The organism is Amycolatopsis sp. NPDC114478 (assembly GCF_055633805.1).
On sequence record NZ_JBVKDO010000002.1, the window covers coordinates 784,718 to 841,660 of the forward strand.

50 protein-coding genes (2 of these 50 only partly in view) are annotated in these 56,943 nt (G+C 72.0%); 30 read left to right on the forward strand and 20 right to left on the reverse strand.

The genetic code is table 11. The features are described from left to right. Nucleotides 1-484, forward strand: partial view of a glycosyltransferase family 2 protein gene (locus tag ACZ7OH_RS08275; protein ID WP_470280218.1) — the 3' portion only. The gene continues 236 nt to the left of window position 1, outside the view; 484 of the gene's 720 nt are visible here — the last part of the coding sequence; the start codon falls outside the window, past its left edge; it ends in the stop codon at nt 482-484. A gap of 313 nt (nt 485-797) precedes the next feature. Here ACZ7OH_RS08275 and ACZ7OH_RS08280 read toward each other — a convergent pair whose 3' ends face one another. Beyond that, a complete protein-coding gene (locus ACZ7OH_RS08280; RefSeq protein WP_470280219.1) occupies nt 798-2,999 on the reverse strand; it encodes a tetratricopeptide repeat protein in 2,202 nt (733 codons plus the stop codon). A gap of 131 nt (nt 3,000-3,130) precedes the next feature. Between ACZ7OH_RS08280 and ACZ7OH_RS08285 the strand changes: the two genes are divergently transcribed. From ACZ7OH_RS08285 to ACZ7OH_RS08315, 7 genes are read left to right on the forward strand one after another with little or no spacing between them, the layout of a single operon-like run. Beyond that, nucleotides 3,131-4,069: an AraC-like ligand-binding domain-containing protein gene (locus ACZ7OH_RS08285; RefSeq protein ID WP_470280220.1), complete on the forward strand. Its 939-nt coding sequence runs from the start codon at nt 3,131-3,133 to the stop codon at nt 4,067-4,069. Nucleotides 4,070-4,126: 57 nt separating this feature from the next. Further along, nucleotides 4,127-4,888, forward strand: coding sequence for a MoaF C-terminal domain-containing protein (locus tag ACZ7OH_RS08290; protein WP_470280221.1), 762 nt, complete (start codon nt 4,127-4,129; stop codon nt 4,886-4,888). 11 nt (nt 4,889-4,899) lie between these two features. Then, entirely contained in the window at nt 4,900-5,295 is a 396-nt protein-coding gene (locus ACZ7OH_RS08295) for a nuclear transport factor 2 family protein (RefSeq protein WP_470280222.1), read from the forward strand. Next, nucleotides 5,292-6,461 carry an ABC transporter substrate-binding protein gene (locus tag ACZ7OH_RS08300; protein ID WP_470280223.1) on the forward strand — a complete coding sequence of 390 codons (1,170 nt, stop codon included), beginning with the start codon at nt 5,292-5,294 and terminating at the stop codon, nt 6,459-6,461. The genes ACZ7OH_RS08295 and ACZ7OH_RS08300 overlap by 4 nt, the downstream gene beginning before the upstream one ends. 10 nt (nt 6,462-6,471) lie before the next feature. Beyond that, nucleotides 6,472-7,332: a branched-chain amino acid ABC transporter permease gene (locus tag ACZ7OH_RS08305; RefSeq protein ID WP_470280224.1), complete on the forward strand. Its 861-nt coding sequence runs from the start codon at nt 6,472-6,474 to the stop codon at nt 7,330-7,332. 50 nt (nt 7,333-7,382) lie between these two features. Then, complete coding sequence (locus ACZ7OH_RS08310; RefSeq protein WP_470280225.1) at nt 7,383-9,092, forward strand: branched-chain amino acid ABC transporter ATP-binding protein/permease; 1,710 nt, start codon at nt 7,383-7,385, stop codon at nt 9,090-9,092. After that, nucleotides 9,089-9,781, forward strand: a complete 693-nt coding sequence (locus ACZ7OH_RS08315) for an ABC transporter ATP-binding protein (RefSeq protein ID WP_470280226.1) — start codon at nt 9,089-9,091, stop codon at nt 9,779-9,781. Before ACZ7OH_RS08310 ends, ACZ7OH_RS08315 begins: the two co-directional genes overlap by 4 nt. 1 nt (nt 9,782) lies before the next feature. Here ACZ7OH_RS08315 and ACZ7OH_RS08320 read toward each other — a convergent pair whose 3' ends face one another. Continuing rightward, a complete protein-coding gene (locus tag ACZ7OH_RS08320) occupies nt 9,783-10,583 on the reverse strand; it encodes an SDR family NAD(P)-dependent oxidoreductase (protein ID WP_470280227.1) in 801 nt (266 codons plus the stop codon). A gap of 13 nt (nt 10,584-10,596) precedes the next feature. Continuing rightward, the gene (locus ACZ7OH_RS08325; RefSeq protein WP_470280228.1) at nt 10,597-11,511 is read right to left on the reverse strand and encodes an SDR family NAD(P)-dependent oxidoreductase; all 915 of its coding nucleotides are present in this window, start codon (nt 11,509-11,511) and stop codon (nt 10,597-10,599) included. Nucleotides 11,512-11,624: 113 nt separating this feature from the next. Between ACZ7OH_RS08325 and ACZ7OH_RS08330 the strand changes: the two genes are divergently transcribed. The 3 genes from ACZ7OH_RS08330 to ACZ7OH_RS08340 are packed head-to-tail and all read left to right on the forward strand — an operon-like array spanning nt 11,625 to nt 15,839. Continuing rightward, nucleotides 11,625-13,484 carry a primary-amine oxidase gene (locus ACZ7OH_RS08330; protein ID WP_470280229.1) on the forward strand — a complete coding sequence of 620 codons (1,860 nt, stop codon included), beginning with the start codon at nt 11,625-11,627 and terminating at the stop codon, nt 13,482-13,484. A gap of 6 nt (nt 13,485-13,490) precedes the next feature. Next, nucleotides 13,491-14,231, forward strand: coding sequence for a MoaF C-terminal domain-containing protein (locus ACZ7OH_RS08335; RefSeq protein WP_470280230.1), 741 nt, complete (start codon nt 13,491-13,493; stop codon nt 14,229-14,231). A 3-nt stretch (nt 14,232-14,234) separates the two neighbouring features. After that, nucleotides 14,235-15,839: an amidohydrolase gene (locus ACZ7OH_RS08340; RefSeq protein WP_470280231.1), complete on the forward strand. Its 1,605-nt coding sequence runs from the start codon at nt 14,235-14,237 to the stop codon at nt 15,837-15,839. A gap of 5 nt (nt 15,840-15,844) precedes the next feature. Here ACZ7OH_RS08340 and ACZ7OH_RS08345 read toward each other — a convergent pair whose 3' ends face one another. After that, nucleotides 15,845-17,278 (reverse strand): GMC family oxidoreductase, encoded by a 1,434-nt coding sequence (locus ACZ7OH_RS08345; RefSeq protein WP_470280232.1) that lies wholly within the window; start codon nt 17,276-17,278, stop codon nt 15,845-15,847. A 138-nt stretch (nt 17,279-17,416) separates the two neighbouring features. On the opposite strand from ACZ7OH_RS08345, the gene ACZ7OH_RS08350 reads away from it, so the two are divergent. The 6 genes from ACZ7OH_RS08350 (at nt 17,417) to hpaD (ending at nt 24,507) form a co-directional block, all read left to right on the forward strand. After that, nucleotides 17,417-18,853, forward strand: coding sequence for an aldehyde dehydrogenase family protein (locus tag ACZ7OH_RS08350; RefSeq protein ID WP_470280233.1), 1,437 nt, complete (start codon nt 17,417-17,419; stop codon nt 18,851-18,853). Nucleotides 18,854-18,926: 73 nt separating this feature from the next. Next, complete coding sequence (locus ACZ7OH_RS08355; protein ID WP_470280234.1) at nt 18,927-20,348, forward strand: fumarylacetoacetate hydrolase family protein; 1,422 nt, start codon at nt 18,927-18,929, stop codon at nt 20,346-20,348. Beyond that, nucleotides 20,330-20,998: a GntR family transcriptional regulator gene (locus tag ACZ7OH_RS08360; protein ID WP_470280235.1), complete on the forward strand. Its 669-nt coding sequence runs from the start codon at nt 20,330-20,332 to the stop codon at nt 20,996-20,998. Before ACZ7OH_RS08355 ends, ACZ7OH_RS08360 begins: the two co-directional genes overlap by 19 nt. A 16-nt stretch (nt 20,999-21,014) precedes the next feature. Then, entirely contained in the window at nt 21,015-21,962 is a 948-nt protein-coding gene (dapA, locus tag ACZ7OH_RS08365) for a 4-hydroxy-tetrahydrodipicolinate synthase (protein WP_470280236.1), read from the forward strand. Further along, nucleotides 21,959-23,467, forward strand: a complete 1,509-nt coding sequence (gene hpaE, locus ACZ7OH_RS08370; protein WP_470280237.1) for a 5-carboxymethyl-2-hydroxymuconate semialdehyde dehydrogenase — start codon at nt 21,959-21,961, stop codon at nt 23,465-23,467. The genes dapA and hpaE overlap by 4 nt, the downstream gene beginning before the upstream one ends. Then, nucleotides 23,464-24,507, forward strand: a complete 1,044-nt coding sequence (gene hpaD / locus ACZ7OH_RS08375) for a 3,4-dihydroxyphenylacetate 2,3-dioxygenase (protein ID WP_470280238.1) — start codon at nt 23,464-23,466, stop codon at nt 24,505-24,507. The genes hpaE and hpaD overlap by 4 nt, the downstream gene beginning before the upstream one ends. On the opposite strand, the gene ACZ7OH_RS08380 is transcribed toward hpaD, so the two are convergent. Both ACZ7OH_RS08380 and ACZ7OH_RS08385 read right to left on the reverse strand, forming a co-directional pair. Then, complete coding sequence (locus ACZ7OH_RS08380) at nt 24,490-26,364, reverse strand: S9 family peptidase (protein ID WP_470280239.1); 1,875 nt, start codon at nt 26,362-26,364, stop codon at nt 24,490-24,492. The two genes, hpaD and ACZ7OH_RS08380, sit on opposite strands and share 18 nt — an antisense overlap. Before the next feature lie 26 nt (nt 26,365-26,390). After that, entirely contained in the window at nt 26,391-26,807 is a 417-nt protein-coding gene (locus tag ACZ7OH_RS08385) for a DUF6292 family protein (RefSeq protein WP_470280240.1), read from the reverse strand. A gap of 185 nt (nt 26,808-26,992) precedes the next feature. On the opposite strand from ACZ7OH_RS08385, the gene ACZ7OH_RS08390 reads away from it, so the two are divergent. The 7 genes from ACZ7OH_RS08390 to ACZ7OH_RS08420 all read left to right on the forward strand — a co-directional run bounded on the left by ACZ7OH_RS08390 (nt 26,993) and on the right by ACZ7OH_RS08420 (nt 32,803). Continuing rightward, on the forward strand, nt 26,993-27,415 hold the full coding sequence (locus tag ACZ7OH_RS08390; protein WP_470280241.1) for a DUF6292 family protein: 423 nt from the start codon (nt 26,993-26,995) through the stop codon (nt 27,413-27,415). Beyond that, nucleotides 27,412-27,945 (forward strand): hypothetical protein, encoded by a 534-nt coding sequence (locus tag ACZ7OH_RS08395; protein WP_470280242.1) that lies wholly within the window; start codon nt 27,412-27,414, stop codon nt 27,943-27,945. Before ACZ7OH_RS08390 ends, ACZ7OH_RS08395 begins: the two co-directional genes overlap by 4 nt. 85 nt (nt 27,946-28,030) lie before the next feature. Further along, a complete protein-coding gene (locus ACZ7OH_RS08400; protein ID WP_400906528.1) occupies nt 28,031-29,413 on the forward strand; it encodes an FAD-binding oxidoreductase in 1,383 nt (460 codons plus the stop codon). Then, nucleotides 29,395-30,690 carry a class I SAM-dependent methyltransferase gene (locus tag ACZ7OH_RS08405; RefSeq protein ID WP_470280243.1) on the forward strand — a complete coding sequence of 432 codons (1,296 nt, stop codon included), beginning with the start codon at nt 29,395-29,397 and terminating at the stop codon, nt 30,688-30,690. Before ACZ7OH_RS08400 ends, ACZ7OH_RS08405 begins: the two co-directional genes overlap by 19 nt. A 101-nt stretch (nt 30,691-30,791) precedes the next feature. Further along, nucleotides 30,792-30,995: a cold-shock protein gene (locus ACZ7OH_RS08410; RefSeq protein WP_086680104.1), complete on the forward strand. Its 204-nt coding sequence runs from the start codon at nt 30,792-30,794 to the stop codon at nt 30,993-30,995. Between the two features lie 270 nt (nt 30,996-31,265). Further along, nucleotides 31,266-32,204, forward strand: coding sequence for an acyl-CoA desaturase (locus ACZ7OH_RS08415; protein WP_470280244.1), 939 nt, complete (start codon nt 31,266-31,268; stop codon nt 32,202-32,204). A 56-nt stretch (nt 32,205-32,260) separates the two neighbouring features. After that, nucleotides 32,261-32,803 (forward strand): polysaccharide deacetylase family protein, encoded by a 543-nt coding sequence (locus ACZ7OH_RS08420; RefSeq protein ID WP_470280245.1) that lies wholly within the window; start codon nt 32,261-32,263, stop codon nt 32,801-32,803. Here ACZ7OH_RS08420 and ACZ7OH_RS08425 read toward each other — a convergent pair. Then, a complete protein-coding gene (locus ACZ7OH_RS08425) occupies nt 32,790-33,809 on the reverse strand; it encodes an endo-1,4-beta-xylanase (protein ID WP_470280246.1) in 1,020 nt (339 codons plus the stop codon). The two genes, ACZ7OH_RS08420 and ACZ7OH_RS08425, sit on opposite strands and share 14 nt — an antisense overlap. 70 nt (nt 33,810-33,879) lie before the next feature. Between ACZ7OH_RS08425 and ACZ7OH_RS08430 the strand changes: the two genes are divergently transcribed. Further along, nucleotides 33,880-34,941, forward strand: a complete 1,062-nt coding sequence (locus ACZ7OH_RS08430) for a LacI family DNA-binding transcriptional regulator (RefSeq protein WP_470280247.1) — start codon at nt 33,880-33,882, stop codon at nt 34,939-34,941. A gap of 299 nt (nt 34,942-35,240) precedes the next feature. Here ACZ7OH_RS08430 and ACZ7OH_RS08435 read toward each other — a convergent pair whose 3' ends face one another. From ACZ7OH_RS08435 to ACZ7OH_RS08450, 4 genes are read right to left on the reverse strand one after another with little or no spacing between them, the layout of a single operon-like run. Then, complete coding sequence (locus ACZ7OH_RS08435; protein WP_470280248.1) at nt 35,241-38,261, reverse strand: glycosyl hydrolase 115 family protein; 3,021 nt, start codon at nt 38,259-38,261, stop codon at nt 35,241-35,243. 15 nt (nt 38,262-38,276) lie between these two features. After that, on the reverse strand, nt 38,277-39,101 hold the full coding sequence (locus tag ACZ7OH_RS08440) for a carbohydrate ABC transporter permease (protein WP_470280249.1): 825 nt from the start codon (nt 39,099-39,101) through the stop codon (nt 38,277-38,279). After that, nucleotides 39,101-40,072 carry a carbohydrate ABC transporter permease gene (locus ACZ7OH_RS08445; RefSeq protein ID WP_470280250.1) on the reverse strand — a complete coding sequence of 324 codons (972 nt, stop codon included), beginning with the start codon at nt 40,070-40,072 and terminating at the stop codon, nt 39,101-39,103. The genes ACZ7OH_RS08440 and ACZ7OH_RS08445 overlap by 1 nt, the downstream gene beginning before the upstream one ends. Beyond that, a complete protein-coding gene (locus tag ACZ7OH_RS08450; protein WP_470280251.1) occupies nt 40,069-41,364 on the reverse strand; it encodes an extracellular solute-binding protein in 1,296 nt (431 codons plus the stop codon). Before ACZ7OH_RS08450 ends, ACZ7OH_RS08445 begins: the two co-directional genes overlap by 4 nt. Before the next feature lie 151 nt (nt 41,365-41,515). Here ACZ7OH_RS08450 and ACZ7OH_RS08455 point away from each other — a divergent pair, with 151 nt between their 5' ends. From ACZ7OH_RS08455 to ACZ7OH_RS08470, 4 genes are all read left to right on the forward strand, one after another. After that, nucleotides 41,516-42,508 carry a LacI family DNA-binding transcriptional regulator gene (locus ACZ7OH_RS08455; RefSeq protein WP_470280252.1) on the forward strand — a complete coding sequence of 331 codons (993 nt, stop codon included), beginning with the start codon at nt 41,516-41,518 and terminating at the stop codon, nt 42,506-42,508. Nucleotides 42,509-42,542: 34 nt separating this feature from the next. Beyond that, nucleotides 42,543-44,840, forward strand: coding sequence for a beta-xylosidase/alpha-l-arabinosidase (locus ACZ7OH_RS08460; protein WP_470280253.1), 2,298 nt, complete (start codon nt 42,543-42,545; stop codon nt 44,838-44,840). Between the two features lie 100 nt (nt 44,841-44,940). After that, entirely contained in the window at nt 44,941-46,053 is a 1,113-nt protein-coding gene (locus ACZ7OH_RS08465; protein ID WP_470280254.1) for an SGNH/GDSL hydrolase family protein, read from the forward strand. Between the two features lie 240 nt (nt 46,054-46,293). Continuing rightward, the gene (locus ACZ7OH_RS08470; RefSeq protein ID WP_470280255.1) at nt 46,294-46,971 is read left to right on the forward strand and encodes an Asp23/Gls24 family envelope stress response protein; all 678 of its coding nucleotides are present in this window, start codon (nt 46,294-46,296) and stop codon (nt 46,969-46,971) included. Nucleotides 46,972-47,010: 39 nt separating this feature from the next. Here the strand turns inward: ACZ7OH_RS08470 and ACZ7OH_RS08475 are convergent, their stop codons facing one another. From ACZ7OH_RS08475 to ACZ7OH_RS08500, 6 genes are all read right to left on the reverse strand, one after another. Beyond that, nucleotides 47,011-47,574, reverse strand: coding sequence for a dihydrofolate reductase family protein (locus ACZ7OH_RS08475; protein ID WP_470280256.1), 564 nt, complete (start codon nt 47,572-47,574; stop codon nt 47,011-47,013). Nucleotides 47,575-47,660: 86 nt separating this feature from the next. Further along, nucleotides 47,661-49,637 carry an ATP-binding protein gene (locus ACZ7OH_RS08480; protein WP_470280257.1) on the reverse strand — a complete coding sequence of 659 codons (1,977 nt, stop codon included), beginning with the start codon at nt 49,635-49,637 and terminating at the stop codon, nt 47,661-47,663. Next, nucleotides 49,634-50,734: a hypothetical protein gene (locus ACZ7OH_RS08485; protein WP_470280258.1), complete on the reverse strand. Its 1,101-nt coding sequence runs from the start codon at nt 50,732-50,734 to the stop codon at nt 49,634-49,636. Before ACZ7OH_RS08485 ends, ACZ7OH_RS08480 begins: the two co-directional genes overlap by 4 nt. Further along, a complete protein-coding gene (locus tag ACZ7OH_RS08490) occupies nt 50,734-51,396 on the reverse strand; it encodes a hypothetical protein (protein ID WP_470280259.1) in 663 nt (220 codons plus the stop codon). Before ACZ7OH_RS08490 ends, ACZ7OH_RS08485 begins: the two co-directional genes overlap by 1 nt. Beyond that, nucleotides 51,393-53,027: a CATRA system-associated protein gene (locus ACZ7OH_RS08495; RefSeq protein ID WP_470280260.1), complete on the reverse strand. Its 1,635-nt coding sequence runs from the start codon at nt 53,025-53,027 to the stop codon at nt 51,393-51,395. Before ACZ7OH_RS08495 ends, ACZ7OH_RS08490 begins: the two co-directional genes overlap by 4 nt. 3 nt (nt 53,028-53,030) lie before the next feature. Continuing rightward, entirely contained in the window at nt 53,031-53,597 is a 567-nt protein-coding gene (locus ACZ7OH_RS08500; protein WP_470280261.1) for a TIR domain-containing protein, read from the reverse strand. 259 nt (nt 53,598-53,856) lie between these two features. Between ACZ7OH_RS08500 and ACZ7OH_RS08505 the strand changes: the two genes are divergently transcribed. Next, entirely contained in the window at nt 53,857-54,828 is a 972-nt protein-coding gene (locus ACZ7OH_RS08505; protein ID WP_470280262.1) for an SEFIR domain-containing protein, read from the forward strand. Here the strand turns inward: ACZ7OH_RS08505 and ACZ7OH_RS08510 are convergent. The 3 genes from ACZ7OH_RS08510 to ACZ7OH_RS08520 form a co-directional block, all read right to left on the reverse strand. Next, entirely contained in the window at nt 54,825-55,868 is a 1,044-nt protein-coding gene (locus tag ACZ7OH_RS08510; RefSeq protein ID WP_470280263.1) for a zinc-binding dehydrogenase, read from the reverse strand. The genes ACZ7OH_RS08505 and ACZ7OH_RS08510 overlap by 4 nt on opposite strands. A 94-nt stretch (nt 55,869-55,962) precedes the next feature. Continuing rightward, nucleotides 55,963-56,373 carry a cupin domain-containing protein gene (locus ACZ7OH_RS08515; RefSeq protein WP_470280264.1) on the reverse strand — a complete coding sequence of 137 codons (411 nt, stop codon included), beginning with the start codon at nt 56,371-56,373 and terminating at the stop codon, nt 55,963-55,965. Nucleotides 56,374-56,377: 4 nt separating this feature from the next. Then, a protein-coding gene (locus ACZ7OH_RS08520) for a putative PEP-binding protein (RefSeq protein ID WP_470280265.1) crosses the window boundary here: on the reverse strand, nt 56,378-56,943 show its 3' portion. The gene runs 97 nt beyond the window's last position; 566 of the gene's 663 nt are visible here — the last part of the coding sequence; the start codon falls outside the window, past its right edge — the gene reads right to left on this strand; it ends in the stop codon at nt 56,378-56,380.

Sequence of the window (56,943 nt, forward strand, 5' to 3'; positions counted from 1 at the left end):
CGACCTGGGGGTGGCCCGGGTGCGGGCGGCGCTCGGCTCGTCGGCGCCGTCTCGGACCCTGCTGCTGAGCACGGACGCCGACACGCGTGTGACGCCCGGCTGGGCGCGGGCGCACCTGGCCCGGGCGCGCCAGGGCTACCACGCCGTCGCGGGGACGGCGGAGCTGGCGGAGCCGTTCAGTGCGTCGGCCCACGCGCTGGCGCGTTACGACCACGTCCTCGACCGCGCGCGGACCGAGGAGGGGCACGGGTCGGTGTACGGGGCGAACCTGGGGGTACGAGCGGACGCGTTCGACGTGGTGGGCGGCTTCGGGCCGCGCGCGACGGGCGAGGACCACGACCTGTGGCGCCGGCTCGGGCAGGCGGGGTTCCGGCGGTGCTACGAGTCGGGGGCGCCGGTGGTGACGAGCGCGCGGCTGGTCGGCCGGGCCCCGGACGGGTTGGCGGCGCTGTTGCGCGGGCTGGCGGAGGACACGGTCGCCTGACGCGGTCTCGGCTCGCGTTTGTGGAGGTCGTTCGTAAAGGTTGTCGCTGTCGCACGCCGTCGCGCGCCGCGAAGATGGGTCTCGCCGCCATTCCCGACGTGAAGGGCACCGGTGAGAGTCGCCTTCAGAACGCTTCTCGCCGCGCTCGTCGCCGCGGCCCTGCTCACCGGGGTGCCCGCCGCCGCGGAAACCCGGGCACGGCTGCTCCTCATCGAGCGGGTCCGCGACACCGTCACCATCGTCTGCGCGAACCACGGCGGCACGGTCGCCTGCCAGCCGGTGCACCGGCCGAGGCCCTACCTCGTCGTCGCCTTCACAACCGCTCCAGCTCCGCTCGGACCACGGCCGCGCGCTCCGCACCGCCGTACTCCCCCAGCAGTTCCAGGGCTTCCGTGAGCACTTCCCGCGCCCGGTCGCGCTCCTCCCCGCCCAGGTACGCGCGACCCAGCTCGGCCAGCGTCATCGCCTCGTACAGCCGCACGCCGGCCTCGCGCCACAGGTCCACGCTGCGGCTCAGCTCGTCGACCGCGGCGGCGAACCGGCCCAGGTCGCGGTGCACGATCCCGATCCGCATCCGGCCGTACGCCGTGCCGCGCACGTCTCCGATGTCTTCGCCGACCGCCACCGCCTCGGTGGCGTACTTCAGCTCCCGCTCGCGGTCGCCCTGGCGGCCGTACAGCACCGCCAGGTTGACCAGGTTGAGCGTCTCGACGTGCCGCAGCCCGAGCGTCCGGTTGAGCGCCAGGCTCCGCTCGCCGAAGCCGATGGCCGCCTCGACGTCGTCGCCGAGGCCGTAGACGAAGCAGAGGTTGTTGAGGATGGCCGCCAGCTGGCGCTCGTCGCCGATCGCCTCCCAGTCAGCGAGGCTCCGGCGGAGCAGCTCGTGCGAGCGCCGGAAACCGGCGGCTTCGCCACCGCTCGCCAGTTCCGCTTCGGCGACGCCGAGGTCGTTGCGCAGCGTCGCGGCCGCGACCGGGTCGACGCCGTCGACCAGGCTCAGCGCGACCTCGTCGACCTGGATGGCGTCCCGCCAGCGGGCGCGGGCGCGGTGGTATTCGTAGAGGCCGAGCCCGACGGCGGCGATCGCTTCGGGCGGCACGCCCGGCGTCGCCGCGGCCTGGCGCACGACCGTCACCAGGTGCGCCTGGTGCCGGTCGAGCCAGGCGAACACCTCGTCCGCCGACGCGGGTCCGGGCGCGGCCCACCGCCCGGCCGCCCAGTCGTGGCGGTGCGAGGCCGCCGACACGAGCGCCATGCTCCGCCAGGCCATCGCCGCGCACAGCTCGACGACGCGGGTGATCGCCGCGGCTCCCGCGTCCGGGGGCGCCTGCTCCCGGGCGTAGAGCCGCAGCAGGTCGTGCAGCCGGTACCACCCCGGCGCGGGCGTGGTCAGCAGGTGCTCGTCGGTGAGCCGTTCGAGCAGTGCCTCGGTCTCGTGTTCGGGCGCGTCGAGCAGCTGGCTCGCGACGGGCACGGACAGCTCCGGGACGTCGAGCAGCGACAGCAGCGGGTACGCGCGGGCGGCTCTGTCGTCCAGCGCGTCGACGGCCACGGCGAAGCTGGCGCGGACGCCGGTTTCGTCGAGCCGGCGGCGTTCGTCGTCGAGCCGGTGCGCGAGGTGGGCGACGGGCCAGCGCGGCCGCGTCGCCAGCCGCGCGCCGACGAGGTGCAGCGCCAGCGGGAGGTAGCCGCACAGGCGCGCGACCCTTCGCGAAGCGGCCGGTTCGGCCGCGACGCGCTCGGCGCCGATCTCGGCCGCGAGCAGGCGGAGCGCGTCGGCCTCGGGCAGGACGTCCAGCAGCACCTGGTGCGCCTGCGGCAGGTCCGGCAGCGCGGCGCGGCTGGTGACGATCGCCCCGGAACCCCCGGCGCCGGGCAGCAGCGGGGCGACGTGCGCGGCGTCGCGGGCGTTGTCGAGCAGGAGCAGGACGCGCTTCGCCGCGAGCAGCGTCCGGAACCGGGCGGACGCGGACTCGAGCGAGAGCGGTTTCGGCGGCTCGTCGCCGAGTTCGCGGATGAGCCGGTCGAGCAGGTCCAGGGGGTCGGGCGGGTCGGCGGCGTGGCCGCGCAGGTCGAGGTGGAGCGAGCCGTCGGGGAAGCGGCGCGAGAGCCGGTGGCCGGCTTCGAGGGCGAGCGCGGTCTTGCCGACGCCCGCCATCCCGGCGATGGCGACGACGACGCTGTCCCGGGCCTCGAACAGCGCGAGGACGCGGCCGAGTTCGGCGTCCCGCCCGGTGAAGACGGCGAGCCCGCCGGGCAGCTCCCGGGGAACGACCTTGGCGGCCGCGGGTTTCGCCGGCCGGGCGGCCGCTCGGGCGAAGTCGTCGCGGTCGGTGCCGGTGAGGCCGAGGGCGTCGGCGAGCCGGTCGAGGGTGTCTCGGTGCGGGAAACGCCGGTCGCCGCGTTCGAGCGCGCCGACGGCCTGGCCGCTGAGCCCGGACTTCTCGGCGAGCGCCTCCTGGGTGAGCCCCGCGGCGCGCCGCAGCCGGCGCAACCGGGTGCCGAACGCGTTCATCCCCGCCCCTCCTCCCCGGAGGAGGATCACACGCGGCGGCCGGTGGGCGCCAGCGTCCGAGCATTGTCGGCGTAGATCGTATCGCTTATCGTATACGACACTGCTCCCCTCTCGACGCTGCGAGGTGCCCCGTGTCCGCCCCCACGACCCTCATCGCCCGCGACTTCACCGAGTTCCGCACCGCGGTTTCGCAGTCGTTCGTCCCCCTCCACGTCACCGCGGACGGGGACGGCTTCCGGGGGCGGATCCGCTCGTCCGGGGCCGACGAGGTGCAGGTTTCCGAGATCACCGCGTCCCCGCACGTCGTCGAACGCACCCCCGAGCTGATCGCCCGCGGCGACCGGCGGTACTACAAGCTCAGCCTGATCCTCGCCGGCACCCAGCTGCTCGTGCAGGACGGCCGCGAAGCCGTCCTGCATCCCGGCGACGTCGCCCTCTACGACACCCACCGGCCCTACTCGCTCGTCTTCGAAGAGGACGTCCGCACCCTCGTCGTGATGTTCCCGCAGCGGCTGATCGACCTGCCCGCCGAGCTCGTCGGCCGGCTCACCGCCGTGCGCATGTCCGGCAAGGAGGGCGTCGGCAACGTCGTCGTCCCCTTCCTCGCCCAGCTCGGCGGGAACCTCGAGCAGCTGGCCGGCCCGGCGGGCGCGCGGCTCGCGCACAGCGCCGTCGACCTCCTCTCCACCCTGGTCGCCACCGAACTGGACCTGGCCAACGCCGACCCGCACCACGAGCTCATGCGCCGGATCCGCGCGCACATCGACGCGAACCTGCCCTCGGCCGACCTCAGCCCGGCGCGGATCGCCGCCGAGCACTTCATCTCGACGCGGCACCTGCACGGCCTCTTCCAGGAGCAGGGCACCACCGTCGCCGGGTGGATCCGGACCCGGCGGCTCGAGCACTGCCGCCGCGACCTGCTCGACCCCGTGCACTCCGGCCGCCCGGTCGCGGCCATCGCCGCGCGCTGGGGGTTCGTCGACGCCGCCCACTTCAGCCGGGTGTTCAAGAGCGCGTTCGGCCGCGCGCCGAGCGAACTGCGCCGCGAATTGACCGTCAGCGACCGGTAGTTGCCCCGCAGCGCGTGACCGCTCGCCGGGCGGCCTGCCCCACCCGACGATGAGGCCATGCCCGAAGCCCCCACCGACGGCTGGCGCACCTACGACGAGTTCGCCGCCGGGATCGCCACCTACCGCCTGCCGAACGCCGACCTCTCCGGCCGCGACGTCACGATCACCCTCGACGACGGCGAAGTCCTCGCGCTGAGCTTCAAGGACGCCGACCGCGTCGCGTGCAACGGTGTCGAGGACCCGTACGACGCCGTCGCCGTGCGCGACGGCGTCCTCTTCGTGAACCTGCCGTTCACCAGCGTCGACGGCGAAGCGCTGACCGTCGTGTACTCGACGACGTCCCACCGCGCGCTCGCGGTCCGCTCGGTCATCGGCGCCGAAGATGTCGTTCCCCGCGTCTCGCAACGGTTCAGCGCCGGGGTCACCGACGGCGGCACGCCTTCCGGCGACGCACCCGGCCCGTCGCGGGACCTCATCGGCAAGCGCAACCTCTACCGCTACAGCCCGGACCACCTCTACGAGCACGTCTACGTCTCGTCGGAGCGCTACGCGTGGCAGTGCCTCGAAGGCGTCCAGCGCGGCCACGGCGACATGGACCTCTCGACGGTGTGGAAGTTCGCCGACGGCCTCTACCTGTTCTGCTTCCGCGAGTTCCGGATCGCCGTGGCGAGCGTGTGGCTGCACGACCTCGGCTACGCGCTGCGCACCACCGGCGTCTTCCTCGGCCTCACCGGCGACGGCCGGTCCGAGCACTCCCGCGCCGGTGGCCACGTCTACCCGCTGGGCTCGGTGGCCTACCCCGACGCCCAGCCCGTCTGAAGGAGACCACCGTGTCCACTGTGGACGTCATCCGCGCGCACTACGCCGCCAGCGACCGGGGCGACCTGCCCGGCATGCTCGCCCCGCTCGGCCCGAAGACCACCTGGACCGAGGCCGCGGGCTTCCCCTACGCCGGCACCTACACCGGTCCCGACGAAGTCCGCGAGCACGTCTTCGAAGCGATCGGCCGTGACTGGGACGGCTACACCTTCACCCTCGACAGCCTTCTCGACGCCGGCGACACCGTCGTCGGCGTCGGCACCTACACCGGCACGCACCGCCGGACCGGCCGGTCCTTCACCGCCCGCGTCGCGCACCTGTGGCGCTTCGACGGCGGCGACCTCACCTCGTTCGAGCAGATCGTCGACTCCGCGCCCGTCGTGGCCGCGGCCCGGGAGCAGTCATGAGAAAGATCCTTCCCGTCCTGGCGGCCGCCCTCCTCGTCACCGCCGGGTGCGCCGGTTCCGGAGCCGGCGGCGACGGCCCGATCGTCGTCGGCTCGGTCAACGCGCTGAGCGGCGCGGCGACGTTCCCCGAGGCCTCGCAGGCGGCCAAGGCCGTGTTCGACGCGGCCAACGCCGCGGGCGGGGTCAACGGCCGCAAGGTCGAGTACAAGGCGATCGACGACAAGGGCGACCCGGCGGCGGCCGCGGCGGCCGCCCGCGAGGTCGTCGGCGGCGACGACGCCGTCGCGCTCGTCGGGTCGTCGAGCCTCATCGAGTGCGAGATCAACGCGAAGTACTACGAGCAGCAGAAGATCCTGTCCGTGCAGGGCATCGGCGTCGACCCGGCGTGCTTCTCCAGCCCGAACATCGCGCCGGTCAACGTCGGCCCGTTCCACGACATGACGCTCACGCTGCTCTACGGCTCGGAAACCCTGAAGCTCGACGACATCTGCGCGTTGCTGGAGATCGCGGGCAACACGCTCCCGGCGTACCGGGCCGCGATCGACGAGTGGACGAAGATCACCGGCAAGAAGCTGAAGTACGTCGACGCGACCGTCCCCTATGGAGGGTCGGACTACACCTCCTACATCGTCAAGGCGCGAGCCGCCGGTTGTAAGGCGATCACCGTGAACCCGGTCGAGCCCGACTCGATCGGCCAGCTCAAGGCCGCGCAGGCGCAGGGCTGGAACGACGTCACCTGGCTGCTGCTGACCAGCGTCTACAGCGAGAACTACGCCAAGGCGATCACGAACGCCGGCGCCGGGGTGTACGTGCCGGCCGAGTTCTACCCGTTCACCGACGCCGGCAGCCCGCAGACCAAGGACTGGCGCGACCTGATGACGAAGAACAAGATCCCGCTGACGTCGTTCAGCCAGGGCGGCTACCTGGCGGCGAAGTACTTCCTCGACGTCGTGCGCGGGATCAAGGGGGACGTCACCCGGGAGTCCGTCACCAAGGCGCTGCGCGAGATGAAGCCGGTCACCGACCCGATGGTCGGCACGCCGTACGTGTTCGGCCCCGCGCCGACGCACCACGACAACACCGCCGGCTGGCCGATCAAGCTGGCCTCCGGCACGAACAAGTGGGAGCTGGCCGGGCCGGACTGGCTCCGGATCCCCCGGTCCTAGGAGGACGGTCATGCTGCAGGGCGCTCTCGCCGGTCTCGCCGCCGGCGGCCTGTACGCGGTGCTCGCGGTGTGCCTGACGCTGATGTCGCGCCTGGTGCGCGTGGTCAACTTCGCGCAGTCCGCCACCGGGATGTTCGGCTGTTACGTCGCGGTGTTCCTGGCGGTCCACTCGGGACTTCCGGAGTGGCTGGCCACGGTGGCGGGGATCGTGCTCGGCGGCGCGCTGAGCGCGGTCCTCGGCTGGATTGTCTCGACCTGGCTCGCCGAGGCCGACACCGGGACGCGCTCGGCGGTGACGGTCGCGGTGCTCCTGCTGCTGATTTCGCTGGCGTTCATCCTGTTCGGCAACAAGCCGCAGCCGTTCCACCCGCTGCTCGCCGGACCGGCGTTCACGGTCGGCGGGGTGGTGGTCAGCCAGGTGACCGTGGTGACGGTCGCGCTGGCCGTGCTGGTGGCGCTGGCCTGCCGGGTGGTGCTGGCCCGCACGACGCTCGGCGTCCGCCTGCGCGCGCTGTCGGAGCGGCCGACGACGGCGGAGCTGCTGGGCATCCCGGCCCGGCCGCTGTCGGTCGGCGTCTGGACGGCGACCGGCGTGATCGCGACGCTGGCTGTGTCGATCGTCGCGCCATCGCAGTCGAACGACCCGACATCACTGGCGATGCTCGTGGTCCCGGCGGCCGCGGCGGCCCTGCTCGGCGGCTTCCGGCGGCTCGACCTGGCCGTGGCCGGCGGGCTGGTCCTCGGCATGGCGCAGGGGGCGGTCGCCCAGTCGGACAGGCTGTCGGTGCTGCGGTACTTCCTCCCGTTCCTGGTCATCGTGGCGCTGCTGCTGTGGACGCAGCGCAAGGAGGTGTGGGATGCGGCTCGCTGAGCGGTTCCGGCAGGACGCCCAGGCCGCTGTCGTCGGAAAGGCGGTGCGCTGTGCGGCTCTCTGAACGCCCCCTCGTCCGGGCGGCCCTGCCGTTCGCCGTCGCGGCTGCCGCGGTCGGGGTCGGCTATGGGCTGAGCGTCGGGCTCGCCGGGTACTTCGTCTACCTCGGGGTCAGCGCCGTCGTCGCGGCGATCGCGCTGCTCGGGCTCGGCGTCGTCACCGGGACCGCCGGGATGATCTCCCTGTGCCAGCTGACCTTCGGTGCTGTCGGCGCGTTCGTCGTCTCGGCGTGCAACGTCGCCGGGGTGCCCGGTGGGTTCGTCGCGTGGCTGCTCCTCGGCGGGCTGGCCGCCGCGGCGGCCGGGGTGCTCGTCGGGCTGCCCGCGCTGCGGCTGCGCGGTATCACCCTCGCCGTGGTCACCCTCGGGCTGGCCGCGGCCGCGGACCTGACGCTGGTGCAGATCCAGTTCCCCGGCGCGACCGGCGGCGTCTCGGTCGAACGGCCGGAGCCGTTCTCCGACGACCGGTCGTACTTCCTGTTCGCGGTGCTCGTCCTGGTCGCCTGCGGGCTGCTCGTGCACTTCCTGCGCCGCGGCCGCTGGGGCAGCAGCTGGCACCTCGTCGCCTTCTCCGAGCGGGGCACCGCCGCGGTCGGCGCCGGCGTGCGGACGTCGAAGCTGACGGCGTTCGCCGTCAGCGCCGCGCTCGGCGGGATCAGCGGCGGCCTCCTCACCGGCCAGGTCGGGCTCGCCTTCCCGGCCAGCTTCACCGCGATCCAGTCCCTCGCGCTCTACGTGCTGGCGATCATGTCCGGCGCGCACCTGATCGACATGGCCGTGTTCGGCGCGCTGCTCTGGGTCGCCGTGCCGGAGCTGCTGAAGCGCTGGGGCGTGCCGCAGGACTGGGGGTTCGTGATCTTCGGCGTCCTCGGCATCCAGGCCCTCGCCGGGCGCGGCAACCTCGGCACGGCCGTCCGGAACCTCCGGTACCGGTCTCGCGTGCCCACCGGCCTCGGCCTCACGGACATCCCAGAGGCCGAGCCGGTACCGCCCGGTGATCCGGTGCTGGAGGTGCACGGGCTGACTGTCCACTTCGGTCACGTCCGTGCGTTGTCCGAAGTGGACATCTCGGTGCCGGAAAACGGCATCCTCGGGGTGATCGGGCCGAACGGCGCCGGGAAGTCCACTTTGGTCGACGTCGTCAGCGGCTTCCTGCCTCGCGCCACCGGAACCGTGACGCTGGACGGCCGTCCGCTGACCGGCTCCCCCGTCCGGCGGGCCCGGCGCGGGCTGCGGCGGACGTTCCAGCAGGACCGCGTCCCCCCGGGGCTGACGGTGGGCGCGTACGTCCGGTTCGTCGCCCGGCGCCGGGTCACCGGCCGCGAGGTAGCCGACGCGCTCGAGTTCTTCGGCTGCCCGCCGGCCCGGACCCCGCTGTCCCGGGTGGACGCGGGCGCGCGGCGGCTCGTCGAAGTCGTCGGGCACCTGCTGGCCCGGCCGCGGGTGCTGCTGCTCGACGAGCCGGCGGCCGGGCTGCCGCACGAGGAGCACGTGGCGTTCGGGCGGCGGCTGCGGCAGGTCCCGGCCCGGTTCGGCGTGTCGGTGCTGCTGATCGAGCACGACCTCGACCTCGTGCGGTCGGTGTGCGACCGGCTGACGGTGCTCGACTTCGGCGAGGTCCTGGCGAGCGGCCCGCAGGCGGACGTGCTCGCCGACCCGGCGGTCCTCAAGGCGTACATGGGCGAAACGGAGTTGCTGTGACGGCGTTGCGGGTCCACGGACTGACGGTGAAGCGCGGCGCCGGACCGGTCATCCGCGACGTCGGGTTCACCCTGGAGCCCGGCCGGATCACGGCGCTGGGCGGGCCCAACGGGGCCGGGAAGACGAGCCTCCTGGAAGCGGTGTCTGGGGTCGTGGCGCCATCGGCGGGCAGCGTCCACGTGGGCGGGGTGAACGTCACCCGGCATTCGCGGGTGGCGCGGGCGCGGCTCGGGCTGGCGCACATCGAGCAGGGCCGGGCCGTGTTCCCCGGGCTGACGGTGCTGGAGAACCTCCGCCTGACCGCGCGCACCCCGGACCGCCTCGACGCCGTGCTCGAGCTGTTTCCCGAGCTCGGCAAGCGGCGCGACTCCCCCGCGGCCCTGCTGTCGGGCGGCGAGCAGCAGATGGTGGTGCTGGCGCGGGCGTTCGCGGCACGCCCGGCGTTCCTGCTGATCGACGAGATGTCGCTCGGCCTGGCGCCGGTGGTGTTCACGCGGCTGCTGCCGGTCGTGACGCGGTTCGCCGCCGAGGGGGCGGCGATCCTGCTGGTGGAGCAGTTCACGCACCTGGCCCTCGGCGTCGCGCAGGAGGCGTTGGTGGTCTCGTCGGGCCGGGTGACGTACGCGGGGGACGCCCAGACGCTGCTGGACTCCCCCGCGACGTTGCACACCGCTTACCTGGGGTCCTGACTCACATGCCGGCGCGCTCGAAGGCCAGCGTCGGCAGGTCCACCGCGTGGGCGCCGCCGTCCGCGACGAGCACCGCGCCCGTGATGTACGACGACTCCGCCGAGCCCAGGAACCGGACGACCGCCGCGATCTCCTCGGGCTCGGCGGGGCGGCGCAGCGGGACCTCCGCCGTCACCCGGCGGTAGCCCTCGTCGTGGCCGCCGGTGAAGCCGGCCGCCGCGGCGAACTGGTCCATCTCGCCGTCGGCCATCGGCGTGCGGACCCAGCCCGGGCAGACCGCGTTCGCGCGCACGCCCTTCGGCCCGAAGTCGCGGGCGATCGAGCGGGTCAGGCCGATCAGCGCGTGCTTGGCGACGGTGTACCCGGCGACGTTCGGCCCGGCGAACAGCCCGGCCAGCGACGACACCACGACGACCTGCCCGCCGGTCTCGACCAGCGACGGCAGCGCGGCCCGGCAGAGCACGAACGCGCTGGAGAGGTTCGAGCGCAGGGCCAGCTCCCACTCGTCGTCGCCGGTGTCGACGACCGACGAGAGGCCGTGGCCGCCGGCGTTGGCGACCACGACGTCGAGCCGCCCGAACTTGCCGATGATCTCGGCGACCGCGGTTTCGGCGTCGTCGCGGACGCTCGCGTCGCAGATGATGACCTGCGCGCCGGTCTCCGCGGCGACCTTCTCGAGGGGTTCGCGACGCCGTCCCAGCACGACGACGTGCGCGCCCTCGCCCGAGTAGCGCCGCGCGACCGCCGCGCCGATGCCGGTGCCGCCGCCGGTGACGGCGACGACCCTGTTCGGTGTGTCCACTGTGGATCCTTTCCTAGGCGGGGAAGGCCGAGCGGGCCGACATCCCGAAGTCGGCCAGCAGGGCTTGGCCGTTGACCGGCCGGGACGCGGGGGACGCGAGGAAGAGCACCTGGCGGGCGACGTCCTCGGCGGCCTGGACGGGGAAGGCGGGGTCGTCGAGGAGGTCCCCGAGGTCGCCGCGCGCCATCGGGGTGTCGACGACCGACGGGCAGACGCAGTTGACGCGGATGCCGGGGACTTCGACGGAGAGGGCCCGGGTCAGGGCGACGACGGCGCCTTTGGAGGCGCAGTAGGGCACCATGCCGGGCGCGGCGGTGAAGGCGGAGTCGCTGCCGAGCAGGACGACCGAGCCGCCGTCGGCCAGGTGCGGAAGCGCGTGCTTGACCAGCAGGAACGGGCCGGTGACGTTGACGGCGAGGACGGCGGCGACGTCGCCGGCGGTGGTTTCGGCGAGGGGCTTGCCGACGGGCCCCGAGACCCCGGCACAGCCGACGACGACATCGAGCCCGCCGAGGTGCCGGGCGAGGGTTTCGACGGCGGCGGCGAAGGCGCGTTCATCGGTGACATCGGCGCGGGCGAACGCGAGGCCGGGTTCGGCGGGATCGCCCGCGACCTCCGCGCGGGCGAACTCGATCCCAGGCTCGGAGCCGGAGTCGGCCATCCCGGCCGAACCGGCGACCGAGCCCGAGGAGCGGCCGGCCGGTGCCGGCTCGGAACCGCGATCCGCCGCCCCGGCCACCAAGCCCGGTGAGCGGTCGCCGCGCGCCGGCTGCGAACCGCGGCCCGCCGCCCCGCCCCAGGGCCCCGCGGCCCGGTCGATCACCCCGACCCGCGCCCCTTCCGCCCGAAACGCCCGCACGCACGCCAGCCCGATGCCCGACGCCCCGCCGGTCACCAGGACCGCCTTGCCGGCCAGTTCCCATCCCATGCGCCCATCCTCACCGCCGGCGGCGCACCCGCGGTTGGCGTCGAGCGCAGCCTTGTTGTCCGCCGCCGCACGGGTGATTCCGCGCGACCGCGAAGCGCGCGAGACTGCCCAGGGTGAGCACGCCGCACCCCCTCGCCCCGCTGACCGCCGCAGAGCTGTCCGCCGGGCGCGCCCTCCTCGCCGACGCCGGGCTCGTCACCGACGCCGTCCGGTTCCCGCAGGTCGTGCCCCTCGAACCCGCCAAGGCCGACGTCCGCGCGGGCACCGGGACCCGGCGGATCCGCTACACCCTCCTCGACACCGCCACCGGCGAATCGGGCGAGGCCGTCGTCGACGTCACCAAGAGCGAGGTCGGCTGGGCCGGCTGGACCGACGAACCCGGCCAGCCGTCCTACCTCTTCGAAGAGTACGAACTCGCCGAGCAGCTGACGAAGGCGTCCGCGGGCTGGCAGGCCGCGATGGCCCGCCGCGGCCTCGGCGACCGGATCGACCACGCCTTCTGTGCGCCGCTGGCCCCCGGCCATTTCGGCCGCGAGGACGAGACCGGCCGCGTCATGCGCTCGCTGACCTTCCTGCGCGAGGACGAAGGCGACAGCCCCTGGGCCCACCCGGTCGAAGGCCTGATCGTGCACCTCGACCTGACCCGGCGGGAAGTCCTGCGCGTCGAGGACGAGGGCGACGTCCCGGTCCCGGCCGAGCACGGCCGCTACACCGGCGTCGCGGCCCGGACGACGCAGCGGCCGATCGAGATCACCCAGCCCGACGGCCCGAGCTTCGCCGTCGACGGCACCGAGGTGACCTGGGAGGGCTGGCGGCTGCGCGTCGGGTTCAACTCCCGCGAAGGCCTCACCCTGCACCAGGTGAGCTTCCAGGACCGGCCGGTCCTGTACCGGGCCTCCGTCCCGGAGATGGTGGTCCCGTACGGGGACGTCGCGCCCGGCCGGTTCTGGATCAGCTACTTCGACGCCGGTGAGTACCAGTTCGGCAAGAACGGCAACGACCTGCGTCTCGGCTGCGACTGCGTCGGCGAGATCCGCTACCTCCCGGCCTGGGTCGCCGACGACCACGGCGAACCCGTCGAAATCCCGCGCGCGGTCTGCCTGCACGAAGAGGACGACGGCATCCTCTGGAAGCACACCGACCTCGCCGGGACGCCGGAGGTGCGCCGCTCGCGCCGGCTGGTCGTCTCCTCGATCTCGACCATCGGCAACTACGACTACGGCCACTACTGGTACTTCCACCTCGACGGCTCGATCGAGTTCGAGGCGAAGGCCACCGGCATCGTCTTCTGCGGCGCCGGCATCCCCGGCCGGGAGCAGCCGCACGCCACCGAGCTCGCGCCCGGCCTGTTCGCGCCGGTGCACCAGCACCTCTTCTGCGCCCGGCTCGACGTCGGGGTCGACGGTGAGCGCACCAGCCTGCACGAGGTCGACGTCGTGGGGGTGCCGACCGGCCCCGACAACCCGTACGGCAACGCGTTTACCTGGCGGAGCACCCCGCTCCGGACCGAAAGCGAGGCTCAGCGGCACGCCGACCCGGCCCACGCCCGCGTCTGGGAAGTCCGCGGCGCGGAGCGGGTGAACCGGCTCGGCAAGCCGACCGCCTACCAGCTCGTCCCGCGTCCGTCGGCGACGCTGCTGGCCCAGCCCGAAGCGTCCGTGCACGCGCGAGCCACCTTCGCGACGCAGCACCTCTGGGCGACGCCGTACCGCGACGACGAGCGCTACCCGGCCGGCGAGCGGCCCAACGCCCACCCCGGCGGCGCGGGCCTGCCCGCGTGGACCGCCGCGGACCGCGACCTCGTCGACGCCGACCTCGTGCTCTGGCACGTCTTCGGGCCGACGCACGTCCCCCGGCCGGAGGACTGGCCGGTGATGCCCGTCGACAAGTCCGGCTTCCTGTTCCGGCCGGCCGGCTTCTGCGACCGCAACCCCGCGCTCGACCTGCCGTCGGGCGACCACTGCGACCACTGAGGAAAAATGACTCTCTCGGACACCTCCACCTGGCTCCCGCTCGACGGTCTCGCGCCCGGCTTCGACGCGAACAAGGCGCCGGCCGTCGACGACCTGCGGGGCCGCGAATTCGTCCTGCGCGACGACAACGGACCCCTTCACACCTGGACCGGAACGGACGCCGACGAAACGTTCCTCGTGGACGACGGCCTCTACTACGTCCAGGTCCGGCCCGCGGATCGCGAGGCGGTGTCGCTCTTCCTGGACCTGCGCGACGGCCGCGCGCTGGTCGTCACCACGACGATCGGCGACCACGGCACCCCGCGCGTCACCCAGGAGTTCCGGCCCGCGACCATCGACGGGTACGACGTCCGCGGCGAGGCGATGGCCCCGAGCACCGCGCTGATCGGCCGCCGCGTGCTGTGGGTGTACAGCGCCGAACACGCCTACGAGCACGTCTACCTCAGCCCGCACTGGTACACGTGGCAGTGCCTGGCCGGGCCCGAGCGCGGGCTGGCCGACACGGACGAGAACACCGTCTACCGGCTGCGGCCCGGCATCCACGTGTTCGCCTGGCGGGAGAAGGTCATCCCGTGCGCGTCGGTGACGGTCGCCGACCACCGCGATGCCCGCGCCTTGCGCTCGCACGGCGTCCTCTTCGGACTCGACGCCACCGGTGAGCAGCCGACGCACTTCACCTTCGGCGCCCACGGACGGTTGCTGAGCACCACCGTCCATCCGGGACCGTACGACCCGGCGGAGGGCTGAGCGGTGGCCGCCGACCTCGTCCTCACCAACGCAGTTGTGTACACAGTGGACGCCGCGCGGCCGTGGGCGTCCACAGTGGCCGTCGCCGGAGGCGAGATCATCGCCTCTACGGAGATCGGCCCGGACACCGAGGTGCGCGACCTCGGCGGCGCGTTCGTCATGCCGGGGCTGGTCGACGTGCACAACCACCACGCGATGGCCGGGCGCGCGGACCTGTTCGAACTCACCTTCGGCGCCGACGCGGGCTTCGACGACATCCTCGCCGCGGTCCGCGTCCGGGCCGCCTCGCTCGGCCCGGACGAGTGGCTGACCGGCGGTGCCTGGGCGTCCACCCTGGTCTCGCGGCTGTCCACTGCGGCCGCCCGGCGCGCGCTCGACGACGCCGCGGGCGGGCGGCCGGTGGCGCTGACCGACGACAGCCGCCACAACCGCTGGGTGAGCAGCCGCGCACTGGAGCTGGCCGGGATCACCGCGGCCACGCCGGACCCCGCCGGCGGCGTCATCGTGCGGGACGGCGACGAGCCGAGCGGCCTGCTGCTGGAGGCCGCGGGCGTGCTCGTCGAGCGGGTGACCGGCGAGCTGACGCCCGAGCAGCACCGCCGAGCGTCGCGGCGCGCGATCGAGATCCTGCACGGGTTCGGCGTCACCGCGTTCCAGGACGCCGGGGTCTCGACCGACATCCTCGGCGCGCTCAAAGCCCTCGACGACGAGGGCGAACTGGCCGCGTGGGTCGTGTCGTCGCTGCTCGTCAACGACCCGATCTTCGGGTTCGACCCGGTCGGCGCGCCGCTGCTGGAGGTCGCCGGCCGCTACCGCAGCAAGCACCACCGGCCCGACTTCGTGAAGATCTTCCTGGACGGCGTTCCGCCGACGCGCACGGCGGCGTTCCTCGAGCCGTACCTGCCCGACGACGTCCACGGCGGCTGCTTCCACGGCTCGACGACCATGCCGCCGGACGAGCTGACCGGGTGGCTGCTCACCGCGGCCGACGCGGGCTTCTCGGCGAAGGTCCACTGCACCGGCGACGCGTCGGTGCGGCAGTTCCTCGACGCGGTCGAGCAGGTGCGGGCCGCCGGGTACGCGAGCACGCGGTTCCAGGTGGCACACGGGCAGTTCGTGCACCCGGACGACCTCCCGCGGTTCGCGGCGCTCGGCGTGGCGGCCGACATTTCGCCGTTCCTCTGGGTGCCGGGTGTGATCCCGGACGCGATCGCGGAGGTGCTACCCGCAGCGCGAGCGTACCGGATGCAGCCGAACCGGACGCTGCTGGACACGGGCGCGCTGGTCGCGGGCGGCTCGGACTGGCCGGTCAGCGAGTCCCCGAACGCGTGGGAGGGCATCGCGGGCCTGGTGACGCGCGAGGACCCGCACGGCAGGCGACCGGGGGCGCTGTGGCCGGAGCAGGCGATCACCCTGGCCGAGGCGATCGAAGCGTTCACCCAGGGCGGGGCGCGGGCGTGCGGCCTCGACGACGTGACGGGGTCACTGACCCCGGGCCGGTCGGCGGACTTCGTGGTGCTGGACCGGAATCCGTTCCGGACTTCCGAGGTCGCCGAGACGCAGGTGGTCGAGACGTGGTTCGCGGGGAAGCGGGTGTTCGCCCGCTAGCTGAGCTAGCCACCGAGGATGAACTTCGCCGCCTGCTCGCCCACCAGGACCGCCGGGGCGTTGGTGTTGCCCGTCGTCACGCGGGGCAGCACCGACGCGTCCGCTACGACCAGCCCGTCGAGCCCGTGCACGGCCAGCCGCGGGTCCACGACCGCTTCGGCGTCGGTGCCCATGCGGCAGGTGCCGACCTGGTGGTGGTACGTGATCGCCGTCCGGCGGACGTACTCGCGGACGTCGTCTTCCGGGGTGGGATACAACTGCCGCGCACCCCATTCCGAAGCCAGGGCCGATGCCCGGCCGACCTCGAGGCACTGCTCCACCGACGCCACCAGGCTCGCGAAATCTTCCGGCGACGACAGCGCGGCCAAGTCGATCAGCGGTGAACCGTCCGGGGCCAACCGCAGACTGCCCCGACTCGAGGGCGACACCATCCCGGCCATCAGCGAGAACCCCGTCGGCGGCCCGGACATCCACGGCTCGTACATCGGCACGCTGAAGCAGATCGGCTGCGTGTCCGGCACCGCCAACCCCGCACGGCTGCGCCAGAACCAATGCACCTGCGTCACCGAACGTCCGGAAACCGGCGGCTCGACCTCGCGCGAAGTCGTGAAGATGACCGGTGACAGCAGGTGATCGTGCAGGTTCCGCCCCACGCCGGGCAGGTCCGCGACGACGTCGATGCCGAGCGCGCGCAGCTCGTCCGCCGGGCCGACGCCGCTGCGCAGCAGGATCGCGGGCGACGCCAGCGCGCCCGCGGCGAGCACCACCAGGTCCGCCGAAAGCTCCCGCACCACGCCGTCGATCGAAGCCACCACCCCGGTCGCGCGGGAACCCGAGAAGACCAGCCGGTGCACCAACGCTCCCGTGTGGACGGTCAGTCGCGAGGCCACCGGAAGACCGTAGGCGTGCCACGTGGTCAAGCGCCGGCCGTCGCGCGCGGTGATCCGCTCGACGGACACGCCGTCCAGGGTCCCGCTGTTGTAGTCCGGGTTCAGCGGCAACCCGGCCGATACGCAGGCGTCCACTATGGACTGCTGGACCGGGTGCAGCGGCTCGTTCGGGACGACCTCCAGGAGGTCCTTCTCGATCCGGGCGAACACCGGCTCGACGTCGGCCCAGGTCCAGCCGGGCAGGCCCCAGCCGTCGTAGTCGGCGGGCGCGCCGCGGACCCAGATCATCGCGTTGAGCGCGTGCGACCCGCCCAGCACCTTGCCGCGCGGCAGGTGCAGCCGGCGGCCGCCCGCGTGCGGCTGCGGGACCGTGTACAGGTCCCAGTCCTCGGGACCGTGCCACAGTTCCCCGGCCCGCGCGGGGTCGTGGATGGCGGGGTTCCCGTCGGGACCACCCGCTTCGAGCAGGGTCACCGCCGCGCCCGCGTCGGCCAGCCGCCGCGCCACCACCGAGCCGGCCGAGCCGGCGCCCACCACGATCACGTCCATGCGCCCCAGCCTGACGCGCGCCCGGCCGGGCGGGACGCATCCTTTCGCGGCCGGTCAACGGGCATGCGTGAGCGGACAAGACCCGCGGCCGCCGGGCGCCGGATACTCGGCTCACCGAAGGCCGAGGAGGAACCCGGGATGGCGACACGCCTGTGCATCGACGGACAGTGGACCGAGGCCGGCGGCGGTGCCCTCCCCACGCGTGACCCCGCCACCGGCCGGGTGCTCGAAGAGGTCGGCACCGCGTCGAAGGCCGACGTCGACGCGGCCGTCGCGGCCGCCCGGCGCGCGCTGAGCGCCCCGGAGTGGGCCGGGCTGCTCCCGGTCCGCCGCGCCGCTCTGCTGTTCCGGCTGGCCGAACTCATCGAGCGGCACCACGAAGAGCTGGCCCGCCTGGAAACGCTCGACCAGGGCCAGCCGATCGGGGTGTCCCGGCAGGTGAGCGTGACCGGCGCGGCGGAGCACTTCCGTTACTTCGCGGGCTGGGTCACGAAGCTGCAGGGCACCACGAACCCGGTGTCCTTCCCGGACACCCTGCACTACACGCGCCGCGAGCCGGTCGGCGTGAACGCCCTGATCACGCCGTGGAACTTCCCGCTGATGATCCTCGCGTGGAAGCTCGCCCCGGCGCTCGCCACCGGCAACACGGTGGTGATCAAGCCCAGCGAGGTCACGCCGCTCACCAGCATCCGGCTGGTCGAGCTGGTCCACGAAGCCGGGATCCCGGCGGGGGTGGTCAACCTCGTCACCGGCGACGGCGCGGTCGGCGCCCTGCTGACCGGGCACGCGGACGTCGACCACGTCTCCTACACCGGCTCGACGGCGGTCGGGAAGCTGATCACCGCGGCGAGCGCGGCGTCCAACCTCAAGCGGCTCACCCTCGAACTCGGCGGCAAGGCGCCCAGCATCATCGCGGCCGACGCCGACATCGACGCCGCCGTCGCGGGCAACCTCGCCGGCGCGACGCTCAACACCGGCCAGGTCTGCGCCGCTTACACGCGTTTCTACGTCGACCGCAAGCGCGAGCAGGAGTTCGTCGAGAAGCTGGCGCGCGGCCTCGAGGGCCTGCGGCTCGGCCCGGGCACCGACGAGGCCACCCAGCTCGGCCCGCTGGTGTCGGCGAAGCACCGCGAGCACGTCGACTTCCTCGTCGGGACCGGCCGCGAGCAGGGCGCCGACCTGGTCACCGGCGGCACCCCGGTCGACGGCGACGGCTACTTCTACACCCCGACGCTGTTCGCCGGCGTCCGCGACGACATGGCCATCATGCGTGAGGAGATCTTCGGCCCGGTCCTCGCCGTGACGCCTTACGACGACGGTGACGAGCTCCTCGGCCGCGCCAACGACACGGAGTACGGCCTGGCCGCGACGGTCTGGACCCGCGACCTGCGCACGGCCCAGCGGTACGCCGACGGCATCCGCGCGGGCGCGGTGTTCGTCAACATGCCGCCGATCCCGGACATGGCCGCGCCGTGGGGTGGCTACAAAGCGTCCGGCTGGGGCCGCGAGATGGGGCCGTGGGCCCTCGACGCCTACACCGAGGTCAAGTCCGTCTGGCTCCACTACGGCGGCTGAAGGGGGGTTTCCCCACGCCGCAGATCGTATATCATTTGAGATACCTTCTCCGAACCGGCAGGCAGGACCACCGATGACGCCCCTCCCGCAGCGGCCCGGCAAGATCATCGCGCTGCACCTCAACTACCGCTCCCGCGCCGCCCAGCGCGGCCGGGTGCCGGAGCAGCCGTCGTACTTCCTCAAGCCCCCGACGTCGGTCGCGGCGAGCGGAACCGCGCTCGAACGGCCGACGGGCACCGAGCTGCTGGGCTTCGAAGGCGAGATCGCGCTGGTCATCGGCCGCACCGCCCGCCGCGTCTCCCCCGCCGACGGCTGGTCGTACGTCGGCGGCGTCACGGCCGCCAACGACTTCGGCGTCTACGACCTCCGGTACGCCGACAAGGGCAGCAACCTCCGGTCGAAGGGCGGCGACGGCTTCACCCCGCTCGGCCCGGCGGTGCTGCCCGCCGCGAACGTCGACCCGGCCGCACTGCGGCTGCGGACGTGGCTGAACGGCGAACTCGTCCAGGAGGACACCACCGGCGATCTGCTCTTCGGCTTCGGGCGGCTGATCGCCGACTTGTCCCAGCTGATCACCCTCGACCCCGGCGACGTCGTCCTGACCGGCACCCCCGCGGGCGCGTCGGTCGCCGTCCCCGGCGACGTCGTCGAAGTCGAGGTCGACACCGCCGGGCACACCACCGGCCGGCTCGTCACGCCGATCACCGAGGGGACCGTCCCCTTCGGACCGTACGGCGCACTCCCCCGCGTGGACGAGCGGCAGCGGGCCGACGCCTACGGAACGTCCACACCGGACTTCACGCTGACCGCGGACCTCAAGCGGCGCATCGAATCCGTCGGCACCGCGACGCTGTCCGCCCAGCTGCGCAAGCGCGGCTACAACGCGGTATCGATCGACGGCCTGACGTCCACCCGGCCCGGCGCCCGGCTGACCGGCCGCGCGCGGACCCTGCGTTACCTGCCCTACCGCGAGGACCTGTTCAAGGAACACGGCGGCGGCTACAACGCGCAGAAGCGCGCGATCGACAGCCTCGGCCCGGGCGACGTCCTGGTCATGGAAGCCCGCGGGGAACGCGGCACCGGCACCGTCGGCGACATCCTCGCGCTGCGGGCGCAGGTGCGCGGCGCGGCCGGCATCGTCACCGATGGCGGCGTCCGCGACCTGGCCGCGGTGTCCGCTTTGGACATTCCCACCTACCACGCAGGGCCGCACCCGGCGGTGCTCGGCCGGCGGCACGTGCCGTGGGACGTCGACGTCGCGATCGCCTGCGGTGGCGCGGCCGTCTGCCCCGGTGACGTGATCGTCGGGGACGGTGACGGCGTCCTGGTCATCCCGCCGGACCTCGTCGAATCGGTCGTCGACGCGGCGATCGAGCAGGAGCTGCAGGAGACGTTCATCGCCGAGCAGGTCGCCGGGGGCGAGCGCGTCGAAGGCCTCTACCCGATGGACGAGCACTGGCGGGGGAGGTACGCCGCATGGCTCGCGAAGCGGTGAACGGCACCGCGCCGAGCAAGTCGCGGATCGCCTACGAGTGGATCAAGGCCCGGATCGCCGACGGCACCTTCTCCCCCGGCTACCGGCTCGTCCTCGGCCAGCTCGCGCAGGAACTCGGCGTCAGCGTCGTACCCATCCGGGAAGCCATCCGGCTCCTCGAAGCCGAAGGGCTGGTCACGTTCGAGCGGCACGTCGGCGCGCAGGTCGCGATGGTCGACGAACGCGAGTACCAGCACACGATGCAGACCCTCGCGCTCGTCGAGGGCTACGCCGCCGCGCTCGCCGCGCCGGTGCTCCCACCCGGCGCGCTGGGCGAGGCGCGGGCGCTGAACGCCGAACTGGCGGACTGCCTCGGGCACTTCGAGCCGGCCCGGTTCACCGCGCTCAACCGCGACTTCCACGCCGTGCTGTTCGGCGCCTGCCCCAACCCGCAGGTCCTCGACCTCGTCCGGCGCGGCTGGGACCGGCTGAGCGGCCTGCGCACCTCGACGTTCAGCTTCGTCCCCGGCCGCGCCCGCCAGTCCGTGGCCGAGCACGAGCACATCCTCGGCCTGCTCGACGCCGGCGCCCCGGCCGCCGACGTCGAACAGGCCGTCCGCGCCCACCGGCTGGCCACCCTGGACGCGTTCCTCGCCCACCGCCGCCCCTGAACCCGGAAGGACCCCCATGCGCTTCCGCTCTGATCCCCAGGCCATCCGCGGGTCGATCGCGCCGCTGATGACGCCGTTCACCGCCGACGGCGCCGTCGACCACGCCGGCCTGACGAACCTGGTGCGCTGGCAGCTCGCGGCCGGCTCGCACGGCATCTCGATCGGCGGCTCCACCGGCGAACCCGGTTCCCAGACGGTCGCCGAACGCGCCGAGGCGATCCGCGCCGTGGCCGCCGAGGTCGGCGACCGCGTCCCGTTCGTGCCGGGCACCGGTTCGGCGAAGCTCGACGAAACCCTGGAGCTGACGGCGCTGGCCCGCGACGCCGGGATCGACGCGGCGCTGGTCATCACCCCGTACTACGCGCGCCCGACGCAGGACGCGCTGTTCGTCTGGTACCGCACGGTTTGCCGCGAGTTCCCCGACCTGCCGATCGTCGCCTACAACGTGCCGAGCCGGACCGCGGTCGACCTCGCGCCGCAGACGGTCGCGAAGCTGTACCGCTCGTGCGACAACTTCGTCGGGATCAAGGAGACGACGAAGGACTTCGAGCACTTCTCCCGCGTGCTGCACCTGTGCGGCCGCGAGCTGCTGGTGTGGTCCGGGATCGAGCTGCTCTGCCTGCCGCTGCTGGCCCTCGGCGGGGCCGGGTTCGTCAGCGCGACGGCCAACATCGCGCCGGCCGCCTGCGCGGAGATGTACACCGCGTGGCAGTCCGGCGACCACGAACGCGCGCGGGAGATCCACTACGGCCTGCACCCCCTGGTCGACCTGCTGTTCGTCGAGACCAACCCGGCGCCCGGCAAGTGGGTGCTGGAGCAGCGCGGGCTGATCGCCTCCGGGCACGTGCGGCCGCCGCTGATCACGCCGAGCGAGTCCGGCGTCGCGCGGATCACCGAGCTGATGACCGAAGGCGCGAAGTACCTGTCGCCGACCGAAGGCTTCACCGTGAAGGGGAAGGCATGACCCACTACGTCCCGGAAGGACTGCCGGGCGAGCTGAAGCACTACATCGGCGGTGAGCTCGTCGACAGCGTCTCGGGCAAGACGTTCGACGTGCTCGACCCGGTGTCCAACACCCCGTACGTCACCGCGGCCGCGGGCCAGGCCGAGGACGTCGACCGGGCCGTCGCCGCGGCGCGCACGGCGTTCACCGACGGGCCGTGGCCGCGGATGCTGCCGCGGGCCCGCGCGCGGATCCTGAACAAGATCGCCGACGCCGTCGAGGCGCAGGACGCCCGGCTCGCCGAGCTGGAGACGTTCGACACCGGTCTGCCGATCACCCAGGCCCTCGGGCAGGCGCAGCGCGCGGCCGAGAACTTCCGGTTCTTCGCCGACCTCGTCGTCGCGCAGGCCGACGACACCTACCAGGTGCCCGGGCGGCAGGTCAACTACGTGCACCGCAAGCCGGTCGGCGTCGCCGGGCTGATCACGCCGTGGAACACGCCGTTCATGCTGGAGAGCTGGAAGCTCGCGCCGGCGCTGGCGTCGGGCTGCACGGTCGTGCTCAAGCCGGCCGAGTTCACGCCGCTGTCGGCGAGCCTGTGGGCGCGGATCTTCGCCGATGCGGGGCTTCCGGAAGGGGTTTTCAACCTGGTCAACGGCTTCGGCGAGGAGGCGGGCGACGCGCTCGTCAAGCACACGGACGTGCCGCTGATCTCGTTCACCGGCGAAACCACGACCGGGCAGACGATCTACCGCAACTGCGCGGCGCACCTCAAGGGCATGTCGATGGAGCTGGGCGGCAAGTCCCCGGCGATCGTGTTCGCCGACGCCGACCTCGACGCCGCCCTGGACTCGACGCTGTTCGGCGTGTTCTCCCTCAACGGCGAACGCTGCACCGCGGGCAGCCGGATCCTCGTCGAGCGCCCGATCTACGACGAGTTCTGCGCCCGGTACGCCGAACGGGCGGCTAACATCGTCGTCGGCGATCCGCACGACCCGGCCACCGAAGTCGGCGCGCTGGTCCACCCCGAGCACTACGCGAAGGTGATGCGGTACGTCGAGCTGGGCAAGTCCGAAGGCCGGCTGCTCGCCGGCGGCGGACGTCCGTCCGGTTCGGACAGTGGCAACTACGTGGCGCCGACGGTGTTCGCCGACGTGCCGTCGTCCGCGCGGATCTTCCAGGAGGAGATCTTCGGGCCGGTCGTCGCGCTGACGCCGTTCGACACCGAAGCCGAGGCCTTGGCCCTGGCCAACGACGTCAAGTACGGGCTGGCGGCCTACCTGTGGACGTCGGATCTCACGCGGGCGCACACCTTCGCGCAGGCCGTCGAAGCCGGGATGGTCTGGCTGAACTCGCACAACGTCCGCGATTTGCGGACGCCGTTCGGCGGCGTCAAGGCGTCCGGCCTCGGTCACGAGGGCGGCTACCGCTCGCTCGACTTCTACACCCACCAGCAGGCCATCCACGTCTCGCTCGGGCCGGTCCACACGGCCCGGTTCGGCAGTGGCCGGAAGGGACAGTCATGACCGCGACCCCGCCGGACGTCCTCCGCTGCGCGTACGCCGAACTCGTCGTCACCGATCTCGCCGCGTCGCGGGCGTTCTACGTCGACGTGCTCGGTCTCGTCGTCACGCACGAGGATGCCGAGGCGTTGTACCTGCGGGCGTTCGAGGAGTACCTGCACCATTCGCTGGTGCTGCGCAAGGGGTCCACGCCCGCGCTGGCCGTGCTGGGCTACCGCGTCCGGAGCGAGGCCGATCTCGACCTGGCGGAGGCGTACTACCGCTCGCTGGGCTGCCGGGTGGAGCGAAGGGCGGCGGGTGCGACGCGCGGGATCGGCGAGGCCGTGCGGGTCATCGACCCGCTCGGGTTCCCGGTCGAGTTCTTCCACGAGGCCGAGCACGTCGAGCGGTTCACCCAGCGCTACGACGTCCACGGCGCCGGGGCACTGTCGCGTTTGGACCACTTCAACCTGGACACCCCCGACGTCCCGGCGGCCCGGAAGTACTACGAGGGCCTCGGTTTCCGCGTGTCGGAGGACATCCAGGACGACGAGGGCACGGTGTACGCGGCGTGGATGTTCCGCAAGCCGACGGTCCACGACGTGGCGTTGACCGGCGGCGACGGCCCGCGGCTGCACCACATCGCGTTCGCGTCGCACGAACGGCACCAGATCCTGCACATCTGCGACCACCTCGGCGCGCTGCGCAAGCCGGGCACGATCGAGCGCGGTCCGGGCCGGCACGGCGTCTCGAACGCGTTCTACCTCTACGTCCGGGACCCCGACGGCCACCGCGTCGAGATCTACACCCACGACTACTACACCGGCGACCCGGACAACCCGGTGATCACGTGGGACGTCCACGACAGCCAGCGCCGCGACTGGTGGGGCAACCCCGTGGTGCCGAGCTGGTACACCGACGCTTCGGTGGTGCTGGACCTGAGCGGCGAAGTCCAGCCCGTCGTCGAACGGGCCGAGCCACGCGAAGCCGACGTCACCGTCGGCGCGGATGGGTTCTCCTTCAGCGCCGGGGAGGCGGAGTTCAAGCTAGGCGAGCAGGTCTGAGAACCATTTCCGCGAGCGGTCCAGGATGTCGATCTGGTGAGCGCGCTCGCGGGGTGAGTGGTTCTCGCGCGGGTAGACGACGAACTCGTGGTGCCGGTCGCCGAGGGCGTGGTGCAGGAGTTCGGCCTGCGACAGCGGGACGTTGGTGTCGCCCTCGCCGTGCAGGATGAGGACGGGCGTGCGGATGCGGTGGGCGTGGGTGATCGGGCTGTTCTCCCGGCCGCCCAGCGCCGCTTCGAAAAGTGAGTGCTCGCCGGTCGCGGCCAGGAGCGGCCAGTCGATGACGCCGGCGCCGACCACGGCCGCTTTGAACCGGTCGGTCTGCGTGACCGCCCAGGCGGCGAAGAACCCGCCGTGGCTCCAGCCGCCGATGCCGAGCCGGGCTTCGTCGGCGACACCGTCTTCGACGAGGAGGTCGATGCCGGTGAGGACGTCGGTGAGCTCCGCACCGCCGACGTCCCCGGCGACGCTGGCCGCGAAGGCGTGACCGTGGCCCATTCCGCCGCGTGCGTTCGGGAGGAACACCGCGAACCCGGCGGCGGCGAGCCACTGGCCGGACGGGTACCAGCCGAGGTGGAAGCGGTCGGCGTAGCGGTCGTACGGGCCACCGTGGACGAGGGTGATGAGCGGGAACGGGCCGTCGGCCTGCGTTTTGCCGGGCGGCAGGATCAGGAGGCCGTCGAGATCCAAGCCGTCCGAGGCCTGGTAGGCCAGCCGGTGCTGGGTGCCCCAGGTTCCCAGTGACGCCGGAGCGCTGACGCGTTTCAAGCTGTGCGGCGCACCGGCGTGGATCTCTTCGGGCTCGGTCCCCCTGCTCACGACCAGCGCGATCGTGCCGCCGTCCCGGCTCGCCGTGAGGGACGTGCCGTGGACCTGCGTCACATGGGCGAAGGCCAACTCGCCGGGGTCGAGGCGGCGGAGGGTGGTGTCCAGGCCTTCGGCGAAGAGGGCCAGGGGTGGGCCGGCGTCGACTTGGACGAGTTCGATCGGGCAGAGGGTCAGGTCGGCGGTACGGTTCTCGCCGTTGTCGAAGACGGCGGTGCCGCCGATGAGGCCCGGCGGGGTCAGGCCGAGGTGGGCGAGGTGCCATGCGGTGCCGTCGTGCCACCAGGCCGGGTCGGACGCTTCGAGGGCAGGGGTGGCTTGGTCGTCGGTCTCGCCGGTGGCGACGTCGACGAAGTGCAGGCCGGGTTCGAAGACACCGGGCGCGCGATCGGCGCAGGCCCAGGTGAGGACGGCGAGGGTGGTCCCGTCCGGCCGGGCGACGACTTCGCGGACGTGTCGGCGGCCGAGATGGCCGAGGGGTTCGACGGCGGAGGTGCCGAGGTCGAGCCGCCAGAGCCGGTCGGGGCGGTCCCCGGTGTCCCAGCGCTCTGGCGGGTCTTCGGGTTCGCCGCTCGGCAGTTCCGCCGGAGTCCGCGTGCTCACAGCGCGCGGGACGGTCCGCACCCGCGGATCACCCAGCCGTTCCTCGGGATCCGGCGCGATCATCACCACCTGACCCGGCAGCGGGACGTGGCTGCTGATGCCCACGGGCCAGTCGGTGAGCTGCTCGGAAGCGCCGTCGCCGAGCCCGATCCGGTAGAGCTGCGCCGTTCCCCGCACGGCTCGATCCGACAGGAAGAACACCGCACCCGAGTCGGGAGCCCACCGCGGCGCGTGGTTCTCCGCGGCCACACCGGCCGCCAGCTCCCGCGGCGCCGCTCTGCCGTCGGACGGGACCAGCCACAACTCGCTCACCGGGTGTTTCCCGGTCCGGCCCACCGGTGCGGTCAGGTGGACCACCCACCGGCCGTCCGGGGAGATCCGCGGATCACGCGGCACTTTCCGGTCCACCACGGTTTCCGCTTTCAGCACCCGACCCAGTGTGCCGCAAGCGGGGGTCAGCCGGGGGCGAGCGTGCCCAGCAGTTCCTCGTGCCGGCCAGGTTCGCGGAGTTCCGGGGCTTCGAGGGTTCCGGCGTCGGGGTCGTCGGCGCGGATCGCCGCCAGGAAGCGGGCCACCGTGCGGGGCTCCGGGAGCACTTCGCCGCCGAGGTAGGACAGCACCGTCGCGCCGCCGGCGTCTTCGACCGCCGCCGCCCAGCCGTTCGCCTCGTCCCAGACCAGGGCCAGGTCGTGTTCGGGGAACCGGCTCAAGCGCCAGTCGAGCGCGATGTACGCCGCCGCGGGCGTGCCCGCGTCCAGCGTGCAGGACTCCAGCCCGACCCCCACCGCGCGGGCCACCGCGGCGACGTACCCGCGCAACCCCCGCTCGAAGGAGAACTCCGTGTCCCGCCCGAAATCGATCAGGATGCTCAACGCCGCCTCGCTTTCCCCGTCCCGCCGCGGGATCCCCGCGGTCCGAGCGCCGGATACCCGCCACCGCCCCGATCAACCCCCGACGATCGTATGTCGTCAATCCGGCGACATCCATCTTGTCATCGTTTCGATGACATGTTAGAACGGTGGTACCAGCACACCACCGAGAAAGGTTCCGTCCCCCCGTGACCGCATCGATCGCCCTGCCGACCGGTTACCAGCACCCCGCCGTCCCGGCGCTGCTCGACTACCTGCGCGAAGTCACCGCCGAGCTCGGGATCGGCCTCGAGTCGTGCACCCTCGACCACGACACGCCGCTGTCGGCGTACGTCGCCCTCGACACGCGGCTGCCGCACTACCCCGACCGCGACGTCGCGCTCCTCTGGGACGAGGAACGCGGCTGGGCGGCGGCGGTCGAGACGCACTCCGGCGAAGACCTGATCGTCCTGCGCTACCTGGGCGGGCCGACGGTGGCCCCGGCGCCGCGGCGGGTCGCGCGGTTCGTCACCGCGCTGCACGAGGACGACCACACCGTCGGCCGCCCCGACCCCGTCGGGCTGCGGTCCGCGGACGACGCCGGGCTCGCCGACCTCCTGCGCCGGTCATGACGCTCCCCCTGCCCGAGAGCTTCGCCCTCACCCTGCGCGGCTACGACCGGGACCAGGTCGACGAGCGGATCGACGAGCTGCTCACCGAGATCCGCCTGCTCACGGCCGACCGCGACGCCGCGATCGCCGAAGCGGAGAACCTCGCGCGGCGGCTCGAACAGGCCCGCTCCGACAACGCCGCGTTGCGGGCCCGCGCCGACCGCCTGTGCCGGACCCCCGCCGATCCGGCCGCCGTCGGGGACCGCGTCCGGCACCTGCTCGAACTGGCCCACGCCGAAGCGGACGGCGTCGTCGCCGCGGCCCGGCAACGAGCCGCCGCGATCGTCCGCGAAGCCGAGGAAACGGCGGCCCGCAGGCTCGAGGACGCCCGGGTCCGCGCGGCCGGCGAAGTCGATTACGCCCGGCGCCGCGCCGAGCACCTGGCGGCCGTCGAACGCCGGACCGCCGACCGGCTGCGGAAGATCGACGCGTTCCTGGCCGAAGCGGCAGAACTCCTCCAGGCGGACACCACGCTGCACGCCGTCGCCTGACTCGTTCCCACCAGCCGGGACGCGCCGGGAGACCTCGCCCGGGAGGCACGGTGCGCCCGCCGTCGGCGTGAGGCAGGATCGAAGCGTGACCATCGATCAGGCCGGGGTGCCCCAAGCCCCGCCGTTCCCCGAACACGAAGCCCGCGTCGACGCGCTGCGGCGGCAGCTCACCGCCATCGCCGGCGAAGCGACCGTCCGGCTCGCGAAGCGGACTTCCAACCTCTTCCGCTCCCGGGCCGCCGCGAAGCACCCCGGACTGGACGTCTCCGGCTTCACCCACGTGCTGCGCGTCGACCCCGAAACCCGCACCGCCGACGTCGAAGGGATGGTCACCTACGAACAGCTCGTCGACGCCACCCTGCCGCACGGCCTGATGCCGCTGGTCGTCCCGCAGCTGAAGACCATCACCCTCGGCGGCGCGGTCACCGGCCTCGGCATCGAGTCCTCGTCGTTCCGCAACGGCATGCCGCACGAGTCCGTGCTCGAGCTCGAAGTGCTCACCGGGGACGGCCGGATCGTCGTCGCCACGCCGGACAACGAGCACCGGGACCTCTTCCGCGGCTTCCCCAACTCCTACGGCACCCTCGGCTACGCGCTGCGCCTGAAGATCCTGCTCGAACCGGTCAAGCCGTTCGTCGAGCTCCGGCACGTCCGGTACCACGACCGGGACACCTACTTCCGCGCCCTCACCGAAGCCTGCGACAGCGGCGAGCACGACTTCGTCGACGGCACGGTCTTCGGCCCGGACGAGCTCTACCTGACCCTGGCGAGCTTCACCGACACCGCGCCGGCGACCAGCGACTACACCTGGCTGGACATCTACTACCGCTCGATCCAGCGCCGCGAAACCGACCACCTCACCGTCCGCGACTACCTCTGGCGCTGGGACACCGACTGGTTCTGGTGCTCGCGCGCGTTCGGCGTCCAGCACCGGCTGCCGCGGCTGCTGCTCGGCCGCCGGTTCCTGCGCTCCTCGGTGTACTGGAAGGCCGTGGCGCTCGACCGCCGGTTCAAGATCGCCCAGCGGCTGCTCAAGCTGCGGCGCCTCCCGCCGGAGGAGACGATCGTGCAGGACATCGAGGTGCCCGTCGGCCGGGCCGCGGAGTTCCTCGAGTTCTTCGAACGGGAGATCCCGATCAGCCCGGTCTGGATCTGCCCCCTGCGCCAGCGCCCCGGCGGCGTGCGCTGGCCGCTCTACGAGCTGGACCCCGAAGCGCTGTACGTCAACTTCGGGTTCTGGTCGGCCGTCCCGCTCGACCCCGGCGAGCGCGACGGCGTGCACAACCGGATGATCGAAGCCGAGGTCACCCGGCTGGGCGGCCACAAGTCGCTCTACTCGGACAGCTTCTACGCCGAGGACGAGTTCTGGCGGCTCTACAACGGCGACACCTACCGGGACCTCAAGCGGACCTACGACCCGGCCGGGCGGCTGCTCGGCCTCTACGAGAAATGCGTCCGCCGCCGGTGAAAGGAACGAACGTGACCCAGGCAAGCATCCCGGTCGGCGAGGTCTTCGAGCGCCTGCTCGGCCCCCGCGCCACCGTGTCGATCACCGCCTACGACGGCAGCAGCAGCGGTCCGGCCGACGCGCCGGTCGCGATCCAGGTCCGCTCGCCGCTGGCCCTGGACTACCTGATGTCCTCCCCCGGTGACCTCGGCCTCGCCCGCGCGTACGTCGCGGGCGCGCTCGACGTCACCGGCGACCTCTACACGGCGCTGCACGCGCTGGCGGCCCAGGTCGACCAGCTCAGCCCGGCCGACCGGCTGTGGCTGCTGCGCAAGCTCGGCCCGCGCCACCTGCGCGTGGTCAAGCCGCCCGCCGAGGAGCACCCGAGCCGGTTCCGGCGCGGGCTGACCGCGCTGCGGCACTCGAAGGGCCGCGACAGCGAGGCCATCGCCAGCCACTACGACGTGTCCAACCGGTTCTACGAGCTGGTGCTCGGCCCGTCGATGGCCTACACCTGCGCGGTCTTCCCGGAAGCCGACGCCACGCTGGAGGAGGCGCAGTACCACAAGTTCGACCTGGTCTGCCGCAAGCTCGGCCTCCAGCCCGGCATGAAGCTGCTCGACGTCGGCTGCGGCTGGGGCGGCATGGTCGCCCACGCCGTCCGGCACTACGGCGTCGAGGCGCTCGGGGTCACCCTGTCGCGGGAACAGGCGCAGTGGGCGCAGAAGAACATCGTCGCCCTCGGGCTGGCCGACCGCGCCGAGATCCGCCACCTCGACTACCGGGACGTCACCGAGACGGGGTTCGACGCGATCTCCTCGATCGGCCTCACCGAGCACATCGGCGCCCGCAACGTGCCGGGCTACTTCCGGTTCCTCGCGGAGAAGCTCAAGCCGCACGGCCGGCTGCTCAACCACTGCATCACCAACCCGGACTCGAGCGTCGCCCACCGGTCGCGCGGGTTCATCGACCGGTACGTCTTCCCGGACGGCGAGCTCGAGGCCCCCGGCGAGCTCATGACGGCCATGCACGACGCCGGGCTGGAGGTCCGCCACTCGGAGAACCTCCGCGAGCACTACGCGCTGACCCTGGCCGGCTGGTGCGCCAACCTCGACGAACACTGGGACGAAGCCGTCTCCGAGGCCGGTGCCGGGCGCAGCCGCGTGTGGGCGCTCTACCTGGCAGCTTGCCGGCTGGCCTTCGAACGCCGCGAGATCGAACTGCACCAGATCCTCGGGGTGCGGACCGACCGCGAGGGCGGGATGGGCATGCCGCTGCGCCCCGATTGGGGAGTTTGACCACCGGGGCTTGGCCGGGCGGGGGCGGTGATGGGATAATGGTCGCGAGACCGGGCGTCCGAACGGGGCGTCCAGGCTCACTACAAAGAGTAGGTATTGGTATGGCTCAGGGCAGTGTCAAGTGGTTCAACGGCGAAAAGGGCTTCGGCTTCATCGCCCAGGATGGCGGGGGCCCGGACGTGTTCGTCCACTACTCCGAGATCCAGGGCACCGGCTTCAAGTCCCTCGATGAGGGCCAGCGCGTGGAGTTCGAAATCGGCCAGGGCCAGAAGGGCCCGCAGGCCCAGCGCGTCAGCGTCATCTGAGCCACGAGGCACCGAAGGCCCTCGCCCCCCGGGGCGGGGGCCTTTCTCGTGCGCGCCCACACTGCGCGTTCACAACGATCGGGTAACCTTGGGGAGTCGAGAGCACCTCAGTACGCCGGCGTCCGGCCGGCCACACTCTCGCCTCCGGCTTCAGGGCCGATCGCCGGCAGGAGCGGCGACGCGCCCGGCCCTCTGATTGACCGCTGACCGCCCGGTGTTCACCCCCGGCCGTCCGCGCCCCGCGCGGCGAAGACTTCGAAACGAGAATCCATGACGACTTCCGCACCGGTGAGACCCACCCGTCCGGCTCCGAAACCCGTGCTCTCCGGCCGCCAGACGGTGGCCGAGCTGATCACCATCCGGACGTTCCTGCTGGTCCCGTTCCTCGCGCTCGCCGCGGCCGTCCCGGTGTTCTGGGGCTGGGGCGTCAGCTGGCTCGACCTCACCATCGGCGGAGCGTTCTTCGTGGTGTCGACCCTCGGCATCACCGTCGGCTACCACCGGTACTTCACCCACGGCGCGTTCCGCGCGAAGCGGGCGCTGCGGATCGCGCTGGCCATCGCCGGCGGTCTCGCCGCGCAGGGCCCGGTGATCGGCTGGGTCGCCGACCACCGCCGCCACCACGCCTTCTCCGACCGCGACGGCGACCCGCACTCGCCGTGGCTGTTCGGCACGTCCCCGGTCGCGCTGGCCCGCGGCTTCTGGCACGCCCACATGGGCTGGCTCTTCGGCCGGGACAAGACCAACGTCGACCGCTTCGCCCCCGACCTGGCGGCCGACCGCGACATGCGCGTCGTCGACCGGCTCTTCCCGCTGTGGGTCGTGCTGAGCCTGCTGCTCCCGCCGCTGCTCGGCGGCCTGATCACGCTGTCGTGGTGGGGCGCGCTGACCGCGTTCCTCTGGGCCGGCCTGGCCCGGATCTCGTTCCAGCACCACGTGACGTGGTCGGTGAACTCGGTCTGCCACATGATCGGCGAGCGCCCGTTCGCCAGCCGCGACCGGTCGGCGAACTTCTGGCCGCTGGCGATCCTGTCGATGGGCGAGTCCTGGCACAACACCCACCACGCGGACCCGACGTCGGCCCGCCACGGCGTGCTGCGCGGCCAGATCGACATCTCCGCGCGGGTGATCTGGGCGTTCGAGAAGCTGGGCTGGGCGTGGAACGTCCGCTGGCCCACCCCCAAGCGCCTGGCCGCGCTGGCCCGCTGACGAAAGCCCGCCGAAAGTCCTTGCCCCCGCGGGCCGTGCCGGGCGACCTTGGCCCGATGGACGCGGTGGCGCTGACCTTCGACGACGGCCCGTACCCCTCGACGACGCCGGCGCTGCTGGCCGCGCTCGACGGCGTGCGGGCCACGTTCTTCCTGTGGGGCGAGCACGCCGCCGAGCACCCGGCGCTGGTCCGGGACATCGCGGCCGCCGGCCACGTGATCGGCAACCACACGTGGACGCACCCGCACCTGACCGGGTTGAGCGCCGAGGCCCGCGACCAGGAGGTCCGGCGGACGCAGGACCTCCTGGTTTCGCTGACCGGGGTGCGCCCGGTGCTGTTCCGGCCGCCCTACGGCGACACGGATCCCTCGGTGGCGCGGACCGCCGCCGGCCACGGGCTGACCGAGGTCCTGTGGACCGTCGACACCCGCGACTGGGCCGGCGCCTGCGCGGACGAGATCGTCGCGGCGGCGGACCGCGTCGAGCCGGGCGGCGTCGTGCTGCTGCACGAAGGCCGCCCGGCCACCGTGGCGGCGGTGCCGCGGATCCGGGCGGCGCTCGCCACCCGCGGCCTGCGGCCGGGACTCACCAGGGGTTGATCCGCAGGTACGCCGGCTTCGGCCGCAGGTTCTCGTCGAACAGGCAGGCCGCCCCTTCGCCGGGGAAGACGGCCGGCACCCACGAATGCCGGTCGGTGAAGCCCCACGTCGTGAACTCGACGCAGCGCCGGACCGCCTGGCAGCCGTCCCAGAGCCGGTCGAAGTAACTCGCCTGCGTGTCCAGCTTCGCCGCGTCGGGCGGGGTCGGGATCCGGACGTCGGCCTCGGTGACCGCGACGTCCACGCCGAGCTTCGTCAGGCGCGTCAGGTTCTCGCGGTACTGGTCCGGGAAGCCGTACTGGATCGACAGGTGCGCCTGGACCCCGACGCCGCCGATCGGGACGCCCTGCCGCCGGAGCGTCTTCACGAGGTCGTACACCGCGTCGCTCTTCGGGTTGATCCCTTCGATGTTGTAGTCGTTGATGTAGAGCGTCGCCGACGGGTCGGCCGCGTGCGCCCAGCGGAAGACGTCCGCGACGAAGCCGTCGCCGAGCTTCTGCCGGAAGACGGTGTCGCGGCGCGTGCCGTCCTCGTTGAAGATCTCGTTGACGACGTCCCAGGCGCGGATCTTCCCCTTGTACCGCTTGACTTCCGTGGTGATGTGGTCGTGCAGGACGCGGCGCAGCTCGTCGGCGGGCAGCGCGGCGACCCAGTCCGGCAGCTGGGAGTGCCAGACCAGCGTGTGGCCGCGGACGGTCTTGTGGGTCGCCTGCGCGTACCGGACGATCGCGTCGGCGCCCGACCAGTCGTACTGCCCGCGAACGGCTTCGACGGTCCCCCATTTCATCTCGTTCTCGGGCGTCACGTTGTCGAATTCACGGGTGAGCACGGCCCGGTAGTCGGGTTCGTTCGCCAGGTACGCGGCCGCCACGGCACTGCCGACGTACTTGTGGGTGATGTTTTTCAGCGGAACCGACGCCGAAGCCGCGGGCGCCTGCCACACGGCAATGCCCGCGACGATCGCGGCCGTCATCAGCGCGCGTTTAATCGGAATTCTTTTCGTCATGGCTTTCCCTTCGTTCTCCGAAAGTTTCGAGGTATGTCAAACCGGGTTTCGATGACCTAGAATCTCCTCCATGACAACGAAGTCCGACGATCCCGAGCCCCTCCCGTCCCGGGTCACCATCGCCCGGATCGCGGCCGAAACCGGGGTTTCCGTCCCGACCGTTTCGAAAGTGCTCAACGGCCGTCCCGACGTCGCCGAAAGCACCCGTGCGCGAGTGGAAGCCGTCATCGAGAAATACGGTTACCGCCGCCGGGCCGACGAACGGTCCCGCCGTTCCCGGTTGCTGGAACTGATGTTCCACGAACTCGAAAGCACGTGGGCGCTGGAAATCATCCGCGGGGTCGAGTACGTCGCCCGCGAAAACGGAATGGCGGTCGTGCTGGCGGAATCGTCGGGCCGGCACACGCCCGGCCAGAGCTGGCTGGAAAGCGTGCTCGCGCGGCGGCCGGTCGGCATCGTTTCGGTGTGCTCCGACTTCACCGGCGGGCAGCTGGCGAAGCTGCGGGCCCGCGACATCCCGCTGGTCGTGGTCGACCCGGCCGGCGCGCCGGGGCCGGAGACGCCCTCGATCGGGGCCACGAACTGGCAGGGCGGCCTGACCGCGACCCGGCACCTGGTGGAGCTGGGGCACCGGCGGATCGCGATGATCGGGGGTCCGGACGGGGTGCTGTGCAGCCGGGCTCGGATCGACGGCTACCGAACGGCGTTGGAGACGGCCGGGCTGGCGTTCGACCCGGCGCTGGTCCGCCGAGGCGACTTCCACGTCCGGTCGGGGTACCGGGAGCTGGCGTCATTGCTGACCCTCCCCGACCGCCCGACGGCGGTGTTCGCGGGCAGCGACCTGCAGGCCCTGGGGGTGTACGAGGCAGCGCGCGACGCGGGGCTGCGCATCCCGGACGACCTGAGCGTGGTCGGTTTCGACGACCTGCCGGTGGCCCGCTGGCTGACCCCGGAGCTGACGACGATCCGCCAGCCCCTGCAGGAGATGGCGGCGGCCGGCGCCCGCCTGGCGATCTCCCTGGCGCGGGGAACGCACCCGGAGAGCCACCGGCTGGAGCTGGCGACGAGCCTGGTGGTCCGGCAGAGCACGGCGGCACCGGCGCACCAGGTGCTGACGGTCGGCCGGGCTTGAGCAGCCGGCGCGGCGCGGGCCCGGCGGTCGTTGACGGACTTCCGGGCGCCGGCGCCTCGCGAAGTCCGGGCGCCCGCGGACTTCCGGGCGCCGGAATTGTCGGTGCCCACCGGTAGAGTGGAAAACGGGGGGCGCCCCCGGCGGGTGGCCGCGCTGCGGGCCTTCGAGCCAGCCCGGCCCCGAGCGGCGCCGGCTCGCCCCGCGAACTCCGGCACCAGCCCCACACACTCGGGCCACGCTGGCCGCCCCACGAACTCCGGCACCGGCCCCGCGCACTCGGGCCATCCCAGCCGCCCCGCTCATCCCGGCCACCGCAGGCTTTCCGGTGGCCCCAGGTAGCTCGGCCGCAGGCCACCGGTGTCGATCACCAGCTTGCGGACCACCACCGCCGGGTCCACCATCCACACCTTCAGCACGTGCGGTCCCGCCGCAGCCACCTCGTGCCGGGTCGACGTCAGGTTCACGTTGTCCGACGTCGTCCGCTCCCACTGGCGGTTCATGGTCATGTCGTCCGCGCCCGTGGCCTTCGTGATGTTCACGAGCTGCGGTTCGGCGTCGTCGAACGAGACCGCGTAGCGCAGACCGTCCCCCGGCAACACGTTGCTGCGCGGCGAAAGGTACGCCCACACCGTCACCGGCCCCGCCGTCACCAGCGTCATCCGGTACTCCAGCCGCGGCCCCGCCCCCGCCGCCCGGCTCGCCGCTGTGACCGGGAACGGGGTCATCCCCAGGTCCGGGACCGCCCGCCACGCGACCGGCCCGGCCGCGACGTTCGCGCTGCAGTGCGCGGCTTCCATCGACGCGTACCCGCCCGCCTCGACGAACCCGCGCCGCCACGGCGCCGGCAGGTCCTCGTGCCGCACGACCGCGTCGACCACCACCGACTGCCCCGCGCCCGAGACCGTGATCGGCACCGTCGTGGTGCCCTTCGGCGCCCGGCTCCAGTCGATCCGCACGGTCATCCGCAGCTCCTCCTCCACCCGGCCGCCGCGCGGCTCGACCCGGACCCACGGCACCCCGTCGACGGAGACATCGCACCGGAACGGCGTCCGCCCGCGGTTGAAGACGTCGATGTACTGCGCCGGCGCGCTCTGGAACGGGCTGAACTCCGGAAGCACCGGACGTCCCGCGGCGCCCGGCCACGCCTCGGCGGACCCGTCGACGGCGACGCCCAGCGACGCGGCCGTGGGCAGGTCGAGCCGCCGCACCGCCGGGAAGATGACGTCCGGCAGCGCGACGTTGTTCAGCTCCGGCTGCTGCCACGGCGCGTTCGGGCCGTAGCGGGCGACGTCGCCGTAGTCGATGTGCGGCTGGGTCTGGAACCCCTTCCACTTGCCGCCCGCGATGCCGGTGTTGTACTTCTCCGCGAGCGCGAGGTCGTCGGCGAACCGGGCCTCGGTGACGGCGGCCAGGCCGTTCGCCGAGGCACGTCCCTGTGCCGCGTACAGCAGATTCGTGAACTCGGCGCGTCGCAACGCGTAGAGGTTCGCCGTCGCCGTGACCTCGTAGCCCACCAGTTCGTAGAACGCGTCCCGGTGGGGAGCGGGCACCCGCGCGGAGATCCGGGTCGTCCGCGCCGCGAGGTCCTGCCACTCCTCGGTGACGCGGTCCAGCTCCCGGTAGTCGACCAAGCTGAACGGCGTCATCCGGTCGTCGTAGGTGATCACCCCGGCGCCGTCCACCGTGATCCGCCGGTTCAGCAGCTCCGACTTGCGACGCGACTGCAGCCGCCCGTAGTCGTGCAGCACCGACGCGATGTCCGACGCCAAGGCGGAACCGAAGTTCTCCGCGGCGAACGTACGCTCCCATGTGGACAGTCGTTCGACGGGCCACGCAGCGGGATCCCACGCGTAGTCGAGGAAGAACTGCAACGGCAGCTCGTTGCCCTTCATGTCGCCGACGTTGGCGACCCACAGCCGGTCGTTCCCGTACGAGGTGGCTTGGTGCAGCTGCTCCCACGTGTTCGCCAGCAGCGCGGTGTCGACCCACTTGTAGTTGCGGCCGCCGCCGACGTAGTCGAAGTGGTAGTACAGCCCGTACCCGCCGGGGTGCGGCGGCAGCGAGAGGTCCGGGTGCTTGCGGATGTTGCCCCAGTTGTCGTCGGTGAACACGACGATGACGTCGTCGGGCGGGCGGAGCCCCTGGGCCCAGTACCGCTGGACCTCCTTGTACAGCGTCCACACCTGCGGGACGTCGGTGCTCAGCTCGCGCGCGAGGATGTCCCGCTCCGCCGCGATGATCTCCCGCATCAGCTCGATGCCGTCGCCGTCGGGCAGGCTGACGTCGCCGTTGCCGCGCATGCCGAGGGTGACGACGCCCTCGAACTCCTCGCGGGCCATCCGGCGGATGCCGTCGGTCCAGTAGGCCTTGATGGCGTCGCCGTTGCGGCGGAAGCTCCACTCCCCCGTGCCGCCGTACGGGTCGTGGCCCGGCGTCACGATCGTCCCCGAGGAGTCGCGGACCGCGGGGACCGCGTGCCGGTTCCACTCCTCGATGCCGCGCATCATCGGCGCCTCGTGCGAGGTGCCCATCACGACGCCGTACTCCTTGGCCGTGGCGTGGTTGAGCGGGTCGTCCTCGGCGAACGCGCGGCCCCAGACCGCCGGCCACAGGTAGTTGGCCCGCAGCCGCAGCATCGTCTCGAAGATCTTGGCGAAGAAGAGGTGGTTGAAGCCGTTCGGGAAGCCCGGCGCCTTCCCCGGCCCGAAGAACGCCGGGGCCCAGGTGCCGAGCGCCGGGTTCTCGTCGTTGATGAAGAACCCGCGGTACTTCACGTGCGGCGTCCCCAGGCTGAACCGCTCCCCCGGCAGGTGCAGCTCCGGGGTCCGGGCGGGCGGGACGTCGGCCCACCAGTACCACGGCGAGACGCCGATGCGCCGTGAGATCTCGTAGACGCCGTAGATGACGCCCCGCTGGTCGCTGCCGGTGAGCACGAGCCGGCCGTCGACCACCTGGCTCAGCGACGTCTCCCACTTGCCGGCGATCCCCCGGACGTCCAGACGGCCGGCGGCGACCAGCGAGTCGACCAGGGGGCTGTGGCCGAGGGTGCCCACGAGCACGACCGGCCCGTCCGCGGGAGCGACGTCGAACGCGACCGCGGGCCGGACGCCCGTGACGCGTTCGACGTCGGCGGCGAGGTCTCCCACGACTCGCCGCACCCCCGGCTCGTCCCCGGAGCTCACGACGATCGTCGCGGCCTTTCCCCGCGACACCATCGGAAATCCGGATCCGGCTTCGGCCAGCCCGGGCAGGACCGCCGAGCCGGCTCCGGCCAGCGCGAGCAACTGCAAGAAGGCACGACGGTGGACCTCGGACGGCACGGGAGACCTCCTGAGTCAGCCCTTCACGGATCCGGTCAGCCCGCCGACGATGCGCCGTTCGGCGAGCACGAAGAACGCGAGTGCCGGGATCATCGACAGCGCGGTGAACGCGAGCACCCGGGCGGTGTCCTGCGAGTACTGGGACTGGAACGTGGCGACGCCGAGCGGGAGCGTGAAGTGCGCGGAGTCGTTGAACACGAGCAGGGGCAACAGGTAGGCGTTCCAGCTGGTGACGAAGGCGAGCACGGCGACCGTGGTCAGCGCCGGCGTCGACAGCGGCAGCAGGATGCGCCAGAAAAACCCCAGCCGGCTCGCGCCGTCGAGCACCGCGGCGTCTTCGAGCTCGCCGGGGATGGCGTGCATGAACGGGCGGAGGATCACGATCGTCACCGGCAGCGAGAACGCCGCCTCCGGGATCGCCACGCCCCAGAAGCTCTCGAGCATGCCCAGCTGGCGCAGCCACAGGTACAGCGGCAGCGTCGCCACGGTCAGCGGGAAGAGCAGGCCGAGGGTGAACAGCGTGTATAAGCCTTCCCGGCCCTTGAACTGGTACCGCGACAGCGCGTACCCGGCCATCGAGCCCAGGCCGACGGCGACCCCGGTCGCGATCACGGCGACCAGCGCGCTGTTACCGAGGAACGTCCAGAACGCGCTCGAGCCGAGGACCGAGGCGTAGTTGTCCGTGATCCACGGGCCGGGCAGCCCGGCCGGGTCGTTGTTGATCTGGGCGTTGCTGCGGAACCCGCCGAGCACGACGAACAGCAGCGGCACGACGGTCACCCCGAGCACGACGATCGCCGCGAGGTAGCCCGCCGACAGGCCCAACCGGCGTGACCGCATCAGCCCACCATCCTCGTCAGCGCGCCCTGGGTGTCGCGGCGGAGCGCGAAGCGCTGGTACAGCAGGGCGAACACGAAGCAGATGACGAACAGGATCACCGCCACCGCGGAGCCGAACCCGAATTCGTAGCGCTTGAAGCCGTGGTCGACCAGGTAGGTCGCCATCGTCGTCGACGCGTTCGCCGGGCCGCCGAGCGTCATGATCCAGACGACGTCGAACAGCTGGAGCGAGCCGATGACCGACAGGAAGACCCAGATCCGGATGGTCGGCCCGAGCAGCGGGAGCACGACGTGCCGGGTGGTCTGCCAGGCCGAAGCGCCGTCGAGCGCGGCGGCTTCGCGCAGCTCGGCCGGCACGCCTTGCAGACCGGCCAGCAGCAGGATGATGCCGAAGCCGATGTACTTCCAGGTGATCACCGCGAACAGCGTGTAGAGCACGATGCCCGGGTCGGCCAGCCAGTTGTGGATCAGGCCGCCGAGCCCGGCGCCCTTGAGCACCTGGTCGGCGAACCCGTTGGGCTGCAGCATCAGCACCCAGATCACCGCGGTGATCGCCTCCGAAAGCACGTACGGCGCGAACACCAGCGCGCGCAGCACCGCCCGGCCCTTCAGCTTCCGGTTGAGCAGCATCGCCAGCCCGATCGACAGCGGCAGCTGCACCACGATCGACAGCCCCGCGATGATCAGGTTATGCACGATGGCGCTCTGGAACACCGACCCGCTGAAGGCGTCGGCGTAGTTGTTTAAGCCGATGAAGTCGTCGAGCGGGCCGAAGCCGTTCCACTTGAACAGGCTGTAGAACGCGGCGATCCCGATCGGCACCAGGACGAACCCCGCGAACAGCAGCAGGGCGGGCCCGAGCAGGAGCGCCAGCTCGAGCCGTTTGCGCAGGCTCGGACGTTTCTTGCGGGCGCGGACCGCCGGTGCGGACGGCTGCCGCGCCGTCCGCACCGGGGTCGTCGCCGTGGTCACTTGTTGCCCGCCGCGGCCTGGTTGACGGCCGTCACGATGCCTTCGGGGGTGCCCTGCCCGGCGAACATGTTGGCCACCGCGTCGTTCAGCGCGGCGCCGACCGCGGTCGGGAACGCCCGGTCGAAGTACATCTGCAGGTACGGCGACTTCGTGCCGTAGTCGTAGACGGCCCGCAGCGTGTCGGTCTTCAGCGACTTCGCGGCCACGGTGTTGACGGGCAGGCCGGCCCCCTGCGCGGCGAGCTGCGTCTGCACCGGCTCGCTTCCCAGGTACTGCAGGAAGTCCGCGCACGCCTTCGACGCGCGGGTGGTGCAGGCGAAACCGTCGCCGCCGCCGAGCACGGCCGCCGGATCGCCCTGACCGCCCGCCACGGACGGGAACGGGAACCAGCCGACCTTCGAGTCCAGCTGCTTGTCCTCGGTCAGCGCCGACATCGTGCCGGGTTCCCAGTCGCCCTGCAGTTCCATCGCGGCCTTGCCGTTGGCGACGAGGCCGGCGGAGCTGCCCGCACCCTGTTGGGCCGGCGTGCCGGCGAAGCCGGTCTGGAAGGGCTGCGTGGCCAGGAAGCTCTTCAGGTCCTGCCCGGCCTTGGTCCAGCACGGGTCTTCGAGCTTGACCGCCTTCACCGACTGCTTGAGCGTGTCGACCGAGCATTCGCGGATGGCGAAGTAGTTGAAGTAGAAGGCGTCCGGCCAGCGGTCCTTGCCGCCGACGGAGATCGGCGCGATGTTCTTGGCCTTCAGCTGCGTGACGGCGGCGTTCAGCTCGTCCATCGTCTTCGGCGGGGTGGTGATCCCCGCCTGCTGGAAGAGGTCCTTGCGGTACCAGAAGCCGACGAAGTGCTGTTCGAACGGCACGCCGTACTGCTTGCCGTCGACTTGCCAGTTCTCGCCGAACTTGCCGGTGGTCTGCGTGATCCACGACTTCGTGGCGTCGGTGATGTCGGCGACCTTGCCCGAGGTGATCTGCGAAGCCAGGTCACCGGCGCCCCAGGACTGGTAGACGTCCGGCGGCTCGGCCCCCTGCAGCGCGAGCGGGACCTTGGTGGGGAAGTCCTCGTTCTGCAGCGGCTGCGCCTTGATCGTGACGTCTGGGTGCGCTTGGTGGTAGTCGGTGACGACCTTCTCCCAGATCGACTTGATCGGGTCGGTCGTGCCGTTGTGCCACCAGGTGAGGGTGACCGGACCGCTCGGCTGCGCGGGCGTTTCGGTCCCGCCGCTGCACGCCGAAAGCGCGAGCGGGACGACGGCCGCCAGGGCGGCGAGAACGGGGATCCGGCGTTTGACAGACATCGTGGGTCCACTCCTGACGACTTCGGCCGAGTTGGACGGGGCGCGACTGCGCCCGGGTTGGCGAAGAGTCTGCTCCCGGGTAAATCGGATGTCAATCGTTGTCGATAACGTTTTCCATGGTTAGTCTGAGCCGATGCAGCCCAGTTCCAGGGTGACCATCCGTGACGTCGCGGCCCGGGCCGGCGTCTCGGTGGCCACGGTGTCCAAAGTGATCAACGAGCGCTACGGCGTCTCCGCCGCGACGCTCGCGAAGGTCCGCGCGGTGATCGAAGAACTCGGCTACGAGGCGAGCCTCGTGGCGCAGAGCCTGAGAAACCACCGGACCAACGTGATCGGGATCCTGGTCGCCGACCTCGAACCGTTCTCCACCGAGCTGCTCAAGGGGGCCGCGGACGCCATCCGCGGCAGCGGGTTCGAGCTCGTCGTCTACTCCGCGGGCGGGCGCACCGGTGACCCGCAGGGCTGGGAAAAGCGGTACCTGTCCCGGCTTTCCGGCACCCTCGTCGACGGTGCCGTGCTGGTGACGCCGGCGGTTTCGCTCGAGGCCGTCCCCGGCACGCCGGTCGTCGCGGTCGACCCGCACACCGGGCCGTCGCACCTGCCCACGATCGACTCCGACAACCTGCGCGGCGCGCAGCTGGCCACCGAGCACCTCCTGGACCTGGGCCACCGGCGGATCGCGTTCCTCTCCGGCCGGCCGGACCTCGAATCGGCGTCGCTGCGCAAGGCGGGTTACCTGCGTGCCCTGGAAGCCGCGGGCGTGCCGGCCGACGAGAGCCTGATCCGGATCGGCGCGTACGACCCGGAAGTCTCCGCCGCCTCGGCCCACGACCTGCTCACCGGCCCGGACCGCCCGACGGCGGTGTTCGCCGCGAACGACATCTCCGCCATCGCGACCGTCGGCGCGGCCCGCGAGCTGGGTCTTTCGGTGCCCGAAGACCTGTCCGTGGTCGGCTTCGACAACGTCCCCGAGTCCGCGCTCTGCAGCCCGCCACTGACCACAGTGGACCAGCCGATCCGCGAGATGGGCCACCGGGCGATCAGCATGCTCATCGCGCTGATCAACGGCGACGAGGTCGGGCGCACGCACGTCACCCTCGACACCGGCCTGGTGGTGCGCAGCTCGACCCGGGCCCTCTCCTGATCTCCTCTCCCACCCGACGAAGGGCGGAAAAGCCTTGACCACGCAGCCCACCACGGCTCCCGAGCCGTGGCGTGACCCCGCGGCCGACGCGAGCGAGCGAGTCCGCGCCCTGCTGGACCGGATGACCCTGCGCGAAAAGCTCGGCCAGCTCTACGGCATCTGGGTCGGCATCGACTCCGGCGGCGAGGTGGCGCCGCACCAGCACGACTTCGACGACCCGGCGGTCGACTTCGACGACCTGGTCCGCCACGGCATCGGGCAGCTGACCCGCGTCTTCGGGACCCGGCCGGTCGACCCGGTGATCGGCGCGCGCAGCCTCGCGCGCACGCAGCGGCAGATCGTTTCGAGCAACCGGTTCGGCATCCCCGCCGTCGTGCACGAGGAATGCCTCACCGGGCTGGCCGCGTGGCAGGCGACGATCTACCCGGCCCCGCTGTCGTGGGGCGCGACCTTCGACCCGGACCTGGTGCGCCGGATGGCCGCGCGCATCGGGGCGACGATGCGCGGGCTTGGCGTGCACCAGGGACTGGCGCCGGTCCTCGACGTCGCCCGCGACCTGCGCTGGGGCCGGGTCGAGGAGACCATCGGCGAAGACCCGTACCTGGTCGGCGCGATCGGCAGCGCGTACGTCGCCGGGCTCGAATCGGCCGGCGTGATCGCCACGCTCAAGCACTTCGTCGGCTACTCGGCTTCGCGCGCCGGGCGCAACCTCGCCCCGGTTTCGGCCGGCCCGCGGGAGGTCGCGGACGTCCTGCTCCCGCCCTTCGAGCTGGCGCTGCGCGCCGGCGCCAGGTCGGTGATGAGCGCCTACAACGACACCGACGGCGTGCCGGCCGCCGCCGACACGACGCTGCTGACGGGCCTGCTGCGGGACACCTACGGCTTCACCGGCACGGTCGTCGCCGACTACTTCGGCGTGGCGTTCCTGCACCGGCTGCACGGCGTCGCGGCCGACCGGGCCGACGCGGCCGGGCAGGCGCTGACCGCCGGCATCGACGTGGAACTGCCCACCATGGACTGCTACGGCGAGCCGCTGCTCGCCGCGGTGGAAGGGGGCGCGGTCGACGCCGCCGCCGTCGACCGCGCCCTCGAGCGCGTGCTGCGCCAGAAGTGCGAACTGGGGCTGCTCGACGCGGACTGGGCGCCCGAAGTGCCCGAGGAGATCGACCTCGACGACGCCGCGTCGCGATCGATCGCCCGCGAGGTGGCCGAGAAGTCCATTGTGCTGCTGCACAACGACGGGACGCTGCCGCTCTCCCCCGGCGCGTCGATCGCCGTGGTGGGGCCGCGTGCCGACGCGCCCGGTGCGATGCTCGGTTGCTACTCCTTCCCGCTGCACGTCGGCGTCCACCACCCGGACGTCCCGTTCGGCGTCTCGGTGCCGACGGTCGTCGAGGCGCTGCAGGAGTCCTTCGAGGTGACCTACGCGCTGGGCTGCCCGGTCACCGGTGGTGACGACGACGGGATCGCCGAGGCCGTGGCGGCGTGCGCTTCCGCGTCCGTGTGCGTGGCGGTGCTGGGCGACCTGGCCGGGTTGTTCGGCGGCGGGACGTCCGGCGAGGGCTGCGACGCCGCCGACCTTCGGCTGCCGGGGCGCCAGGAGGAGCTCCTGGAAGCCTTGCTCGCCACGGGGAAACCGGTCGTGGTGGTGCTGCTGTCGGGACGGCCGTACGAGCTTTCGCAGCAGATCGACCGGCTGGCCGCGGTCGTCTGCGGGTTCTACCCCGGCGAGGAAGGCGGCCCGGCGCTGGCCGGTGTCCTCAGTGGACGGATCAACCCGTCCGGGCGGCTGCCGGTGAGCTTCCCGGCGGCCGGCGCGAGCCAGCCGTCGACGTACCTCGCCGCGCCGCTCGCTCGCCGCAGCGAGGTGAGCACGGTCGACCCCACGCCGTTGTTCCCGTTCGGGCACGGGCTTTCCTACACGCCGGTGACCTGGACCGACGTGAGCGCGACGGGCTCGCTGTGGCCGACCGACGGCGTGTGCCGGGTGCGGGTGACCCTGCGCAACGACCACGCGCGGACGTCGTCCGAGGTGGTCCAGGTGTACCTGCACGACCCGGTCGCGGAGGTCGCCCGGCCCGAGCGCCAGCTGATCGCGGCCCGCCGGGTCGCGGTCGAGCCGGGGGCGACGGTGGTGGTGGACATCGGGCTGCACGCGGACCTGACGTCCTACACCGGCCGGGCGGGCCGTCGCCTGGTCGAGCCGGGCGACGTCGAGCTGCGGGTGGGGACGTCGAGCGACCGGATCGTCGCGACCCTGCACTGCACGCTCACCGGCGACCGGCGTTACGTGGGGGCCGAGCGGGTGATGACGCCGGAGTTCGGGTCGTGAAGCGCACGCTCGCCGTGCTCTGCCTCGCGGTCCTGACCGCGCTGTTCGTGGGGGCGTCGGGCCACCCCCGGCGTCGCACTGGGTGGCGACCTGGACGTCGATGCCGCAGCTGACGGAGCCGTCGAACATGCCGCCGGCGCCGTTCACGGGCACCGACCGGGTGCTGGACAACGCTTCCCTGCGGCAGACGGCGCACGTTTCCGTCGGCGGACCGCGGATCCGGCTGCGGTTTTCGAACGCCTTCGGCGGTTCCGCGCTGCCGCTCACCGCGGTTTCGGTGGCCCGGCCGGTTTCCGGCGCCGCCGGGGTTTCCGCGGTGGTCCTGGGCAGCGTCGTCCCGGTGACGTTCCACGGCAAGCCGTCGACGACGGTGCCGATGGGCGCGCAGGTGGTGTCCGATCCGCTGCCGTTCCCGGTGCGCCCGTTCGAGAACATCGCGGTGACGATGTACCTGGCGCACGGCCAGGCGTCCCTGTCGATCACTTCGCACCCGGGCTCCCGCACGACGTCCTACCTGATGGCGGGCGACCAGGTGGCCGCGCCCGACCTCCCGGGCGCGACGCCCGTCGACCACTGGTACTTCCTGAGCGGCATCGAGGTGCTGTCCCCGGCGTCGGCGGTGGCGGTGATCGGGGACTCGCTGTCGGACGGCCGCGGCTCGACGACCAACGGCAACGACCGCTGGCCGGACGTGCTGGCTTCACGGACCCCGGCTGCCGTGGTGAACCAGGCCGCGGGCGGCAACCGCGTGCTGCAGGACGGCTTGGGCCCGAACGTCCTGGCCCGCCTGGACCGCGACTTGCTGGCGACGAGCGGCGTGTCGTGGGCGATCGTCTTCGAAGGCGTCAACGACATCGGCACGGCCACCCCCGACGCGGCCGCTTCTACGGCTTCGGACCTGATCGACGCGTACGACCAGATCCTGACGCGCGCCCACGCGGCGGGGATCCAGGTGTACGGCGCGACATTGACGCCGTTCGGCGGCAACACGGGCTACGACTCGCCGGAACGAGAAGCGGCACGGAGCACGGTGAACGCGTGGATCCGCGGCCATTTCGACGCGGTCCTGGACTTCGACCGAGTGGCCCGCGACCCGGCGGTGCCGACCCGCCTGCTGCCCGCCTACGACGTCGGCGACCACCTGCACCTCAACCCGGCGGGGTACCGGGCCCTCGGTTCCAGCATTCCGCTCGGTCTATTCCGGACGGGGTGAAGGAATTGTCCAGGATGGGGAAAGTGGACAATTCCTGGACGCCATTCCCGGGCCGCGATCACGGACCGGCGAACCCGGCCTGACGCAGGGTGATCAGTGGTCCAGTCAACGGGGTATCCGTTGGGACACAAGCGAGTCTCGAAGCTCGGGTCCCGGTGACGTGGATCACGAGCGTGCCCCTATCATGTCGCCGTCTGCTCGTCCCCCATCCGCAGTCGACGATCCCGAAAAGGGGAAATCATGTCCGACGTCATCAACAGCATCTTCGGTCGCGCCCAGAACGAAACGCCCAGTTCAGAGAGCTACGAGTACGGCACCACCGCCGCGGACACCGTGGACGCCGTGGAGACCGCGGACGCCGACGCGACGGAGCCCGAGACCTCCGAGCCGGCCGAGGACACCGCCGAGGTCGAGGTCGAGGACGACGCCGCCGAAGCCGAGGATGACGAGGACGCTGTCTCCGAAGAGGACAGCGCCGAGGAGACCGAAGAAGCCGCGGAGCCCGAGCAGGACACCGAGGAAGCGGTTTCGGACGAGGCCGAAGCGCCGGTCGTCGTCGAGGAAGAAGCGGAAGCGCCGGTCGCCGTCGCGGACGCGACCGAAGAAGCCGCGCGGCCCGCGGCGGGCAGCCGCGGCAGCACGACGGTGGCCGACGGCGTGGTCAGCAAGATCGTCATCCGGGTCGCCCGCGCGGCGGAGGGTGTGCACGAACTCGACGAGGCGGGCACGTCGGTGGAGGTGGACGGCGAGGTCGCGACGATCGCCGTCACCCTGGTCGTCGAGTTCGGCCGCGCGGTCAAGACCCTCGCGGAGCAGATCCGCGTCCAGGTGGTCGAAGCGGTCGAGGAGTACCTCGGCCTCGAGGTCGCGTCGGTGGACGTCCACGTGGCCGACATCCACTTCCCCGAAGCCGGCTGACGCACCGCCCGGTCCCGGACACCCGGGACCGGGCACCGCTCAGCGGCGCACGGTGTAGCGCAGGTGGAGGACGTCGCGATCGGTGAGCTGCCGCACGAGCTCCAGCTCGACCGGCGAGCCCTCCCCGAACAACCGGCGGCCGCCGCCGAGCAGCACCGGGACGACGTGCAGCTCGATCTCGTCCAGCAGACCCGCCTTCAGCAACGCCTGCGCGGCACCGGCGCCGTGCACCAGGACGGCGCGGCCGCCCGCCGCCGAGCGCGCTTCTTCCGCGCACGCCACCACATCCGTGTAGAACCGCGCGCACCCGGGCGGTGTGTCGGACGGGTCGACGTGGTGGGTCAGCACGTGGATCGGGACACCGTCGTGGTGGTCGCCACCCCAGCGGCCGGCCAGTTCGAAGGTCCGCCGCCCGGAGATCACCGCCCCGGTAGCCGTAGCCTCGGCGACGACCTGCGCGCTCGGCCCGTCGCCGTGCCGGTCATCCAGCCAGTCGAACAACCGAAAACCCCCGCGCCCCATCTCCTGCCCCGGCCGGTCATCCGGCCCGGTCACGAAACCATCGAGCGACGTGGTCATGTAGAGCCTGATCGGTCCGGTCATCGCGGACTCCCTCCTGAAGTGGGCTACACCGGTACGTCGAACGACGTGCGGCCGGATCGACAGGCTGGGCAGCACATACTCGGGCGCTACTCCCGCTCGTCGCGCGCCCGGGAGATCACCTCCTCCAGCCTCAGGGGACTCGCCGGGTGGTGGGACAGGCACAGCGGGGTCGCCACCTGGCGGAACCCGAACGCCTCCCCCGCCACGTAGAACTGCGCGCGTTCCAAGCGGGAGATGTCCGCGACCGGGCTCCCCTTCGCCCGGGCCAGTTCGTTCGCCGCCGCGATCTGTGCCGGGCTGTTGAGGCGGCCGAAGAACTGCGTCATCGCGTTGCCGACCACCTGGTTGTGCAGCCCCTTCGGTGCCTGGGTGGCGAACAGCAGGCCCAGACCGTACTTGCGCGCCTGCGACGCCAGGACGATCGTACTGCGCGTACTCGCCGTCAGGCTGCCGGACGAGGCCATCGTCTGGGCTTCGTCCATCACGAACAGCGCGCCCAGCGGCCGGTCGCCCGCCGGGTTGCGCTTGATCCAGGCGAACAGCTCCATCTGCAGCTGGTTGACGAAGTTCTGCCGCTGCTCCTCCGCCTGCAGCCCGACGAAGCTGATCACCGACACTCGCGCCCGCTTGCCGGGCGCCGGGGTGAGCAGCGCGCCCGGGTCCACCGGCTCGCCGCCGCCCGCGAAGAGCGGGTCGTTGACCATCGCCGCCTTCAGCACCTCGGCCAGGCCGGCCGCGATGCGCGGGGCGTCGTTGAGGTTGCTGACGTCCTCGGGCAGCTCGGTCAGCAGCTCGATCAGCTCCGGCAGGCTGCGCGACCCGGTCCGCGCGTGCCGGACGACGGCTTGGCGCAGCACGGCGAGCCCGATGTTCGTCTTGGCGGTGCTGCCGGTCAGCCGCGCTTGCGGCGCGAGCGTCGCGACGGCCACCTCGACGGCGGCGGCGAACTCGTCGGAGTCGTCGAGAACGCCGGCGAAGTCCGGTAGCGGCTGGAAGGCGAGCGGCCGCCCGGTGGCCCGCCCGGGCGTCCAGACGACGACGTCGGTCTCGGCGAGGTACCGCTTCGCCAGCTGGGCGTCGTCGGGCCCCCACGCGTCGGGCGGGGCGGGCCAGGGATCGCCGAGGCGGGCGAGGTCGTTGTTCGGATCGAGGACGATCGCGGAGACCCCGAGCAGGGCGCACTCCTCCACGATCCGCCGCAGCAGCACGGTTTTCCCGGAACCGGACCCGGCGAAGACGGCGGCGTGCTTGCGAAGGGCGGAGAGTTCGATCCGGACGGGTTCCCCGGACCCGACGACGGTCCCGAGGGTGATCTCCCCGTCAGCCGGCGGAGGGTGCGTCTCCTCGGCGAGCTGCCCCGACGGCTTCTCCGGCAGGACGGCGGACAGCAGCTCGGACCGGCTCGCCGGGCGACGGTCGATCAGCCACTCGTGGAGTTCACGGCCACCGTTGCCGAGCATCTTCTGCAAGGCCCAGAAGGTCTTCACGTCGGCGTCGGAGAGGCGGATCGTCTTCCCGCCCGCGGCCGTGAACTTCGCGACCTCTTCGCGGGTCTTGGCGCCGCGGCCCCAGGCCTCCCGCAGGATCACGAGGTGCCGGTTGTCCGCTCCCTGCAGCTGCCCCGCCGCGGACCGGGCCTTCCGGAACCGGCTCAGCGCGGCCCGGGGGTCGCGGGCGGCGATCACCCGGAACACCCAGTGCTCCTGGAGATCCGCTTTCTCCTCCAGGGTCCGGGTGAGCCAGGCGTGCACTTCGCTCCGGCCGTTCTGGCGCTCGCACGACCACTCCATGTCGTCGTCGCCGACTTCGGTGACCCAGCACCGCAGCGCCGCGGAGAGCAGGTCGGGCATCACCTTGTCCACGGTCTTCTCGGCGAGCAGCGCGCCCGGGTCCGCTCCCCCTTGCAGGGTTTCGAAGTCCGCGTCGAGTTCGGCGAACCGGTCGGTCTCCACCGCGGTGCGCGCGGCGACGACCGGCACCTGCACCTTCTCGTCGAAGGAAGTCAGCTCACGGACCTGGCCGGCGCGCAGGCAGACGTCGATGTGCGCACCGATGCGCTTCAACAGTTCGCGCGGCGTCCACGGTCCCAAGGACCCTCGAACGCCTCGGGGGCGACGGGCCACGTGGGGTACGGAGGCGTGAAGTCCAGGGACTCGTAGACCACCCCGAGCCGCTTCTCCACCAGCGCCCGGCCGATGCGCGCGTCGGTGATCCGGCCGAGCGTCACCGACTCGCGGAAGCGGTCGGGCACCGTGCCGGCCGCCTTCGTCTTGATCTGCTCCCAGGTGCTGGGCAGGCAGGCCAGGACGGTGAGCGTCTTGTGGGTGACCTCCCGCAGGCCCATGAGCCCGTCGGCGATCCGCGCGACGAGCAGGTCCTCTTCGGCGCTGTCCCCGGTCGCCTCGGTGCGCTTCATCGACCGGGCGACGAGGGTGTCGAGCTGGTCCACGGCGATCACGACCGGCCCGGTCAGCGCGAGCAGACGCGTGATCTCCTGCACGAGGACGCGGGCGGGTTTCGGCCGCGAATAGATGTTCCACGTCCGGGCTTCGGACGTGAGCTCGGCGTCCCCGTCCAGGTAGTCCTCACCGATGTACTTGACGCCGCGGTCCCGGCTGGCGATGAGCACAAGGGCGCGCGCGGTGTCACCGCACTCGTCGCCGACCATCTCGTTGAGCGACGACACGCCGTCGACGAACGCCTCGACGTCGTCCGCGGTCACTCCACGTCCGCGCCGGATCCTCGCTTCGACTTCGGCGTCCACGTGGGCTCGCAGGCAGACGCGCAGCAGGAAGCTCTTCAGCTGTGAGTCACCCGAGTCGTCCGGGCGGGTCAGCCCGCGGCGCAGTGCCTCGGCCGTGTTCTCCCAGAACGCCTCGGCCGCGGTGACGTCGTCGAGGAAGAAGTAGCCCCTCGACATGTGCACCTGGCGCCGGACGAGACCGAGGAGGTGGGTCTTGCCGACTCCCTTCAGCCCGCGCAGGACCAGCCCGATGGGGCTGGGACCGCCGCTGGCGGCGGCCTCCCGGATACCGGTGTCGAGCGCGGCCAGCGCGTCGGCGTGCAACCCGTCCACGTGGTACGGCGAATCCCGCCAGACGTGGTCCGGCGTGTCCGCCCAGTCGAAGCTGAGCGTCGCCAGTGCCTTCAGCTCGTCCATCACAACGCCTCGATCGAGAGCAGATGGTTGTCCTCACCGCCGATGCGGATCGCCGCCTCGCGGTCGGCCGGGGTGAGCACCTTGCGGTTGTCCTCCGGCACGAGGTGCGCCTTGCCCGTGCGGCTCAGTTCCTTCAGGACGGCATCGACCTCGCTCGCGGGCGCGCCGAGCTTGGGCCGCAGGTCCACCAGCGCCACCCAGCCACGCGGTTCCCGCACGAGTTCGCGGTAGGCGACACGAATCCGGGTCTCGAGGTCACCCTGGGGCTCGGGCGGGGCCGGAGTTTCGAACGGGGTTTCGACCGCGGGCCCGAAAACCTCGAACAGCCGCTTGTCCTCCCGCCGGAGGTACTCGTTCAAGCCACCGAGCAGAACGTACAACGCCGAGGCCAGCGGGCTCTGCCCTCGTTGCGGGGGCGGGCCGCTTTCCGACAGCTCCTTCTCGCACCACGCCCAGCCGTCGTCGCTCAACTGGTGCACGTAGCTGCGCCGCGGTCCGGTGCGGTCGCTCAGGATGTACCCGAGTTCTTTCAAGCCGGTGCGTTCGGGACCGGTGAGGGTGAACCCGACGACTTCCTCCAGTTCCTGGTTGGGCACCTCCCGGCCCAGCACCATCAGCGTGAACATCGCCGCGATCTGCTTGTGCGCCAAGCGGTCGGTCATCCGAGATCCTTCCGGTGGTTCGGTTTCGCCGTGGTCTGGGCGCGGACGTCGAGCGTCCGCAGGAGCCAGTCGATGGACTGGCGGACTCCCGGGGGTGCCGCGTGCCGGTCGTCGCTGTCCGGAGCGCGGGGTTTGACCGCCACCGCCAGGTCCGCCGCGAGGTCGCGAGCGCGGCCGCCGTCCCCGGCCCCGACGGCCGTCTGCAGCGCGGTCACCAGTTCGTCGACGAGGTCCCACCGGGACGGGCGCAGCCGGGCCCCTCGGGCCTGGCCGAGCAGCGTCACCAGGTCGACGTCGTCGTCCGCGTCGACCAGCGACGTGACGCCCTTCAGCTGGCCGACCAGGTCGCGGGCCACCTCGTCCGGACCGCGCGAGCCACCGAGCCTCAGGTAGCGGAGGTTGCCGACGTAACCCGGCAGCGCGGCCGCGTCGGTGCCCGTGGTGAGCACCGGGATCACGCGGCGGTCCTGACCGAGGGTGCGGTGCAGGAACAGCTCGACCTCCGCGGACTGCCAGCGGCTCACTTTGCCGTCGACGAGCAGGCACAGGTGCCGCGCGTCGTCTTCGGCCCGCGCGAGCAGGGACCGGTCGCCGGAAAGCGACCTCACCACCCGGATGCCCTCCTTCTTCAGGGCGGAGACCAGCTCGTTGGCCGTGCCGACCAGGGAACGCGGGATGCTGACACGCAACTCGTGCTTGAACTCCCGCCGGCTCGTGCGCACGGCGGCCACGTAGGCGTCGCGGTTCTCGGCCAGCAGGTCGGTCCGGTCGAGCCGGCAGGCGATCACCGCCGCGACCGTCTCGAGGGCGAACCCGATCTGGTCGGCGCTCGGCGTCTGTTCGGAAAGCACCGGCAGCTGCTCGCCGAAACTCCAGTACGACACGTACGGCAGGGTGAGGTGGCGGGCCATCGTCGCCGGCTCGACGGTCTGATCCAGCCAGGTCCGGTACAGCTCGGCCGTCTCCTCGACGACGATGCCGCGCCAGGTCTCCGACCGGTCGTACTCCTCCCGGTTGTCGAACCGCGACAGCACCGGCAGGACGGTCAGCCGCGAGCGGTCGAAGGGCAGCAGGTTGCGCGCCGCGTCCGCGCGCCGGGCCGCGTCCACGGCGCCGAGGATGCTCTGCCGGTTGGCCGTGAACAGCAGAACGAGGTGGTCGGGCAGGTGCGCCGTGCAGATCCCGCCGATGTCGGAGATCCCGGTGCGGCTGTCTACGAGGACGAAGTCGTAGCGCGCGATCCACTGCTCACGGCACTTCTCGAGGTATTCGCCGAACCCGTCTTCGTACAGGCGGTCCCAGTCGATCTCCTGCACCTGACCGACGTAGCCGGACTCCTCGCGACCCGCGGCGAGGAAGTCGAGGACACCGACGTCCCGCAGCCGCTGGACGTGCGCCTCCGGCTCGAACCGGCCCTGCCGGAAATCGTCGACCAGGTCGACCACGCCGCCGCTCGGCCGCGCGGGCAGCCGAGGCCGGAAGTAGTCGCCGAGGCCGGGGGCTTCGAGGTCCCAGTCCAGGCAGAGGACGCGGTGGCCCCACCGGGCGAGCAGCACGGCGATGTTGGCCAGCGTGAAGCTCCGGCCGACCCCGCCCTTGTAGGAGTAGAAGGTGAAGATCGTTCCCGGCATCGGTCAGAACCTCGGCCTTCGTGCCCGCTTCGGCGGTTCCGGGGCCGAAGTGCGCACCGGCCAGTCGTCCCGCCACTCCGGCGCCCGCTCGATGAGCTCCTCCAGCTCCACGGCGATCTGCTTGATCTGCTGGTTGAAGTCGAGGTAGGCCGGCGCGGTCTGGAAGTGCTCGAACGGGTGGTTCCACTGCTGCAGGTCACGCGGGCGCCGCGCGTGGGCCCAGGCGGGGAAGTGCTGCGAGTCGCAGAAGATCACCGGGTAGATCAGCGACCGCCCGGCGCCCAGCGCCTCGCGCTCCGCCATCGAATACCACTCCGCCAGGCACAGCTCGTCCCGGAAGTACTTCGGGGAGCACACCGGCACCAGCACGCGGGAACGCAGCAACGCCGAACTCAGTTCGTCCGGCCAGCTCTCCCCGGTGCGCACCTGGTCGTCGAAGAAAATCTTGACGTCGTCGTAGAGGTTGTTGTCGAGCACTTCGGCCAGGCGCGGGTGAAAATGGTGGCGAATCCACTCGGATATGTCGCTCGCACCGCGCCGGTAGCTGATGAAGACGTCGTACTCGTACACGCGTGCCGACGCTCCTCACCGCTCCCCACCAGGCGAATGTCATCCTAGATCCGCTACGCGCCGACGAAGAAGGCGCGAAACCTGACAGATTCAGGACAATAACTGGCCACCCCTCAAGTGCCGCCGGAGAATGCATCTTGACAAATCTTCCCGGCGCGGATAGATGACACACCCAAGCGGATCGCGATGCCGCGAAGCACTTGCGGAATACCGATCTCCCGGATCGGTGAATCACCGACCGATCCAGAGGGGAAAACCGATGTCCGAGCGTGAAGCGCCCAGGGTGTTCTTCAGCTACTCGCACGACACCCCGGAGCACAAGGACCAGGTCCGGCGGTTCGCGACCTTCCTGCACAGCCGGATCGGCCTCGAAGTCGTGCTCGACCAGTGGTACGACGGCAGCCGCATCGACTGGTCGCTGTGGGCCACCCGGCACATCAAGGCCGCCGACTTCATCATCGCCGTGGCCTCTCCGCGGTACCGGGAGCGGGCCGACGGGGACGCGCCGCCGGACGAAGGCCGCGGCGCCCAGTACGAAAGCGCCATGCTGCGCAACAAGATGACCAAGGACATCGAGGACGGCACCCGGCGGATCCTCCCGGTCGTCCTGCCCGGCGGGTCGATCGACGACATCCCGGAATTCCTCAACCCGTATTCGATGACGCGGTACGAGATCGAGCAGTTCACCGACGAGGGCGTCGCCGACCTGCTGGCCGCGATCACCGGGCGCGGGAAGCACGCGATACCGCCGCGCGGCCGGTGGCTCGGCGGAACCGTGGACGCGCAGCCGACCCTCGCGAGCGAGCTCCCGTGGACCTGCGCCAGCCAAGGGGTGCGCCGCGGGGCGGCGTCGATCGACGATGTGCGGTACGAACACAGCATCGTCCTGCGGCCCACCACGCCCGCCGCCACCGGGCCGGGCTTCGTCGAACTCGACCTCGGCGGTCGCTACCAGCGGTTCACCACCGTCGCCGGCGTGCTCGACGATGCCCGGGATCCCTTCCAGGTCGGCCACTTCCGCGTGCTGCTCGACGGCAAGCCGCGGTCCGAGCACGCCGTCGCGGTCGGGAAGCCGGCGACGATCGACCTCGACGTCACCGGCGCCCGCGTGCTGCGGCTCGAGATGTCACGCCCCGGGGTTTCCGCCTCGCCCGTGAGGTCCGCGGCCGTCGTCGTCAGCCGGCGGGGCCGGCCGCCCGAGCTCGGTCTCGGCGATCCGACCGTCACCTAAGGCGTGATGACCACCTTCAGCGCCGAGTTCGCCGCCGCGTTGCCGAACACCTCGTACGCCTCCTCCATCTGCGCGAAGGTGAACCGGTGGGTGCCCATGCGCTCCGCCGGGATGCGGCCCGAGGCCACCATCTTCAGCAGCGTGGGGATCGACACCGTGTCCACCAGGCCCATCGTCAGCGTCAGGTTCTGGATCCACATCTCCTGCATCGGCAGCTCGACCGGCACCCCGTGGACGCCGATGTTCGCGATGCGGCCGCCCGGCCGGACCAGGGACGCCGCCGTGCGGAGCGTCTCCGGGTACCCGACCGCCTCGATCGCCACGTCCACGCCCAGGCCGTCGGTCAGCGACCGGACGTCCTCGAGCACGCCCGGACCCGCTTCGAACGCGTCCGTCGCGCCGAACTCCAGGGCTTTCTCCAGCCGGAACTTGTTGGAGTCCACCGCGATCACCTTCGCCGCGCCCCACAGCCCCATGGTCAGGATCGCCGCGAGGCCGACCGCGCCGGCGCCGACGACCGCCACGGCGTCGCCCGGGCGGACGCGCCCGGCCAGCACGCCGACCTCGTAGCCCGTCGGCAGCGAGTCGGCCAGGAAGATCGCCTGCTCGTCGGTGACCTCCGGCGGTACCGCGTACAACGACGTGTCCGCAAAAGGAACCCGCACGAGCTCGGCCTGCGTGCCGTCGATGAGGTGCCCGAAGATCCAGCCGATCCCGCCGACCGTCCGGCAGTGCGAAGGCATCCCACGCCCGCAGTACTCGCAGCGCCCGCACTGGGTGATCGCCGGCACCAGCACCCGGTCCCCCACCGCGAACGCGCAGACAGCGTCCCCGACGGCCGTCACCGTGCCGACCGCTTCGTGCCCGAGGATCCGGCCGTCGGTGACCGCGGCGACGTCGCCCTGCAGGATGTGCAGGTCGGTGCCGCAGATCGTGGTCGTGTCGACCCGCACGACGACGTCGGTCGGCTCTTCGACGACGGCGTCCGGGACGTCTTCCCAAGCCTTCGCGCCCGGACCGTGGTAGACCAGCGCCTTCATCGTCGCCTCCGTCGGCCGCCCGGCTCGCGTGGCCGGGCTCGGCCGCTTTCGACGCTAGGACCGCGGAAGCCGCCCGGCTGTCGCAATTTGAGATTCACGCATTGCGGGCCATGAACGTCCGGGCGTCGCCTTCGGTGGGGTCGACGAAGACGATGTCGTCCGGACGCCGCCGCGGGACGTCGATCGCCAGCACGACGAGGGGTTCGGCGGTGATCCGGGGGAAACCGTGGACCTTCCGCCGTTCGAAGCAGAGGAACATCCCCGGCCGCGCCTCGAACTCTTCGCCGTCGAGGTGGAACGTGCCGCCGCCGCTGAGCAGGTAGAGGTGTTCGTCGCACTCCTCGTGGTAGTGGAGCGGAACTTCGCGGTAGATCCGGAAGATCCGCGCGCTGGCCGCGGGCTTGTCGACGAAGTACTTGTCCACCAGCATCGTCGTGGCGGTCGAGGGCAGGGCCGCGGCCTCGGCGAGGACGTCGAACACGCTCCGGCTGTTGTCGCTTTCCATGCCCTCAAGCTAACGCGCGGCACGCGGCGAGGTCGACCGCGCGCAGCGCCGCGCCCACTCCCGCCAAGGCCACGGCGTTCATCGACAACGACGTCACACCCAGCCCGACCAAAACACCCGCCAACGACGGATCCGCCGCCGCCTCGCCGCAGACGCCCACCGGCTTTCCCGCGGCCGCTCCCGCCGAAGCCACCATGCCCACCAGCCGCAGCAACGCCGGCTGGTGCGGGTCGTTCAGCGCGGCCACCGCGCCGAGCTGGCGGTCGGCCGCGAAGACGTACTGCGAAAGGTCGTTCGTGCCCAGGGACACGAAGTCGACTTCCGCGAGGATCGAAGCCGCGCACAACGCCGCCGCCGGGATCTCGATCATCACGCCCACCCGGGGAACCCCGGCCGCCCGGGCGCGCGAGGCGAACCACGCCGCCTCGGAAGCCGTCGCCACCATCGGGGCCATCACCGACAGCTCGACTCCCGCGTCACCAGCCGCCGACACGATCGCCGACAGCTGGCGATCCAGCAGGTCCGGCCGGTCGAACGCGACGCGCAGGCCGCGCACGCCCAGCGCCGGGT

Coding starts and splice junctions, on each gene's coding strand:
- ACZ7OH_RS08280 (WP_470280219.1), bottom strand. CDS start 2,999: ATGAACGCGTTCGGCACCCGGTTGCGCCGGCTGCGGCGCGCCGCGGGG.
- ACZ7OH_RS08290 (WP_470280221.1), top strand. CDS start 4,127: ATGCCCGAAGCCCCCACCGACGGCTGGCGCACCTACGACGAGTTCGCC.
- ACZ7OH_RS08300 (WP_470280223.1), top strand. CDS start 5,292: ATGAGAAAGATCCTTCCCGTCCTGGCGGCCGCCCTCCTCGTCACCGCC.
- ACZ7OH_RS08305 (WP_470280224.1), top strand. CDS start 6,472: ATGCTGCAGGGCGCTCTCGCCGGTCTCGCCGCCGGCGGCCTGTACGCG.
- ACZ7OH_RS08325 (WP_470280228.1), bottom strand. CDS start 11,511: ATGGGATGGGAACTGGCCGGCAAGGCGGTCCTGGTGACCGGCGGGGCG.
- ACZ7OH_RS08335 (WP_470280230.1), top strand. CDS start 13,491: ATGACTCTCTCGGACACCTCCACCTGGCTCCCGCTCGACGGTCTCGCG.
- ACZ7OH_RS08345 (WP_470280232.1), bottom strand. CDS start 17,278: ATGGACGTGATCGTGGTGGGCGCCGGCTCGGCCGGCTCGGTGGTGGCG.
- ACZ7OH_RS08350 (WP_470280233.1), top strand. CDS start 17,417: ATGGCGACACGCCTGTGCATCGACGGACAGTGGACCGAGGCCGGCGGC.
- ACZ7OH_RS08355 (WP_470280234.1), top strand. CDS start 18,927: ATGACGCCCCTCCCGCAGCGGCCCGGCAAGATCATCGCGCTGCACCTC.
- ACZ7OH_RS08360 (WP_470280235.1), top strand. CDS start 20,330: ATGGCTCGCGAAGCGGTGAACGGCACCGCGCCGAGCAAGTCGCGGATC.
- dapA (WP_470280236.1), top strand. CDS start 21,015: ATGCGCTTCCGCTCTGATCCCCAGGCCATCCGCGGGTCGATCGCGCCG.
- hpaE (WP_470280237.1), top strand. CDS start 21,959: ATGACCCACTACGTCCCGGAAGGACTGCCGGGCGAGCTGAAGCACTAC.
- hpaD (WP_470280238.1), top strand. CDS start 23,464: ATGACCGCGACCCCGCCGGACGTCCTCCGCTGCGCGTACGCCGAACTC.
- ACZ7OH_RS08395 (WP_470280242.1), top strand. CDS start 27,412: ATGACGCTCCCCCTGCCCGAGAGCTTCGCCCTCACCCTGCGCGGCTAC.
- ACZ7OH_RS08405 (WP_470280243.1), top strand. CDS start 29,395: ATGCGTCCGCCGCCGGTGAAAGGAACGAACGTGACCCAGGCAAGCATC.
- ACZ7OH_RS08410 (WP_086680104.1), top strand. CDS start 30,792: ATGGCTCAGGGCAGTGTCAAGTGGTTCAACGGCGAAAAGGGCTTCGGC.
- ACZ7OH_RS08415 (WP_470280244.1), top strand. CDS start 31,266: ATGACGACTTCCGCACCGGTGAGACCCACCCGTCCGGCTCCGAAACCC.
- ACZ7OH_RS08420 (WP_470280245.1), top strand. CDS start 32,261: ATGGACGCGGTGGCGCTGACCTTCGACGACGGCCCGTACCCCTCGACG.
- ACZ7OH_RS08425 (WP_470280246.1), bottom strand. CDS start 33,809: ATGACGAAAAGAATTCCGATTAAACGCGCGCTGATGACGGCCGCGATC.
- ACZ7OH_RS08430 (WP_470280247.1), top strand. CDS start 33,880: ATGACAACGAAGTCCGACGATCCCGAGCCCCTCCCGTCCCGGGTCACC.
- ACZ7OH_RS08440 (WP_470280249.1), bottom strand. CDS start 39,101: ATGCGGTCACGCCGGTTGGGCCTGTCGGCGGGCTACCTCGCGGCGATC.
- ACZ7OH_RS08450 (WP_470280251.1), bottom strand. CDS start 41,364: ATGTCTGTCAAACGCCGGATCCCCGTTCTCGCCGCCCTGGCGGCCGTC.
- ACZ7OH_RS08465 (WP_470280254.1), top strand. CDS start 44,941: ATGCCGCAGCTGACGGAGCCGTCGAACATGCCGCCGGCGCCGTTCACG.
- ACZ7OH_RS08470 (WP_470280255.1), top strand. CDS start 46,294: ATGTCCGACGTCATCAACAGCATCTTCGGTCGCGCCCAGAACGAAACG.
- ACZ7OH_RS08475 (WP_470280256.1), bottom strand. CDS start 47,574: ATGACCGGACCGATCAGGCTCTACATGACCACGTCGCTCGATGGTTTC.
- ACZ7OH_RS08485 (WP_470280258.1), bottom strand. CDS start 50,734: ATGGACGAGCTGAAGGCACTGGCGACGCTCAGCTTCGACTGGGCGGAC.
- ACZ7OH_RS08490 (WP_470280259.1), bottom strand. CDS start 51,396: ATGACCGACCGCTTGGCGCACAAGCAGATCGCGGCGATGTTCACGCTG.
- ACZ7OH_RS08495 (WP_470280260.1), bottom strand. CDS start 53,027: ATGCCGGGAACGATCTTCACCTTCTACTCCTACAAGGGCGGGGTCGGC.
- ACZ7OH_RS08505 (WP_470280262.1), top strand. CDS start 53,857: ATGTCCGAGCGTGAAGCGCCCAGGGTGTTCTTCAGCTACTCGCACGAC.
- ACZ7OH_RS08510 (WP_470280263.1), bottom strand. CDS start 55,868: ATGAAGGCGCTGGTCTACCACGGTCCGGGCGCGAAGGCTTGGGAAGAC.
- ACZ7OH_RS08515 (WP_470280264.1), bottom strand. CDS start 56,373: ATGGAAAGCGACAACAGCCGGAGCGTGTTCGACGTCCTCGCCGAGGCC.